Raw genomic sequence first — 56,423 nt, 5'->3', positions numbered from 1 at the left:
CCTCGCACGCCGGAAAAGTGTACTACTTTTCCAAGGAACGAAGAAATTCGACAGCTATTATTACCGGACTTTTTGAACAACCTCTAGTAAGACACTCTCCAAAGGTAAAGGCCCTGTGCATGAGCAGTCTTTCCAGCAATATCGCGGTTCTTTGCTTCAATTATTTCAGGAATGTCACTCACTGCGATTCGACCGCTTCCGACTGCTAAAATAGTACCAACGATAATTCGCACCATGTTGTACAAAAACCCGCTCCCCGTTACAATTACTACTAGCTCGTCCTCTATTTCAACTAGATCCAGCTTGTAAATCGTTCGAATATAATCTTTTACTTTCGCTTTTCTTGAGCAAAACGAAGTAAAGTCATACGTCCCAATAAAATAACCTGTTGCAGCTCTCATCGACTCGATGTCAAGCTCATACGGAATATGATACACATAATTCCGCCTAAACACATCAGCTCGTTTGTTTATTAAAATCCGGTAGCGATATTCTTTTTCCACAACATCGAAACGTGAGTGAAAGTCCGGGTTAACCTCTTCAATTGATTGTATGCGAACATCACCGGGTAGTTGAGCATTCAATGCTCGAGGCCATGCAGATGTCGCTATCGTCAACGACGTATCAAAATGAAAAACCTGCCCAACTGCATGCACCCCAGCATCTGTACGTCCAGATGCAGTCGTCGTTACTTCTTCCCCTTTATGAATCCGTTGAAGTACCCTCTCAAGTTCACCTTGGACAGTCCGTTGGTTAGGCTGTACCTGATAACCAGAAAAACCTGTTCCATCGTAGCTTATAATGCCACGCATCCGCTTCATACGTCACCTCTAAGATCTAAAGATTACTAATGCTACAATTAATACGCCCATGCTAAACAGACAAAAGCTGTCTCGCATTTTCCATTGTAAAAGTCTGAGCTTCGTTCTCCCTTCACCGCCTCGATAACCTCGTGCTTCCATCGCAAGAGCCAGATCTTCTGCCCGTTTAAAAGCACTAATAAACAGCGGAATGAGAAGTGGCACAAACGCTTTAATTCGTTGTTGTATTGGCCCACTGGAAAATTCAGCACCTCTAGCAGATTGAGCTTTCATGATCTTCTCTGTTTCCTGCATAAGCGTCGGAATAAAGCGTAGCGAGATCGACATCATCAATGCGAATTCATGAACAGGGAATTTCAAACGCTTTAAAGGTGCCAACAAATTCTCTAACCCATCCGTAATATCGATAGGGGTTGTCGTTAAAGTAAGCAGTGATGTCAATAAAATCAAAAAGAATAACCGAAAAGCAATAAAGACCCCTTTCACAAGACCACCTTCATGTATCTTAGCCCAACCTAAATCAAGTAAAACAGGGCCTTCCTTCGTCATAAACAAATGTAAAATGACAGTAAAAAGCACGATCCAAAAAATAGGCTTCAAACCTTTTAATAAATAGGAAAAAGGCACTTTAGATATTGCAGCAGTTCCAATTGTGAAAATCCCTAGAAGGCTATAACTTAGCCAATTGTTTGCAAGAAAAACAATAAGAACGAAAATAAAAACTGCAATCAGTTTAGAACGGGGGTCCATACGATGGATGAGGGAGTCCGCAGGTATATATTGACCGATAATCACATTTTGCATCATGGTGTTGTTCCCACCTTTAAAATGCTACGAACGACCTCGACAACCTCTTCAACAGTAAAAGCTTTGGGCAACTTTATATTGAATTGTTTTTCAAGCGCTTTTATAAACTGGATCGCTTCAGGTACATCAAGTCCGATCTCGTGTAATTTCTCTTTCTGCTGAAAAATTTCAGCGGGTTTCCCTTGCATGTAGATCGATCCTCTAGCCATGACAACAATTTGTTCTGCATACCGTGCAGCATCCTCCATACTGTGTGTAACAAGGATGATCGTAATCTTCTTCTGTTCACGAAGTGTTGCAAATAACTCCATCATTTCTTTTTGTCCACTCGGATCAAGACCTGCAGTCGGCTCATCTAAAATTAACACGTCAGGTTCCATTGCGAGAACACCTGCAATAGCCACACGCCGCATTTGCCCTCCACTTAATTCAAAAGGTGAACGTTGCAAGAACTCTTCGTTAAGTCCGACAAGTTGCAATGTCTCCTTCGCCTTTCTCTTTGCCTTCTGTTCACTCGCACCAAAATTACGGGGTCCGAAACATATATCCTTTTCAATCGTCTCCTCAAACAACTGGTGTTCAGGGTATTGAAATACCATGCCGACACGTTTACGAACATCTCGTAGCCGTTTCGCCTTTTCATCGGATCGTATAGTTGTTTCCCCTGCATAAACAGATCCACTAGTTGGTTTTAAAAGGCCGTTCAAATGTTGAATGAGTGTCGATTTCCCTGATCCTGTATGACCGATTATTGCATAGAAACTTCCTGAGGGAATCTTAATTGAAACATCGTAAAGAGCACGTCGTTCCATCGGGGTTCCTTTGTTATATAAATGGCTTACTTGCTCTGTCGATAATTCCATAACGCTTCCACCAATTCTGTTTGGGTTAGGGTCGGCACATTTAATTCATAGCCTGCCTCTTTTAATTTCTCCTGAATGCTTAGGGCGAATGGTAGCTCTAGTCCTGCATCCCTTAAAAGTTCAGGATGTTGGAATACTTCCCTCGGAGGGCCTGACTGAACAATCCTTCCTTGCTTCATGACTATCATTCGATCAGACTGGATCGCTTCTTCTAAATCATGTGTAATTGATAATACAGTGATTCCATCCTGTTTATTTAACTCCTGAATGGTTTTGAGGACCTCCTTCCTCCCTCTAGGATCCAGCATGCTTGTAGCTTCATCCAGAATAATGACAGAAGGCTTTTGTGCAAGAACTCCTGCAATTGCGATACGTTGCTTTTGACCTCCAGAAAGCTGATGAGGCTCCTGGTCTTCATAACCGAGCATCTGTACTCTTGATAAACTTTCTTCGATACGTCGAATCATTTCTTCCCTCGGAACTCCGTTGTTCTCAAGCCCAAAAGCAACGTCATCCTTAACCGTTGTCCCCACAAACTGATTATCTGGATTTTGAAAAACCATTCCAACGCGCCTGCGAATTTCCCATAAATCGTTCTCGCGACTCGTTTGAAAAGGACCAATTTCAATCGCACCTGCATCAGGGATTAGAAGTCCGTTTAATAGTTTAGCCAATGTTGATTTTCCAGATCCGTTATGCCCAGCAACTGCAAGCCATTCGCCTTGTTTTATTGTTAAGTTCATGTCTGATAGTCGGTTCGGGCCGTTATCCTCGTACCGAAATGATACATTAGTAACATTAATAATGTCAGTCATAGCAATCCTCCTCTCTACTCCTCTTTTCTCTGCTATAGTTCTTACCATTGCTCTACCTGTATCCTCGTTGTTTTGACCATAATTCCGCCCGTAGCCAATATTTAGCTTCTTAACGTGTAAAAATAGCGCATGTGCCCCTGTTTTAGGTGCGACAAGCGCTAGAAAGAGATTGTCTCCAAACAAGGCTCTTTATTTTTCTTTCTAAACGTGCGAAAAAAGGGCACAGAAGCAGTATCTCTAAAGATTCTGTCCCGCCCTTTTCGTCGATGTTATTTTGCACGTTATCTTTGTTCCGATTAAACTAACTCAATAATAACCATTGGTGCACCATCGCCGCGGCGAGGACCAATCTTCTGAATGCGAGTATATCCACCTTGGCGTTCTTCAAAACGTGGAGCAAGATCACTGAAAAGCTTTTGAATTGCATCCTGACCAGTCTCTTCGTCTGCTACTTCATTACGAACGAAAGCAGCCGCTTGACGACGAGCATGAAGGTCACCACGTTTGCCAAGTGTAATCATCTTCTCAACAACGGAACGAAGCTCTTTTGCTTTTGCCTCTGTTGTTTCAATACGTTCGTTAATGATCAAATCTGTTGCTAAATCACGGAGTAAAGCTTTTCGTGCAGATGATACACGACCTAACTTTTGGTAAGCCATGAGAGGTCCCTCCTTTTTTGTTTATTCTTTATCTATCTGTTTTTTTATTCTTCATCACGTAAGCCGAGTCCAAGCTCTTCTAACTTTTCTTGAACTTCCTCGAGTGACTTCTTACCGAGGTTACGAACTTTCATCATATCTTCTTCAGACTTTTGAGCAAGTTCCTGAACTGTGTTGATACCTGCCCGTTTCAAACAATTGTAAGAACGTACAGAGAGATCAAGTTCCTCGATTGTCATCTCTAACACTTTTTCTTTTTGATCTTCTTCCTTTTCAACCATGATCTCAGCTTTTTGAGCCTGATCCGTTAAACCAACGAAGATATTCAAGTGCTCTGTAACAATTTTCGCCCCAAGGGAAACGGCCTCTTCAGGTCGAATACTACCATCTGTCCAAACATCAAGGGTTAGCTTGTCATAGTTTGTCACTTGACCGATACGGGTGTTTTCAACTTGATAGTTTACACGGGTAACTGGTGTGAAGATTGAGTCGATTGGAATGACACCAATCGCTTGCTCTTCTGTTTTATTACCTTCAGCCGGAACATATCCTCTACCACGTTTAGCAGTAATTTTCACCTGAAAATGAGCATCCTTTGATAGAGTAGCGATATGAAGATCAGGGTTTAACACTTCGACGTCACTATCATGTGTGATGTCAGCAGCAGTTACTACTCCATCACCTTGGACATCGATTTCAAGCGTTTTTTCTTCCTCAGAATAAATTTTCAGTGCGAGCTTTTTCAAGCTTAAGATAATGGTAGTAACGTCCTCTACAACACCATCAATCGTTGAAAATTCATGCAAGACTCCGTTAATTTGAACAGAAGTCGCTGCAGCTCCTGGAAGAGAAGACAACAAAATACGACGCAAGGAGTTGCCCAGCGTGATGCCGTATCCACGCTCTAGAGGTTCAACAACAAACTTCCCGTACGCGGCATCGTCGCTGATCTCTACCGTTTCAATTCTTGGCTTTTCGATTTCAATCATTCAACAAAACCCTCCTTCAAAACGTCGAACCCCGGTTAGACCCCGTCGATCTAACCGAAATCCCTTAATAGGTAGTCCGATTAATAACCTATTAGTAAGCGTTGCTCGATAAACCTTCATTCATAACCATTATAGACAGGTTTCCAAATTTAATACTTCAGAATTACGAGAATCCCTCAGTTATTATACACGACGACGTTTTGGCGGACGGCATCCATTATGAGGCACTGGTGTCACATCATGGATTGCAGTTACTTCTAATCCTACTGCTTGAAGTGCCCGAATTGCTGCTTCTCGTCCTGCTCCAGGGCCCTTTACAGAAACCTCGAGAGTTTTCATTCCATGTTCCATTGCTGTTTTTCCAGCTGATTCAGCAGCCATCTGTGCAGCATATGGAGTTGACTTACGGGAGCCTTTAAATCCAAGGTTTCCGGAAGAAGCCCAAGATATTGCGTTTCCGTGTGTGTCAGTAATCGTAACGATCGTGTTATTGAACGTTGAACGGATATGTGCTACTCCACTATCAATATTCTTTTTTACACGACGCTTACGGGTATTGGTTTTACGTTGTTTAGCCATATGAGTATACCTCCCTTACTATTTCTTCTTATTCGCTACTGTACGACGTGGACCTTTACGTGTACGAGAATTGTTCTTCGTATTTTGACCGCGAACTGGAAGACCACGACGGTGACGGATACCTCTGTAGCTTCCGATTTCAATTAGACGCTTAATGTTAAGGGATACTTCACGACGAAGATCACCTTCAACTTTAAAGCGGTCAACGATTTCACGGATTTTTGTCAACTCTTCTTCAGTAAGATCTCTTACGCGAGTCTCTTCAGAAACACCAGCTTCAGCAAGAACTTGTTGAGCTGTAGTTTTACCGATTCCATAGACATATGTTAGTGAAATGACAACTCGTTTGTCACGAGGGATATCGATTCCTGCAATACGTGCCATTTATATGCACCTCCTGTCCTTAACCTTGTTTTTGTTTATGCTTCGGGTTTTCACAGATTACCATAACGGTTCCTTTACGGCGAATAACTTTACATTTTTCACAGATTGGTTTGACTGATGGTCTTACCTTCATTCTAAATACCTCCTTATGCCACGGACTTGCTCATAGGATGTGAGTCAGTTCAGCGGTTGTAAAGCGACGTACGCTTCCTGATGAACTTCATCAGCTATTCACAAGACGTGAAATAGGTAATCGAAAATCCTATTGAGCGAGGCACTTTCAATTGAAATTAACCGTTTCACTCACTACAGTGTTGACAGGTTCTTCTACCTGCAAACACATTTTGATAGCGAATGTCTTACTTATACCGATACGTGATTCTACCCCGTGTTAGATCATACGGAGACAATTCTACGGTAACTTTATCGCCTGGCAGAATACGAATATAGTGCATACGAATCTTACCAGAAACGTGAGCTAATATTTTATGACCGTTTTCAAGCTCAACTCGAAACATCGCATTCGGCAGCGGTTCGAGAACGGTTCCTTCTACCTCAATTACATCTTCCTTAGCCATCGATTTGTTCTCCCTTCTCAAGCAACTCAGCTTGATCATTCAAGAATTTCGACACGGCGAAACGCAATTTACCGTTTGTTACACGTCCTGTTTCATCGATGCTTCGCTTAACTTCCGGCGAAATATATTGAAACAGCTCTAGATGATTAATGTTCTTCTTTTTTGCCCGGTCATATTTTCGTCTATCACCGTCAGCGATGAGGATGAATTTATCATCCACAATACTTACAATAATACTAATCTGACCAGCGTCCCGTCCACGCAATATTTGAACCATTTGCCCAACTTGCGGTATTGGCTCGGATTCACTCACCATTTATCACCTTCACTTAGGCTTTTGTTAAAATTTCGAATCCACCTTCGACAATTGCAATGGTATGCTCGAAATGTGCACAGCTTTTACCATCCTGCGTAACGACAGTCCAGTTATCTGCTAATGTTCGAACATATCGCGATCCTGCGTTTACCATCGGCTCAACAGCAAGAACCATTCCTGGCTTTAGCCTTGGTCCTTTACCTGGCGGTCCAAAATGCGGGATTTGTGGGTCCTCGTGTAAATTTTGTCCGACACCGTGGCCGACGTATTCTCGTACGACCGAAAATCCTTCTGCTTCAACATACGATTGAATCGCATGAGAGATATTCGTAAGCCTTTCGGCAGGCTTCGCTTCTGCAAGACCTTTGTATAACGATTGTTCAGTGACCTCTAAAAGATGCTGGTTTTCATCGGAAATTTCACCGACACCGTAAGTCCAAGCTGAATCTCCATGATAACCGTTATACTTAGCTCCGATATCAATGGAAATGATGTCCCCTTCTTTCAGCACCTTTTTACCTGGAATTCCATGAACAAGTTCTTCATTTACTGAAGCGCAAATACTTCCTTTAAAACCATTATATCCTTTAAAAGAAGGAATTGCATCGTAGTTGCGAATGAACTTTTCTGCGATCGAATCAAGCTCTTTCGTCGTAATTCCTGGCGTAATATGCTTCTGAAGCTCCTGATGGGTTAGAGCAACGATCTTTCCAGCTTCACGCATGATGTCAATTTCCCGAGATGTTTTACTAATGATCATTACCTTAACCCTCCGAAGAGTTGGTCGATGTCATTGAAGACCTTCTTAATATCTTGGTTTCCATCAATATTACGTAGATAGCCTTTTTCTGCATAAAACGCAAGTAATGGCTTCGATTGTTCAATATTGACTTCAAGTCTTGTTTTGACCGTTTTTTCATTATCATCTTCACGCTGATAAAGCTCTCCGCCGCACTTATCACAGACACCTTCGTTTTCAGGTGGGTTAAACATCACGTGATAAGTTGCTCCACATTGTTTGCAGATTCGACGGCCTGTTAATCGTTCCATCAACTGTTCTTTATCAACATCAATATTTAAAACATAGTTGATCGAACGATTCATTTCAGAAAGAATTTTCTCCAGCGCTTCGGCCTGTGCTACCGTTCTAGGAAACCCATCAAGCAAGAACCCATTTTGACAATCGGATTTGCCCAATCGTTCATTGACGATCCCAATCGTAACATTGTCTGGAACTAAATTTCCTGCATCCATAAAGGATTTCGCCTTTAGTCCTAGATCCGTACCCTCTTTAATTGCGGCACGAAACATGTCACCTGTTGAGATATGGGGGATACCATATTTGTCAACGATCCTCTCAGCCTGAGTTCCTTTTCCGGCACCTGGCAGACCCATGAGTACTAGATTCATCTAATCCCTCCATACGTCCCAAACGTACGTTGTAAAGAGACAGGGGAATTCACATTGTTTCCCCGGTTTCTTTTTATTTAATAAAGCCCTTATAATGACGCTTAATTAGTTGGCTTTCAATTTGCTTCATCGTATCCAATGCAACACCTACTACAATCAGTAAGCTCGTTCCGCCAATCTGAAGTGCTTGAGGAAGGTTCGCAATTTGAATGAAAAAGATAGGCAAGATTGAGACAACTGCCAAGAATAATGCACCAACGAAGGTAAGACGGTAAAGAATACGGATAATGTACTTTTCTGTATTCTTCCCAGGACGAATTCCTGGAATGTACCCCCCTTGCTTCTGCAAGTTCTCAGCCATTTGCTCTGGATTTACTTGGATGAATGTATAGAAATACGTAAATCCAATTATTAATGCTGCATATATAGCCATACCAACAGGAGTAGTATAATCAAATGCTGTTGTAATAAAGCGGGTCACAGCATTTTCATCGAAGAAACCAGCCACAGTTCCTGGTGCGATCATCAATGAGATCGCAAAGATAACCGGGATGACTCCTGCTGCGTTAACTTTAATCGGTAAGTGTGTTTGTTGACCACCAACCGGCTTATTGTTTACCACACGCTTTGCATATTGGATTGGAATCTTACGTAAGCCTTGTTGCACAAAGATTACGAAGACCGTTAATGCTAGTACTGCAAGAAGAATCAAGAGTACTTTTACAATTCCAATAAAAAGGGTTTGTTCTGCTCCTTCAAACTGTTGGGCATAAAACTGATTCACTGCCCCAGGGATTGCCGCAACAATACCTGCAAAGATTAGGATTGATATACCATTCCCGATACCTTTAGCAGTAATCTGCTCACCCAACCACATTAGAAAAGCAGTTCCTGCGGTTAAAACTAGAGCGATTAATAAGTAAGTTTGAATGCTAGGGTTTGGAATCAACCCAGGAAATAAGTTATTAAACCCGATTGACATTCCAATTGCCTGAATAAACCCAAGTCCAATCGTACCGTAGCGAGTAAACTGTGTAAGCTTACGCCGTCCAACCTCACCCTGCTTTGACCACTCAGTGAACTTCGGTACAACATCCATCTGTAGCAATTGTACGATAATGGATGCTGTAATGTATGGCATAATCCCCATCGCAAAGATTGAATAGTTCTGCAGGGCGCCACCACCGAATGTATTTAGAAATCCAAATACACTCATTTGATTTTGAAAGTCTAGTACATTTTTGTCTACATTCGGAACAGGGATAAACGTACCGAGCCGAAAGATGACAAGTATAGCCAAGGTGAAAAGTACTTTGTTTCGTATATCACTTACGCGCATAATATTGGAGACTGTACGGAACATTACATCACCTCGGTTTTTCCGCCTGCTGCTTCGATTGCTTCTTTAGCAGACGCAGAAAACTTATGAGCTTTAACCGTTACTTTGGTTTCCAGCTTACCATTTCCTAGGATCTTAACTCCATTTCTTAACTTACTGATCACACCTGTTTCAAGGAGTAATTCAGGAGTTACTTCTGTTCCTTCTTCAAAACGGTTAAGCTTTTCTACGTTCACAACTGCGTATTCAACACGAGTTGGATTTGTAAAACCGCGTTTTGGTAAACGTCTTGCAAGTGGGTTTTGACCACCTTCAAACCCAGGTCTTACTCCACCGCCTGAGCGTGAGTTTTGCCCTTTATGGCCTCTTCCACTTGTCTTACCATTACCAGAACCAATTCCACGTCCAACACGATTACGGTTGCTACGAGAACCTTCAGATGGTTTTAATTCATGAAGTTTCATTATCGGCACCTCCTCATGGATTATATCGTATTATTACGCATCAATTTCTTTAACAGTCACAAGGTGTGATACTTTCCCGACCATACCACGAATTGCTGCGTTGTCTTGATGTACGACTGTTTGGTGCATCTTACGTAAACCTAGTGTCTTTACAGTAACACGTTGGTTTTCTGGACGACCAATGATACTACGAGTAAGGGTGACTTCTAATTTCTTAGCCATTTAAAATCCCCCCTTAACCTAATAGTTCTTTTACTGATTTGCCACGTAATTTCGCAACGTCTTCAGCTCTTTTTAGATTTTCAAGTCCACTAATTGTAGCACGAACCATATTGATTGGATTGTTTGATCCTAATGATTTGGATAGGATATCACCAATTCCAGCTAATTCTAGTACCGCACGTACAGGTCCTCCAGCAATAACTCCTGTACCCTCAGATGCAGGTTTCAAGAAAACTTTCCCCGCTCCGTAGCGTCCAGTAATCTGGTGTGGAAGAGTTGTACCTACGATTGGAACATTAACTAAGTTCTTCTTCGCATCTTCAATTGCCTTACGGATTGCTTCAGGTACTTCTTGAGCTTTTCCTGTACCGAAACCGACATGGCCGTTCTTGTCTCCAACTACCACAACCGCAGCAAAGCGAAAGCGACGTCCACCTTTAACAACCTTTGCAACGCGGTTTACAGTAACAACACGTTCTTCAAGTTCTAGTTTATTTGGGTCGATTCGACGCATGATTTGTCCCTCCTTCTATTAAAATTGTAGTCCTGCTTCACGGGCCGCATCTGCCAACGCTTGAATGCGTCCATGATATAGATAACCGCCTCGGTCGAACACTACTTCTTTATGTCCAGCTTCAACTGCTCGCTTCGCGAGTGTTTCGCCGACTTTTTTTGCTGCTTCAACGTTTCCACCGTTCTCCACATCTACGTTTGAGTCTAATGTAGAAGCAGATAATAACGTTACTCCGTTTGTATCATCGATTAACTGTGCATAAATGTGCTTCGATGAACGAAATACGTTCAAGCGAGGACGTTCTGCTGTTCCGAAAATATTACGGCGAACACGAGCGTGTCTCTTTTTACGCGAAACATTTTTATCAGGCTTTGTAATCATCCTACGCCACTCCTTTCCGCAATCTTACGTTCCTATTTACCAGTTTTACCTTCTTTACGACGAACATATTCTCCTTCGTAACGAATACCTTTACCCTTGTATGGTTCAGGAAGACGTACAGAACGAATATTCGCTGCTACGGCACCAACACGTTCTTTATCGATACCTTTTACGATTACTTTTGTATTTGCAGGTACTTCGATATCAATTCCTGACTCAGGAACGATCTCAACCGGATGAGAGTAACCTACGTTCAAAACAAGCTTGTTTCCAGTCTTGTTTGCACGGTACCCTACCCCAACTAGTTCAAGAGACTTTTGATATCCGTTCGATACACCTTCAATCATATTCCCGATCAAGCTAGCAGTTGTTCCGTGAAGAGCTTTGTGTTCCTTGTGTTCGCTTGGACGCTCAACAAGTACTTGTTTTTCTTCAATCTTAATTTTCATATCAGGGCTAAACGAACGAGTTAACTCACCCTTAGATCCTTTTACTGTTACAACGTTGCCGTCTTTGATGTCGACCGTTACGCCGTTTGGAATATCAAGTGGTTTGTTTCCAATACGAGACATTCAGCTGCACCTCCATTCTTCTTTCGATTACCAAACGTATGCTAAGACTTCTCCGCCGACTTGCTGTTGGCGAGCATCTTTATCTGTCATAATACCTTTTGAAGTTGATACAAGTGCGATTCCGAGTCCACCGAGGACACGCGGCACTTCGTATGCTTTTGCATAGACACGCAGGCCAGGCTTACTGATTCTCTTAAGTCCTGTAATAACACGATCTTGGTTTACACCATACTTCAAGAAAATACGAATAACACCTTGCTTACTATCTTCAATAAACTCTACGTCACGTACAAAACCTTCGCTTTTAAGGATTTCTGCAATTTCTCTTTTTAGCTTGGATGCAGGAACCTCGAGTTTATCGTGACCTACAGTGTTTGCATTACGAATACGAGTTAACATATCTGCAATTGGATCTGTCATAACCATTATTAATTACCTCCTTCCCGACAATGGGGTTTACCAGCTAGCTTTTTTGACGCCAGGGATTTGACCTTTATATGCAAGTTCGCGGAAACAAATTCTGCAAAGCTTAAATTTACGAATAACGGAATGCGGACGTCCACAGCGTTCACAACGAGTATACTCTTGTACCTGGAACTTCTGCTTACGTTTTTGTTTAGCGATCATTGATTTTTTCGCCACAGTATTCCCTCCTTTGGCTCTATTTTTGGAATGGCATACCTACTTGAAGTAGTAGTTCACGAGCCTCTTCATCGGTGTTCGATGTTGTAACGATTACAATATCCATACCTCGAACCTTGTTGACCTTATCATAATCGATCTCTGGGAAGATAAGTTGTTCTTTGACACCAAGTGTGTAATTTCCACGACCGTCAAAGGACTTCTTAGATACACCGCGGAAGTCACGTACACGTGGTAATGAAACGCTGATCAACTTGTCTAGGAATTCGTACATACGCTCACCGCGTAATGTTACCTTCGCCCCAATTGGCATTCCTTCACGAAGCTTAAATCCTGCGATAGATTTTTTCGCTTTCGTGATGACAGGTTTTTGACCAGAGATTTCCGTTAACTCCTCAACAGCAGTGTCAAGGACCTTTGCATTGGATACTGCATCACCAACACCCATGTTGACTACAATCTTTTCGATTTTTGGTACTTGCATCACAGATGTATAGTTAAACTTCTCAACGAGAGAAGGAACGATTTCTTTTCTGTATCTTTCTTGTAGACGATTCATTCTTGGTAACCTCCTTTCAACAATAATGCTTATTTATCAAGAGCTTCTCCGGATTTTTTAGCAATACGTACTTTCTTTCCGTCCTCTTCTTTATAACCTACTCGTGTAGGTTCACCGGATTTTGGATCGATTGCCATAACATTAGAAGCATGAATTGGTGCTTCTACGTTTAGGATTCCACCTTGTGGATTATCTTGGGAAGGCTTAGCGTGCTTTTTAACAACGTTAATTCCTTCAACGATAACACGGTTTTGTTTCGGTAATGCTTGAAGGATTTCTCCTTGCTTTCCTTTGTCCTTACCAGAAATTACTTGAACCTTATCGCCTTTTTTCACGTGCATTTTAGGCATAGCGACTTGCGCACCTCCTTACAAGACCAAGCTTGAATTCAATTTTTAAAGTACCTCTGGTGCTAAAGAAACGATTTTCATAAACTGGTTGTCACGTAATTCACGTGCAACAGGTCCGAAAATACGAGTCCCTCTTGGGCTCTTGTCGTCCTTTACGATGACTGCTGCGTTTTCGTCAAAGCGGATATATGAACCATCTGGGCGATGTACACCACGCTTGGAGCGCACAATAACTGCTCTAACAACGTCACCCTTCTTAACAACGCCACCTGGTGTTGCGGATTTGACAGAACAGACGATCATGTCACCAACATTGGCATACTTACGGCCAGATCCACCAAGTACCTTAATGGTCAATAGTTCACGAGCTCCAGAGTTGTCAGCTACCTTTAAACGTGATTCTTGTTGAATCATTTACGAGTACCTCCTTTCGGACTGAAGATATCGATCCGAACTTATATTAGATAATAATTGATTCTTCTACAACTTCTACTAATCGGAAGCGCTTATCTTTCGATAATGGACGTGTTTCCATAATTCTTACAACGTCTCCCATTTTAGCAGTGTTGTTTTCATCATGTGCCTTTAACTTTTTAGAGTACTTCACACGCTTACCGTACAATTTATCAGTTTTATAAGTTTCAACTAGTACAGTGATTGTTTTATCCATTTTGTCGGATACAACTTTACCAACATATACTTTACGCTGATTGCGTTCGCTCATTTTTTAAGTCCTCCCTTCAATTTAAGCGTTCGTAATTCCTAGCTCACGTTCATGCAAAACAGTTTTTGCACGTGCAATGGCTTTACGGACCTCACGAATGCGGGCAGGGTTCTCTAATTGACCAGTTGCTAATTGAAAGCGAAGGTTGAATAGCTCTTCTTTAAGAGTTTTAACGTTCTGTTCGATTTCTGCAGTGGTTAAGTTACGGAAATCATTAGCTTTCATTTGTGTCACCACCCACTTCTTCGCGTTTTACAAATTTTGTTCTAATTGGCAGCTTATGAGACGCAAGACGAAGTGCTTCTCTCGCAACTTCCTCAGGAACCCCAGCGATTTCAAACATAATTTTCCCAGGCTTAACTACAGCGACCCATCCTTCTGGTGCACCTTTACCGGAACCCATTCGCACCTCTAATGGCTTAGCTGTGTAGGGCTTAGAAGGGAAAATTTTAATCCAGACTTTACCGCCACGCTTCATGTAACGCGTCATCGCGATACGTGCAGCTTCAATCTGACGGTTTGTGATCCAAGACGCTTCAATAGCTTGTAAACCGTATTCACCAAAAGCAATTTCTTGACCACCTTTTGCGCGTCCACGCATCTTGCCACGGTGTTCTCTACGATATTTCACACGTTTTGGTAACAACATAATTTATTTTCCTCCTTCCCCTTGTCTCGTTCCTTTCGTTGGAAGGACTTCACCACGATAAATCCACACTTTAACACCGATTTTACCGAAAGTAGTGTCTGCTTCAGCAGTTCCATAGTCGATATCTGCACGAAGTGTGTGAAGCGGTACAGTTCCTTCACTGTAGGATTCTGAACGAGCAATATCTGCACCGTTTAGACGACCAGATACTTCTGTTTTAATCCCTTTTGCTCCTGCACGCATTGCACGTTGAATCGTTTGTTTCATTGCACGACGGAACGCGATACGATTTTCGAGTTGGCGAGCAATATTATCTGCAACAAGCTTAGCATTAAGATCTGCTTGTTTAACTTCAAAAATGTTCACATGAACTCTTTTACCTGTAAGGTCGTTTAGTGCTTTACGAAGCGATTCGACTTCAGAACCACCTTTACCGATGACCATACCAGGTTTAGCTGTCTTAATAGTGATATTTACTCGATTGGCTGCACGTTCAATCTCAACCTGAGAAACTGCAGCATCCTTCAAACGGCTTTCAATGTATTCACGAATTTTGATGTCTTCATGTAGTAGATCTGCGTAATCTTTGTCTGCGTACCATTTAGATTCCCAGTCACGAATAACACCAACACGAAGTCCTACTGGATTTACTTTTTGACCCACGAATTATCCCTCCTTCTTTTCTGAAACTACGATCGTAATGTGACTTGTGCGCTTGTTGATGCGGCTTGCACGGCCCATAGCCCGTGGACGGAAACGTTTCATTGTAACACCTTCATCAACGAATGCAGTTTTTACAATAAGATTGTTTGGTTCCATTTCATAATTGTGCTCTGCGTTTGCGATAGCAGAATTAAGCACTTTTTCAACGATTGGAGATGCTGCCTTCGGTGTATGACGCAAGATCGCAATCGCTTCTCCAACTGCCTTTCCTCGAATGAGATCGATGATTAGGCGAGCTTTACGAGGAGCAATTCGAATCTGTTTTGCAACAGCTTTAGCTTCCATTCGTAGTACCTCCTCTCTGGTTAACGTCTTGTTTTCTTATCATCAGCTGCGTGACCTTTGTATGTGCGCGATGGTGCAAATTCACCAAGCTTGTGTCCGACCATGTCTTCAGTCACATACACTGGTACGTGCTTTCGCCCGTCATAAACGGCAATAGTGTGTCCGATAAAATCAGGGAAAATTGTAGAACGACGAGACCAGGTTTTAATAACCTTCTTGTCATTGCCTTCGTTAAGACCTTCTACCTTTTTCATTAAGTGATCATCCACGAAAGGTCCCTTTTTCAAACTACGACCCATGTTTGTACCTCCCTTCGTACTGACTCATAAGTGCCTGACACCCTCTGATTGTAAGCACCTAGAGGCAGGTCTGACACTTTGATTTTGAGTCAATGCGTTATTTTTTACGACGACGAACAATATATTTGTCACTTGGCTTATTCTTCTTACGAGTCTTGTAACCAAGTGTAGGTTTGCCCCATGGGGACATTGGTGATTTACGTCCGATTGGTGCACGTCCTTCACCACCACCGTGTGGGTGATCGTTAGGGTTCATAACAGACCCACGAACAGTTGGGCGTTTGCCTAACCAGCGGGAACGTCCTGCTTTACCAATGTTAATAAGTTCATGTTCAAGATTCCCTACTTGACCGATAGTTGCGCGGCAAGTTAATAGAATCATACGAGTTTCACCAGAACGTAAACGTACGAGTGCATAACGTTCTTCTTTACCAAGAAGCTGTGCTTCAGCTCCAGCTGAACGTACGAGCTGTCCACCTCGACCAGGTTGTAACTCGATATTATGAATCGTAGTACCTACTGGGATGTTTGCGATAGGTAATGCGTTTCCAGGCTTAATGTCTGCATCAGTACCAGACATGATTTCTTGATCTACTTTCATTCCTTTAGTAGCAAGAATGTAACGCTTTTCACCATCAGCATAATGGATAAGTGCGATGTTTGCAGAACGGTTTGGATCATATTCGATCGTAGCAACGCGTCCTGGTATTCCATCTTTATCACGTTTAAAGTCAATGATACGATACTTACGTTTGTGTCCGCCACCTTGATGGCGAGTAGTGATTCGTCCCTGATTGTTACGTCCCGCTTTTTTACTCAGCGGTGCTAATAACGACTTTTCGGGCTGATCTGTTGTTAGTTCACTAAAATCTGATGCCGTCATATTACGACGACCGTTTGTAGTTGGCTTAAACTTTTTGATAGCCATTTACCTGTCCCTCCTTTACGAGTAAGTTATACTCCTTCGAAGAAATCGAGTTCTTTACTATCAGAAGTTAACTGCACGATAGCCTTCTTGCGCTTCGCAGTATATCCGAAGTAACGACCTACACGTTTCTTCTTTCCCTTATAGTTTTGCGTGTTTACATTTTCAACCTTTACAGCGAAAATTTCTTCAATCGCATTTTTGATTTGGGTTTTAGTAGCACTAGGTTCTACCTCAAACGTGTACTTTTTCTCACCCATGATTTCTGTAGAACGTTCAGTAATAACGGGGCGCTTGATGATTTCACGAACGTCTGCCATTACGCGAGCACCTCCTCTACCTTTTGTACAGCATCCTTCGTCATAAATACTTTATCGTGGTTTAATACATCCACCACGTTTACACCGTCTGCAGTTACTACGTTTACTCCAGGAATATTGCGAGCAGAAAGTGCTACAAATTCGTTGAAGTCAGCAGTAACGACAAGCGCTTTAGATACTGCAGAGAAGTTTGCTAATACTGAAGTCATTTCTTTTGTTTTCGGAGCATCGAACTTTAACTCTTCCAAAATGACCATGTTACTTTCCTGTACCTTAGTTGAAAGTGCAGATCTAATTGCTAATCGACGCACTTTTTTTGGTAGTTTATAGCTGTAGCTTCTTGGAGTTGGACCAAATGCAGCTCCACCGCCTACCCATTGTGGGGATCGAATGGATCCTTGTCGAGCACGTCCTGTACCCTTTTGACGCCATGGTTTACGTCCTCCGCCGCGAACCGCCGAACGGTTCTTTACAGCATGTGTACCTTGACGAGTTGATGCTTGTTGCATTACAACTGCATCAAAAAGCACGCTTTGATTTGGTTCAATTCCAAATACGTTGTCATGTAATTCAATGTCTCCGACTTGAGAACCAGTTTGATTGTAAAGTGTTACTTTTGGCACCGGTGTATCCTCCTTTCTTACTTAGCTTCTTTTGCTTTAATTCCAGTTTCCACTGTTACGTAACTCTTTTTCGCACCAGGAACGTTCCCCTTGATTAATAGCAAGTTACGTTCAGCGTCAATTTTGACGATTTCAAGGTTTTGAACAGTTACGCGTTTCCCGCCCATACGTCCAGGCAGTTTTTTACCTTTAAATACGCGCATTGGGTCAGTCGCACCCATAGAACCAGGACGACGGTGGTAACGTGAACCGTGACTCATTGGTCCGCGAGATTGACCGTGACGTTTAATTACACCCTGGAATCCTTTACCTTTTGATGTTCCAGTTACATCGACAATGTCACCTTCCTGGAATATATCAACTTTGACTTCCTGACCAACTTCATAATCCGCGCTTTCAGTTCCGCGAATTTCCTTTACGTAGCGCTTAGGCTTTGTGTTTGCTTTTTCAGCATGACCTTTTTCAGGCTTGTTTGTGCGAGATTCTTTTTTATCAGCAAATCCAACTTGAATGGATTCATATCCGTCGTTTTCAGATGTTTTCTTTTGAAGAACAACGTTCGGTTCAGCTTCAACTACTGTTACTGGGATTACTTCACCGTTCTCAGCGAAAATTTGAGTCATACCGAGTTTTCTACCTAAGATTCCTTTGGTCATTCGTCACACCTCCTATTAATATCTTAATTGTGTTTTCTATACTTAAAGCTTGATTTCGATGTCAACACCAGATGGTAGATCCAGTCTCATAAGTGAATCAACCGTTTGTGGCGTTGGCTCGATAATATCGATCAAACGCTTATGTGTACGCATTTCAAACTGTTCACGAGAATCTTTGTACTTGTGTACCGCACGCAAAACCGTGTAAATAGACTTTTCAGTCGGTAACGGAATTGGTCCAGAAACCTGAGCACCAGAACGTTTTGCTGTTTCAACAATCTTTTCAGCAGATTGGTCTAGGATACGGTGATCATAAGCCTTCAAACGAATTCGAATCTTTTGCTTTGCCATTATTTCCCCTCCTTCTCGTCCATTAATATAGACAATTCTCAGTAGAAATTTCTCGAACGTTCCCGCCATGGCAAAGGGGCCGGGTGTGTCCGCAACCTTCTACTTCATCGCATTTAGTGGCCAACATTACTGATTATACTAGGGCGCCATCGCTTTTGCAAGGCTTCCTGCTTAAATAAGTATTTAGCCACACTTGAACTATTATAATTGGTTGAACCCTATAATGCAAGGGGATTTTAAATTGAATTAAAAATTATGTGTGGGAATTTATTCATGCACTAAAAAGTACAAAAAATTAATCAAGGGTTAGCCTTGGTTATCCTTATTTATAATGAAGTTTAAAACAAGTTTTTGTTGCGTTGAGTTTGTAATGATAACATTATGTAGGTTTTCGCTCATTTATATGGATTTATCATAATACGCTATTGCCCGCTAAAAGGAAAAAGGGCAAAAAGAAAAAGGGATGACCTCAAAAGAACAATTTCATGTGCTTTCGGGCCACCCCTTTAGTTATCAATCAAATCAATTATTCAACGATTGTTGCAACTACACCAGAACCTACTGTACGTCCACCCTCACGGATAGAGAAACGAGTTCCGTCTTCAATCGCGATTGGAGCGATTAGCTCAACAGTCATCTCGATGTTATCTCCAGGCATAACCATTTCAGTTCCTTCAGGAAGAGAAATTGTTCCTGTTACGTCAGTTGTACGGAAGTAGAACTGAGGACGGTAGTTAGCAAAGAATGGAGTATGACGTCCGCCTTCTTCCTTAGAAAGAACGTATACTTCAGATTTAAATTTAGTGTGAGCTTTAACAGTTCCCGGCTTGATAAGAACTTGTCCACGCTCGATATCTTCACGAGAAACCCCACGAAGAAGTGCACCAATGTTATCTCCAGCTTCAGCATAGTCAAGAAGCTTACGGAACATTTCTACTCCAGTGACTGTTGTTTTCTTAGCCTCTTCAGTAAGACCAAGAATTTCAATTTCGTCACCGACTTTAACTTGTCCACGCTCAACACGTCCAGTAGCAACTGTTCCACGACCAGTAATTGAGAATACATCCTCAACTGGCATCATGAATGGCTTATCACTGTCACGTTCTGGAGTAGGGATATACTCATCAACTGCATCCATTAGTTCGAAGATTTTTTCTTCGTATTCTGCTACGCCTTCTAGAGCTTTAAGAGCAGAACCTTTAACTACTGGTACATCGTCTCCAGGGAAGTCGTACTCAGAAAGAAGGTCACGTACTTCCATTTCTACTAGTTCAAGAAGCTCTTCGTCGTCTACCATGTCACATTTGTTTAAGAAAACAACGATGAATGGTACACCTACGTTACGAGAAAGTAGGATGTGCTCACGAGTTTGTGGCATAGGACCGTCAGCTGCAGATACAACTAGAATCGCTCCGTCCATTTGTGCTGCACCAGTGATCATGTTCTTTACATAGTCAGCATGTCCTGGGCAGTCTACGTGTGCATAGTGACGAGCATCCGTTTCATACTCAACGTGAGCTGTCGCGATAGTAATACCACGCTCACGTTCTTCTGGAGCACCATCGATTGAATCATATGCACGTGCTTCACCTTTACCTGACTTCTTATGAAGTACTGTAGTGATAGCAGCAGTTAGTGTTGTTTTACCATGGTCAACGTGTCCAATTGTACCAATGTTTACGTGGGCTTTGGAACGGTCAAACTTTTCTTTTCCCATGAGTATGTTCCTCCTTTAAATAAAAGAAATTTTAATTGTTTTATTTGTAAGATAGGCGAAACTGTATTCACCTATCTTAGCTTACAATAAATGAATGATATTGCACAAGCAGTAATTAACTAATTAAGAACCGCTTACTTTTTTGACGATTTCTTCAGAAATAGACTTAGGTACTTCTTCGTAGTGATCGAAGTGCATTGTGTATGTTCCGCGACCTTGTGTTCTAGACCGCAATGATGTTGCGTAACCGAACATTTCAGAAAGTGGTACCATTGCACGGATTACTTGAGCGTTACCCCGTGCTTCCATACCTTCGACACGTCCACGGCGAGATGTTACATCTCCCATGATGTCTCCCATGTATTCTTCAGGAACAACAACTTCAACTTTCTCAATTGGTTCAAGAAGTACTGGGTTACAGTATTGTTTAGCATTTTTCAATGCCATTGAGCCGGCAATCTTAAACGCCATTTCATTGGAGTCAACATCGTGGTATGATCCATCAACGAGTCTTGCCTTTACATCGATAAGCTGATAACCTGCGATCATCCCGTTTTGAAGCGCGTCTTGGATTCCGTTTTGTACAGCCGGAATGTATTCCCGCGGTACAACTCCACCAACAATCTTGTTCTCGAATTCAAATCCAGCACCTTCTTCGTTAGGTTCGAATTCGATCCAGACGTGACCATATTGTCCACGTCCACCAGATTGACGTACGAACTTACCTTCAACCTTAGCAGCTTTGCGAATGGTCTCACGGTAAGCAACTTGTGGTGAACCAACATTTGCTTCAACCTTAAATTCACGCTTCATTCGATCAACGATAATATCAAGGTGAAGCTCACCCATTCCAGAAATAATCGTTTGACCTGTTTCCGTGTTTGTTTCAGTTTTGAAAGTAGGATCCTCTTCAGCCAGTTTAGCAAGTGCAATTCCCATCTTATCCTGATCAGCCTTTGATTTAGGCTCAACAGAAAGTGAGATAACTGGATCAGGGAATTCCATTGATTCAAGAATTACAAGACTCTTCTCGTCACAGAGTGTATCTCCTGTTGAAGTATCCTTAAGTCCAACTGCAGCAGCAATGTCTCCTGAATAAACTGTAGCAATCTCTTCACGGGAGTTCGCGTGCATTTGCAGGATACGTCCAACACGTTCACGTTTACCTTTAGTTGAGTTCTGAACATAAGATCCAGAATCTAATGTACCAGAGTACACGCGGAAGAACGTAAGCTTACCAACATAAGGGTCTGTCATTACTTTAAACGCTAAAGCTGAGAATGGACCTTTATCATCAGACTCACGGGTTACTTCCTCTTCTGTTTCCGGAACAAAACCTTTGATTGCCGGTACATCGAGAGGTGATGGTAAGTACTCAATAGCTGCGTCAAGAACAAGCTGAACACCTTTGTTCTTAAAGGCAGATCCACAAAGAACAGGGAAGAACTCAACATCGACAGTACCTTGACGGATTGCAGCCTTCAATTCATCGATTGTAAGCTCTTCTCCTTCTAGGTACTTCATCATCAATTCTTCATCAAGCTCAGCAGCAGCTTCTACAAGCTTATTGTGATACTCATCTGCAAGTTCCTTATACTCTTCAGGAATCTCTTTTGCACTTGAACGTGTTCCAAGATCATCCTCATAGAAATAAGCTTTCATTTCTAATAAGTCAATGATACCTTCGAAGTCGTCTTCTGCTCCGATCGGAAGTTGGATCGCATGGGCATTAGCACCAAGACGGTCACGAATTGTTCCGAGGGAATAAAGGAAGTCAGCTCCGATTTTATCCATTTTGTTTACAAATACAATACGAGGTACATGGTATGTTGTCGCTTGACGCCATACTGTTTCTGTTTGCGGTTCAACTCCAGATTGTGCATCTAATACCGCAACAGCCCCGTCCAATACACGTAATGAACGTTCAACTTCAACTGTGAAGTCCACGTGCCCAGGTGTATCGATGATGTTAATACGATGATCTTTCCACTGAGCAGTTGTAGCAGCGGAAGTAATTGTAATTCCGCGCTCTTGTTCCTGCTCCATCCAGTCCATTTGTGAAGCACCTTCGTGAGTTTCACCAATTTTATGAATACGACCGGTATAGAACAAAATCCGTTCAGTTGTCGTCGTTTTACCAGCATCGATATGAGCCATGATTCCAATATTACGTGTATCTTTCAAGGAGAACTCTCTTGCCATAGGTATTTCTCCTTCCTAACTGTTTAGTTGGTTGATTTGGTAGTGCGGTTAGATTACCAGCGATAGTGTGCAAATGCTTTGTTTGCTTCAGCCATCTTGTGCATATCTTCACGTTTCTTAACAGATGCACCAGTATTGTTAGCAGCATCCATAATTTCATATGCAAGTCTTTCTTCCATGGTTTTTTCACCACGTAGACGTGAATAGTTTACTAACCAGCGTAGTCCAAGAGTCGATCGACGCTCAGGACGCACTTCAACTGGTACCTGATAGTTCGCACCACCAACACGGCGTGCACGTACTTCAAGCACAGGCATAATGTTCTTAAGTGCTTGGTCAAGTACTTCCATCGGGTCCTGGTTCGTACGTTCTTTTACTAGGTTAAATGAGTTGTAAAGAAGCGTTTGAGCTACACCTCTCTTACCATCAACCATAATCTTATTGATTAGGCGTGTAACAAGCTTGGATTTGTAAATTGGATCAGGCAATACATCACGACGTTCTACAGGTCCTTTACGAGGCATGTTGTCCCCTCCTTTCAATGATTGTAATATCTAGATCTTGATAGAAGTTCAAAAGGTAACGAATCAGAAACAAGAAGTTCAAGGCACGACAGTTTTGAGGAAGGCTACTAACTTAAAAACATCATTGCTGCCTTGCACCTAGGAAGCCTTCTCTTCGGTAGGATTACCTTGCAGACGCAGGTGCACAATGTTTATTCTTCGGTAGTATTGTATACCTTCTGTGTCCTACATGAGGACCGGAAAAACCGAGTAACGCCGAAATTCGCAGTTTATTATTTGGACCCTTTTGAACATCCTCCATTATTTCTTTTCTGCTTTAGGTCTCTTCGTTCCATACTTAGAACGTCCTTGCTTACGATCGTTAACACTTGCAGTATCAAGCGCACCACGAACGATATGGTAACGTACCCCTGGAAGGTCTTTTACACGACCTCCTCGGATAAGGACAACACTGTGTTCTTGTAGGTTGTGCCCAATTCCAGGGATGTAAGCATTTACTTCGATCTGGTTCGTCAAACGAACACGAGCGTATTTACGAAGCGCCGAGTTCGGCTTCTTCGGTGTCATTGTACCAACACGAGTACATACACCACGTTTTTGTGGAGAAGAAAGATCAGTATTTACTTTCTTAAAGCTGTTATAGCCTTTATTTAGTGCTGGTGAGTCAGACTTTTTACCTTTTGAATGACGACCTTTGCGTACTAATTGATTAATTGTAGGCATGGTTTTTCCTCCCTTCTATTTCTCATATTTCATAGCCCACACATCCAGGTGGTTCATTTTTGGACAAAAGAAAGTTTCTGCGCAGGGCAAAAAGCCCTGGCAAAAACGTCTATCCTTTTATCGCAACTGTCGCTGCACCCACATCGATTCCACAAGCTTTTCCAAGCTTCTTCATGGATTCGACTGGAGTAACGGGTACACCATTCTCTTCCGCAATATGAACAACTTTATTCGTAATGCGAGGATCCGCATCACTTGCAACGATCAGCTCTTTAACTTCCCTGTTCTGTAAGGCTTTAATTGTTTGCTTCGAACCAACAATAATATCACGAGCCTGCATTACTTTTTCATAAGACATTTTATTCGCATATCCTCCAAAGTAACAGGTTTTTGATGGAAGCACTTCGTAATAATATCAGACATAAAATTTATTGTCAACAATCGATCGTAATTTAATCCTGAGTAACTAATTCTTCGGTTTCAACCTTTGCCTCAGTTACTTCCGCTTCAACGCCCTCACCAGTAGGAACAATGTTTCGATAACGAGCCATTCCTGTTCCAGCTGGGATCAGTTTACCGATAATGACATTTTCTTTTAAGCCGAGTAATTCATCGCGCTTACCTTTAATAGCAGCGTCTGTAAGAACACGAGTTGTTTCCTGGAACGACGCAGCAGACAAGAATGATTCTGTTTCAAGAGACGCCTTCGTAATACCAAGAAGCATCGGGCGCCCTGTAGCAGGTTGACCACCTTTAAGTAGTACGTTTGTATTTACATCAGTAAACTTGTTGATGTCTACGAGTGATCCTGGTAGTACATCCGTATCTCCTGCTTCGATTACACGCACTTTACGCATCATTTGGCGTACCATTACTTCTACGTGTTTATCGCCAATTTCTACCCCTTGCATACGATAAACTTTTTGAACCTCACGAAGCAAGTAGTCCTGAACAGCTTCAATTCCAGCCACTTTAATCAATTCTTTAGGGTCAATGGAGCCTTCTGTTAATTCTTGACCAGCAATGACTACATCGTCCACCCTCACCTTGATACGGGCTCCATACGGAATTGTGTAAGAGCGACTTTCGGCATCGCCCTGGACAGTAATCTCACGTTTATCACGTACTTCGTTTATGGCTGTAACTTTACCATCAAGTTCAGCAATAACGGCCTGACCTTTCGGGTTACGAGCTTCAAACAATTCTTGAATACGTGGCAAACCTTGTGTGATATCATCTCCAGCAACCCCACCGGTGTGGAATGTACGCATTGTAAGCTGTGTCCCTGGTTCACCGATTGATTGGGCGGCAATAATACCGACAGATTCCCCAACCTCAACTTCTGTCCCGGTAGCGAGATTTCGTCCATAACAAAGGTTACATACACCATGACGAGTATTACATGTAAACGCTGAACGGATTACAACTTCTTCGATACCTGCTTCAATAATTTCCTTCGTGATGTCTTCTGTAATCAATTCGTTTCGCTTGATTATTACTTCACCACTATCAGGATGTTTGAGCGTCTTAAAGGCTACACGCCCAATAAGTCTTTCATCTAGTGGTTCAATTACTTCATTGCCCTCTTTAATAGCTATTACAGGCAGTCCTCGGTCAGTTCCACAATCCTTCTCCCGAACGATTACGTCCTGCGCCACGTCAACGAGACGACGGGTTAGGTAACCTGAGTCAGCTGTTTTAAGAGCGGTATCCGCAAGTCCTTTACGAGCACCGTGTGTAGAGATAAAGTACTCGAGTACCGTTAGACCTTCACGGAAGCTAGATTTAATTGGCAATTCAATAATTTGTCCTGCTGGGTTAGCCATTAGGCCACGCATACCAGCAAGCTGTGTAAAGTTTGAGGCATTACCACGGGCTCCGGAATCACTCATCATGAAAATCGGATTCATGTTGTCAAGTGAACCCATCAGCTTTTCTTGGATAATGTCTTTTGAATTACTCCAAATCGCAATAACACGGTCATATCGTTCTTCTTCAGTAATAAGACCTCGACGGAATTGCTTAAGGACATTCGTTACTTTCTCCTCAGCCTCTACAATAATCTCTCGTTTTTCAGGAAGGACAACGATGTCGGACACACCTACTGTAATACCCGCTTTTGTTGCGTATTTAAAGCCAAGGTCCTTCATGCGGTCAAGCATTTTAGACGTCTCAGTAATTTTGAAACGCTTGAATACTTCAGCAATGATTTTCCCAAGGATCCCCTTCTTAAACGGTGAAATAAGATCTCGTTTTTCAAATTCTTCATTAATATTAACAGTTGGGTCAACAAAGTACTTTTCTGGGGTCGCGACCTCAAGATTATACTCCGTTGGTTCATTAATATACGGGAACGATGGAGGTAAGATTTCATTAAAGATCAACTTACCGACAGTCGTTAATAACAGTTTGCTGTTTTGCTCTTCAGTAAATGAAGCTTTACCGAGTACTCGTGCCGGAATAGCTACCCGAGTGTGTAGGTGAACATAGCCATTATGATAAGCAGTAAGGGCCTCGTTCGTATCATTGATGATCATTCCTTCACCAACAGCCTCTTTACGCTCGAGGGTAAGGTAATAGTTACCTAGAACCATATCCTGTGAAGGTGTAACGACTGGCTTGCCATCCTTAGGATTAAGAATGTTTTGTGCCGCAAGCATGAGTATTCGTGCTTCAGCTTGAGCTTCTGCTGATAACGGAACGTGAACTGCCATTTGGTCCCCGTCAAAGTCTGCATTATAAGCTGTACAAACGAGAGGATGCAAACGTATTGCACGTCCTTCTACAAGTGTCGGTTCAAATGCTTGAATTCCGAGACGGTGAAGTGTTGGTGCACGGTTTAATAGCACTGGGTGTTCTTTAATAACTTCCTCAAGAACGTCCCACACTTCAGGCTGAACCCGTTCAACTTTACGTTTTGCACTCTTAATATTATGTGCAATACCTTTGTTTACTAGTTCTTTCATAACAAATGGCTTAAATAGTTCAAGAGCCATTTCTTTAGGAAGTCCACATTGGTACATTTTTAAGCTAGGACCAACAACAATTACTGAACGTCCAGAATAGTCAACACGTTTACCGAGCAAGTTTTGTCTGAAACGCCCTTGTTTCCCTTTCAACATATGGGAAAGGGATTTAAGCGGTCGGTTACCCGGTCCAGTAACAGGTCTGCCTCGTCGCCCGTTGTCAATCAATGCATCAACTGCTTCCTGGAGCATACGCTTTTCATTTTGCACGATAATATTAGGTGCACCAAGATCTAAAAGACGCTTTAACCGGTTATTACGGTTAATAACACGACGGTAAAGGTCGTTTAAGTCAGAAGTCGCAAAGCGTCCACCATCTAGTTGAACCATCGGCCGTAATTCTGGTGGTATAACAGGAAGTACCTCAAGAATCATCCATGAAGTAATATTTCCAGAATGACGGAAAGCTTCCAAAACTTCAAGCCGTTTTATTGCACGGGTACGACGCTGTCCCTGTGCTGTTTTTAATTCTTCTTTTAAGCTTTCCACTTCTTTATTGAGGTTGATATCCTCAAGAAGCTTTTTAATTGCTTCAGCACCCATTTGTGCAGTAAATCCTTTTCCGTATTTTTCACGGTAAGAACGATATTCCTTTTCTGATAAAAGTTGCTTCTTTTCAAGAGGTGTATCGCCCGTTTCTGTAACAACCCATGAAGCAAAATAGATTACTTCCTCAAGGGCACGAGGAGACATGTCAAGAACAAGGCCCATACGACTTGGTATGCCTTTAAAATACCAGATGTGAGAAACTGGTGCAGCCAATTCAATATGACCCATACGCTCACGTCGAACCTTAGCCCTTGTAACCTCAACACCACAGCGGTCACAAACGACGCCCTTATAACGGACGCGCTTGTATTTACCACAGTGACATTCCCAGTCTTTTGTAGGCCCGAAAATACGTTCACAGAAAAGGCCATCTTTTTCAGGCTTCAACGTACGGTAGTTAATCGTTTCCGGCTTCTTGACCTCACCGCGAGACCATGATCGGATTTTATCCGGTGAAGCAAGACCAATTTTCATATACTCAAAGTTATTTACATCGATCAAGGGGTCTACCTCCCTTATGATATGCTGCTATACCCTTATTCACCAACAGATTGGGTTTCTACGTTCAAGTTCAATTTATCGTTTGAATTTTCTTCGTCTTCATCTATTTCACGCATTTCAATTTCCTTTTCGTCACTCGAGAGCATCTTAACATCCATACCGAGACTTTGAAGTTCTTTAATCAAGACCTTGAAGGATTCAGGAACACCTGGTTCAGGGACATTTTCGCCTTTAACAATCGCTTCATATGTCTTAACACGACCGACAACATCATCGGACTTCACAGTAAGGATTTCCTGAAGTGTATAAGCAGCTCCATATGCTTCAAGTGCCCATACTTCCATCTCACCGAAACGTTGCCCTCCGAACTGCGCCTTACCTCCAAGTGGTTGCTGGGTAACGAGCGAGTAAGGTCCAGTAGAACGTGCGTGTAGTTTGTCATCAACCATGTGTGCAAGTTTGATCATATACATGACCCCAACTGAAATACGGTTGTCAAATGGTTCACCCGAACGTCCATCATAGAGTACTGTTTTCCCATCTCGTGAGAGACCGGCTTCTTCTAACGTTTCCCAAACATCTTCTTCTGAAGCTCCGTCAAATACTGGTGTAGCCATGTGCAAGCCAAGTTCTCTTGCAGCCATACCGAGGTGAAGCTCCAGCACCTGACCGATATTCATACGTGATGGTACCCCTAGTGGGTTAAGCATGATATCAATCGGTGTTCCGTCTGGTAAGAATGGCATGTCTTCTTCAGGTAAAATTTTCGAAATAACACCCTTATTTCCGTGACGTCCAGCCATCTTATCGCCCTCGTGAATTTTACGTTTTTGGACGATGTAAGCACGAACGAGTTGGTTTACACCAGGAGGAAGTTCATCCCCATCTTCACGGTTGAACACTTTAACATCGTGAACAATTCCATCTCCACCGTGAGGAACGCGTAAAGAGGTATCACGAACTTCACGTGCTTTTTCTCCAAAGATCGCATGCAAGAGACGTTCTTCTGCTGTTAGTTCAGTAACACCCTTCGGTGTAACCTTCCCAACTAGGATATCTCCGTCTTTGACTTCTGCACCGACTCGGATAATTCCACGTTCATCAAGGTTCTTAAGTGCATCTTCTCCGACATTTGGAATGTCACGAGTGATTTCTTCAGGTCCGAGCTTCGTGTCACGGGCTTCTGACTCGTATTCCTCAATGTGAATCGAGGTATAGACGTCATCCTTTACGAGACGCTCGCTCATGATGACAGCATCCTCATAGTTATAACCATCCCAAGTCATAAAGCCAACAAGGACGTTACGCCCGAGTGCAAGTTCCCCGATTTCCATCGAAGGTCCATCTGCAAGGATCTCACCCTTCGTAACTCGGTCATCTTGACTTACGATTGGACGCTGGTTATAGCATGTACCTTGGTTGGAACGAATAAATTTCATCAGGTTATATCGGTCAAGGTCGCCCTTAACTTCTTTACCGTCAACATCTTCAATTCGACGAATGTAAATCGTACTCGCTGAAACCTTCTCTACAATACCCTCTGATTTAGCAATGACAGCAGCACCAGAGTCTTTCGCAGAGACGTGCTCCATACCTGTACCTACAATTGGAGATTCAGGTACCATCAATGGCACAGCTTGACGTTGCATGTTCGCTCCCATTAATGCCCGGTTGGAGTCGTCGTTTTCAAGGAACGGAATACAAGCAGTTGCAGCTGAAACGACTTGTTTTGGAGATACATCCATGTAGTCGATTCGATCGCGTTTGGCAATAATATTCTGATCACGGAAACGTGAGATAACCTCTTCATCTAGGAAAGAGCCATCGTCACCTAGTTTTGCGTTTGCCTGAGCAACAACATAATTGTCTTGTTCATCAGCAGTAAGGTAATCAATTTGAGCTGTTACCTTACCTGTTTCAGGATCAACACGTCGGTATGGTGTTTCAATGAAACCATACTCGTTTACCTTCGCATAACTTGATAACGAGTTGATCAAGCCAATGTTCGGTCCTTCAGGTGTTTCAATCGGACACATACGACCATAGTGGGAGTAGTGTACATCACGAACTTCAAACCCCGCACGTTCACGAGTTAAACCACCCGGTCCTAATGCAGAAAGACGACGTTTGTGCGTTAATTCTGCAAGCGGGTTCGTCTGATCCATGAATTGCGAGAGCTGAGAGCTTCCGAAGAACTCTTTTATCGACGCAATTACTGGACGAATGTTAATGAGCGCTTGTGGCGTGATTGAATTGGTATCTTGGATAGACATTCTCTCACGTACAACACGTTCCATTCTTGACAGTCCAATACGGAATTGGTTTTGCAGCAATTCTCCAACCGAACGTAGCCGACGATTACCAAGATGATCAATATCATCCGTGAGGCCAACTCCGTGAAGTAAGTTAAAGAAGTAATTAATAGATGCGATGATATCTGACGGTGTAATGTTCTTAATTGAACGATCAATTATGCCGTTACCAATCACATTAATTACTTGATCTGATTCTCCTTCTAGTGGCGAATAAATTTTAATAGACTGTAGACGAATAGCTTCATCTTCAACTACTCCTCCAGCAGGAGTAACTTCGGTATAGCCAACATTCTTCTCGAGCGCTGGTAAAATGCGGTCGAGTACTCGGCGATCTAATACCGTACCCTCTTCTGCGATAACCTCGCCTGTTTCAGGATCTACAAGTGTCTCCGCAAGACGTTGGTTGAATAAGCGATTTTTAATATGAAGCTTTTTGTTAATCTTATAGCGTCCGACGTTTGCTAGATCATAGCGTTTCGGATCAAAAAAACGAGACTCTAATAGACTTTTAGCATTGTCTACAGTAGGTGGCTCCCCAGGGCGTAAACGCTCGTAAATTTCTAGAAGCGCTTTTTCGGTACCTTCTGTGTTGTCTTTTTCTAGCGAGTTACGAAGATACTCATCTTCCCCTAGTAAATCAATGATTTCTTGATCAGAACCAAACCCTAACGCACGTAATAAGACAGTTACCGGAATCTTTCTTGTGCGGTCGATTCGAACATGAACGACATCTTTAGCGTCCGTTTCAAGCTCTAACCATGCTCCCCGGTTTGGAATTACGGTCGCAGTAAAGCCTTTCTTACCGTTTTTGTCCAATTTTTCGTTATAGTACACACTTGGTGAACGAACGAGCTGAGAAACAATAACACGCTCTGCTCCATTGATAATGAAAGTTCCAGTATCAGTCATGAGAGGGAAATCTCCCATAAACACTTCCTGTTCCTTGACTTCGCCTGTTTCTTTATTGATCAGACGAACTTTCACACGTAGTGGAGCAGCATACGTTACATCTCGCTCTTTGGACTCCTCAACAGAATACTTAGGCTCTCCTAAACTATAATCGATAAATTCAAGCACTAAGTTCCCTGTAAAATCCTCAATTGGAGAAATATCATGAAACATTTCTCGCAAACCCTCATCAAGAAACCATTGATAGGAGGAAGTTTGGATTTCAATGAGGTTTGGAAGTTCCAAAACTTCATTAATTCTTGCATAGCTTCTCCGTTGGCGGTGGCGTCCAAACTGAATAAGTTGACCTGTCAACTGATTCACCCCTCAAATCCAGCATAGTATCGTAAAACTCCTAGTTAATAAAACTAGGTAAAAAACAAACTTGGCAAAGCCGTTTTTTTGCGATGGCCGAGCCATAGTCCTAAAGGACCTTGCACAATAACTTTCTAAACGTGCAAAAAGAAAAAAAGGGTTATATAACCGCATTTTTTCCAAATTAACAAATGATTATACTATTTTTCCCAAACAAGCTAATCTCTATACAGTTTTTATGTATAAAAATCAGATTGGTCTAAATACACGTATCTTTGGCATTTTACAATATTACCATAGACCCACACCTGAGTCAATGCTTTTTCGCACGAATAATATGGTAACCTTTTTTCTTTTCTACAACATCGACCTCGTTATAAATAGAATCTAGCCTTTCAATTGCTGAGGGGGCTCCCTGTTTCTTTTGAATAACGATCCAGAGCTCTCCACCTTCAGTCAAAAATTCAGAAGCTTGCTCAAAAATTGTGTGAACAATACTTTTCCCAGCTCGTATAGGCGGGTTGGAAACAATCAAACTGTACGGTTCTCTTGGTACCTCTGCAAATAGGTCACTTTGGAGAATTTCAACATTCCTAATTTGGTTTCGTTCGGAATTCAAACGCGCAAGTTCAACTGCTCGTTCGTTTACATCAACCATCGTTACGCAATTATTTGTATACACTGAAGCAAGCGAAATTCCAATCGGGCCATAACCACAGCCCATGTCTAGTATGCGTCCCTCAACGTCTGGCTTCACAATACTTTCTATTAATAATCGGCTCCCAAAATCAACCTCATCTTTCGAAAAAACCCCAGCATCGGTATAAAAGCGAAAGGAACGCCCTCGCAAAGTATAAGAGAATTCTTTTCTATTATGTTTTGAAGAAGGTTGATTCGTATAGTAATGATCGCTCATTTCATTTGCCAACTCCTCAGGCAATTTTGATCAGGTTTTCCCTTATCGTTTCTTATTGTACAACGAGAATGTTGTAAATACTCACTCAACATGTAAAGAAGCTCGCGATGTTTCGCGAGCTTCTCTTGTTAAATGGACTACTTTACTTCTACAGCTGCGCCCACTTCTTCAAGCTTAGATTTCATTTCTTCAGCTTCTTCTTTAGTTACGCCTTCTTTAATTGCTTTTGGCGCTCCATCTACTAATTCCTTAGCATCTTTAAGTCCAAGACCTGTGATTTCACGAACAGCCTTGATAACTTTGATCTTAGATGCTCCAGCGCTTTCGAGAACTACATCAAATTCAGTCTGCTCTTCAGCAGCGCCTTCACCAGCTCCGCCACCTACAGCTACAGGAGCTGCAGCAGTTACTCCGAATTCTTCTTCAATTGCTTTTACTAGATCGTTAAGCTCTAGTACAGACATTTCTTTAATTGAATCAATGATTTGATCTTTACTCATTATATTAATCCTCCCTGTGTTTGTGTTATTGAATTTAATAAATCGGTTAGACAAAAGACGTTTTTATGCACCTTGTTCTTCTTTTTGATCTGCAACAGCCTTCGTAGCCAAAGCGAAGTTTCGCATTGGTGCTTGAAGGACGCTAAGCAGCATAGAAAGTAGTCCATCGCGAGACGGAAGTTCTGCAAGTGCTTTAACATCTTCAACCGAAGTAATTTGGCCTTCAATGACGCCAGCTTTGATTTCTAATGCATCGTGATCTTTAGCAAAGTTGTTCAAAATCTTCGCAGGAGCTACGACCTCATCATTACAGAATGCAATCGCAGTTGGCCCAACAAAAGTTTCTTTCAGTCCAGCAAGTTCCGCTTCCTCAGCAGCACGACGAGTCATCGTGTTCTTATACACTTTGAATGTAATGCCTGCGTCACGAAGTTGTTTACGAAGCTCTGTGACTTCCCCTACATCTAATCCGCGATAATCAACGATAATTGTTGATTTACTGTTGCGAAACTGGTCTGCAATCTCAGAAACCAATTGTTTCTTTTGTTCAAGTACGCTCATTCTTACACCTCCTGTTTTTCATACCGTAGTTGTTCATACAACTCATGAAAAAAGCCTTTACGTCAGTAGACATAAAGGCTTTGTGTAGAAAATCATATCCATGTATGAAATATCAACACACCTCGGCAGGAAATTAAGCGAGTACCTCGCACCTACTGTCTACGGTATGACCTATTCAATTCCGAGAGTTAGTATAACCTGTATTAAACCGAAAGTCAACTACTTATTTTGCTGTAAAATTGTTTGAGTTGACCTTGATTCCAGGCCCCATAGTTGAAGCAACTGCAATGTTCTTAATATAAATTCCTTTTGCAGCTGAAGGCTTCACTTTAAGAAGTGTTCCAATAATGGTATTCAAGTTTTCAACAAGCTTGCTGTCTTCGAATGATACTTTACCGATTGGGCAATGAACGTTACCTTGCTTATCAACACGGTATTCAACTTTACCAGCCTTGATCTCTTGAACTGCCTTTTCTACTTCAAACGTTACTGTTCCTGTCTTAGGGTTAGGCATTAATCCTTTTGGTCCAAGTACACGACCAAGTTTACCGACTTCACCCATCATGTCTGGAGTTGCTACGATTACATCAAAATCAAACCATCCTTGGTTGATTTTGTTGATGTAGTCTGCATCTCCTACAAAATCAGCTCCAGCAGCTTCCGCTTCCTTCGCCTTTTCACCCTTTGCAAAAACAAGAACACGTTGTGTTTTACCAGTTCCATTTGGAAGCACTACAGCTCCACGAACTTGTTGGTCTGCCTTCTTAGGGTCAACCCCAAGACGTACAGCCACTTCTACAGTTTCATCAAACTTAGCAGGAGCTGTTTTCTTAACAAGCTCAATTGCCTCGTTTGCTTCATATTGCGCGGAACGATCAACAAGTTTTATAGCTTCTTGATACTTCTTTCCTTTTTTAGCCAATTTAATTTCCTCCTTGTGTGGTTTTTACGGATTAACCTCCCACTGATGCGCAATTCGTGCGCCATAAGAAGGGGGTGACTCAGAAAGTCAGCCCCTATCAATTATACGTGATTATTAGTCTTCGATTACGATACCCATGCTACGCGCTGTACCTTCTACCATTAGCATAGCAGATTCAACATTTGCAGCATTAAGATCAGGCATTTTCGTCTCAGCGATTTCTCGTACCTTATCACGCTTAACAGTTGCAACTTTATTGCGGTTCGGTTCACCAGAACCTGACTCAATTCCTGCTGCTTTCTTAAGTAGAACAGCAGCTGGTGGAGTTTTCGTAATGAATGTAAAAGAACGGTCTTCGAATACCGTGATTTCAACCGGAATAATCATACCAGCTTGATCAGAAGTACGTGCGTTGAATTCTTTACAGAATCCCATGATGTTAACACCTGCTTGACCAAGAGCCGGTCCTACTGGTGGTGCTGGGTTCGCTTTTCCAGCAGGGATTTGCAATTTAACAATCTTAATTACCTTTTTAGCCACGTGACACACCTCCTTAGTCCGTGATGTGGTATATTGGGCGTTGAATGCCCTCCCACTCAAAACGAGCTCCCATTCGGAAGCTCCCCATTGTGTTACGGGTTATATCAAACATTAAAATTCTATCATTTCTACGTTCACTTTTCAACTTTTTTCTCTAAAGCTTTTCTACCTGAGTAAAACCAACCTCTACAGGCGTCTCCCTACCGAACATATTAACATGAACTTTCAGCTTCTGTTTATCCACATCGATCGTCTCAACAGCTCCTACAAAGTTCGCGAAAGGTCCTTCTTTGATTTTGACACTTTCCTTGATCTCAAAATCTACTTCCGCTTTCGGCTTTTCAAGGCCCATGCTAGAGAGAATTCGATCTACTTCTTCTGGTAAAAGAGCTGTTGGTTTAGAACCAGATCCAGTTGATCCGACGAAACCTGTCACCCCAGGTGTATTGCGTACAACATACCAAGAATCATCCGTCATAACCATCTCAGTTAATACATATCCCGGAAATACCTTTTTCATCGCTGTCTTTTTTTTACCGTTTTTAATTTCAGTTTCTTCTTCCTGTGGCACGAGAACACGAAATATCTTGTCCTCCATCCCCATGGATTCAACGCGCTTCTCCAGATTTGCCTTTACTTTGTTTTCATAACCGGAGTACGTGTGTAATACATACCATCTTTTTTCCATAACTTATGAGGACACGCTCGTCCTTTCCCTCCCAAACGGATATACTTTACTATTTTAACCACCTGTATCCATGCTTAAACACTTGACATACACTCTTTATTCAAATAATGTATCAATCATCCAACTCAGCCCTTGGTCAACCAATCCAAAAAATAGCGTAACGAACACAACGGTAAAAACTACGGTGATCGTATAACGCGTTAATTCTTTCCTTTTTGGCCAAGAAACACGCTTCAGTTCCTTAACTACGTTTGAAAAAAAATTACCAGACTTCTGTACATTGTCAGCCATCGTTTTACCCCCAGTTTAATTCAAGATAAAGAAAACTTAGCTGAGCCGAGCATTAGCGAGGCTGAGCCTTAGTTGCCTTATGTGATATCTATATAACAGTAAGGCAACACGGTAAATAATCTATTAATGTCCGTCCTTTATTTTGTTTCCCGGTGGACTGTATGGATTTGACAGTGTTTGCAAAACTTTTTTTGTTCAACACGTTCTTGGTTGCTTGTTATGTTTTTCATAGACGTGTAGTTTCGTTGTTTACATTGCTCACAAGCTAAGACAACTTTAATACGCATCGCCATCATCTCCAAAATACCGTCGAATCGTGGAGTCAGGTTTTACCCATACTTTGTCCATTTTATGTTTTACACTTTATCACAGGGGTATAGTCCTGTCAATGAGGGCTGATCACCCCTAAAAACGTGTAACGAGGTTGACTCTACGAGCCAACCTCTTTGTTTTACGTTTCTCTATAAACCAATTTCTCTTAACTCAAGGTACCGTTCGAGCTTACGCTTCACCCTTTGAAGGGCGTTATCAATTGATTTAACGTGACGGTTTAAATCCACCGATATTTCCTGATAGGATTGACCGTCCAGGTACAACATTAGTACTTTTCGTTCGAGGTCACTGAGTAGCTCACCCATCTTCAACTCAATATCATCGAATTCTTCTTGATTAATGATGAGCTCTTCTGGATTTGTCACACGCGAGCCACATATAACGTCCAATAACGTCCGGTCTGATTCTTCATCATAAATTGGCTTGTCCAAAGACACGTAGGAATTAAGCGGAATGTGTTTCTGTCTTGTTGCCGTTTTGATCGCAGTTATCATTTGCCTGGTGATGCATAGTTCAGCAAAGGCTTTAAAGGAGGAAAGCTTGTCCTCTTTAAAATCTCGAATTGCCTTATACAGACCAATCATACCTTCTTGAATAATATCTTCCCGATCTGCACCAATCAAAAAATAAGACCGGGCTTTTGCACGGACAAAATTCTTGTACTTGTTGATTAAGTACTCAAGTGCGGCGCTGTTTCCTTCGTGAACCTGCTCCACAATGGACTCATCTTCAAGCTCGTTAAATTCAGTGTGTACAATCTCTTTGAGTTCAATGATCACGAGAATCCCTCCGACCATGGCGACCTATATATAGAAATATTATACAGTACTTATTCGACAAACGTCAACCACTCACCGGTCGCCTCTGCGCCATTTTTCAAAAATTTCAGCAACTTCATCTGTTAACAGTAAGGACGACGTACGATTTTGTTTTTGAATATCTTCGACTTTTCTGCTAATTCGCTTCTCGATATTATCTACTTCAATTGAAAGCTCCCGTGCTGATTTTCGTAATGCACCAAGTCCGAACGTGACCCATTGTTCTAAAAAGTCTGAAGTTGCTACATGGATTTCCGTTCGAATATCCTTCAGTTCTTTAGCAAGCTTTTCAATTCTTTCATCAGCTGATTCATTTTCTTTTGTAAAAATAACTTCAATTCGGTGGTTTTTAAATTTTGTTTCCGTTCCAGGAACATAATGAGCATCAAACACGACGATGACTCTCATTCCCGTATAGGCTTGATATTCTGCCATCTTGTCCATAAGCAGGTCACGAGCAGCGGCAAGGTCATGATCACGCAGTTTCCGCAGCCCCGGCCAATCCCCTATCATGTTATAGCCGTCTACCAGGAGGATTTCCATGACTATCCCCCTTGAGGCTTTCGATTGCGGTATACTTCATACATAAGAAGGGCCGCAGCGACAGACGCGTTTAAAGAGGTTACCTTTCCCTCCATAGGCAAAGAGACGAGGAAATCACATTTTTCTTTTACAAGACGGCCAATTCCCTTTCCTTCACTCCCGATCACAAGGCCAATTGGCATGTCAAACTGTGCCTCGCGGTAATCCTGATCCCCTTTTGCATCCGTAGCAACAAACCAGACACCACGTTGTTTAAGCTCTTCTATCGTTCGGGCTATATTTGTTACCCGTACGACAGGAACATATTCAATTGCACCTGTTGATGCTTTTGCAACGGATGAAGTCAATCCAACCGCTCTTCGCTTTGGAATGATGACACCATGAGCTCCAACAGCATCAGCAGTCCGTAAGATTGAACCAAGATTATGAGGGTCTTCAATTTCATCAAGCACGAGAATAAAGGGTTCCTCATTTTGTTTTGTTGCTCGGTCAAACAAATCGTCAATATCGGCGTAGTCGTAGGCCGCAACATATGCAAGCACCCCTTGATGATTCTCACCTTCTACAATCGTATCAAGCTTTTTCTTTGGAACGTATTGAACTTGAATTCGTTCTTTTTTTGCTTGTTGAATAACTTGTCCAATTGAACCTTTTTGGGCACCTTCAGCTATCATAATTTTATTGATATCCCTTCCTGATCGTAGTGCTTCCAATACAGGATTTCTGCCGATAATTACATCGCTGTTCATACTCAATCCCTCCCTTCTATAATTGTTATTGAACGATGCATAACTTCACCTAGCCGATCCACATTATCCGACAAATAATGATAGCCAATTAGTGCTTCAAATGCCGTCCCATAGCGGTATGTCTGGATATCAGTATTTTTAGGAATAGTACCCATTTTGCCGTTACGCCCTCGGCGGACAACGCTTTGTTCTTCATCTGTTAATTCCCCTTGCTCAAGCATCGTTAAGATAATCACAGCCTGTGCTTTTGCAGAGACATAACCGGTAGCTAACTTATGAAGTTGTTGGGGCTTAACCTTTCCCTTTTCTAGGAGATGTGAGCGGATGTAAACTTCATAAATAGCGTCACCGATATAGGCTAAGGCAGATGACTTTAGTTGTTTAGGGTCTATTTGTGAAGGACTCTTAAATGAATTCATGATTTTCGCTTCCACCTTATGCCTTGAGGAGTGTCTTCAAGGAGGATTCCTTCATTCTGTAATTTATCGCGAATCTCGTCTGCTAGCTGGTAATTTTTCTGCCTGCGAGCTTCGTTTCGTTGACTAATTAGCTGGTCAACTTCCTCATCAAGAAGCTCTTGTTCTGTTTTCAGTTGTAAGCCGAGTACATTACCAACTTCATCGAAAACAGCGATAAATGAATTTAGCACATTTACGTTTGTATTTTTCTCTTGTAGGTAAAGATTAGCTTCCTTCGCGAGATCAAAAAGAACAGCAATTGCATTTGAAGTATTAAAATCATCGTCCATTTCGATGATAAACTGATTTCTAAAATGCTTTATTTTTTTCTTCCAGTCTTCCTCGTTTGTTCCAAGATCTACGCTGTGCTCGATACGATGTTCTAAATTACCGACTGTTGTACGGATCCGTTCCAAACTCACTTTCGCACTATCAAGCAACTCATCTGTAAAATTAATCGGATGACGATAATGAACATTCAGCATGAAGAACCGAAATGCTTGCGGGTCATATTTCTTTAACAAATCATGTAACATAATAAAGTTGCCAAGTGATTTCGACATCTTTTCGTTATTAATATTAATATATCCATTGTGCATCCAATAATTTGCCATTGGTGCTTCATTCAATGCTTCCGACTGTGCTATTTCATTCTCGTGATGCGGAAAGGATAAATCCTGACCTCCCGCATGGATATCAATCGTATTTCCTAAATACTTCTTCACCATAGCTGAGCACTCTATATGCCAGCCTGGACGACCTTTCCCCCATGGACTATCCCAGTAGATCTCACCCTCCTTTGCCGCCTTCCAAAGTACAAAATCGAGCGGGTCCTCTTTGTGTTCTCCGACTTGTATACGAGCTCCAACACGAAGTTCATCAATCGACTGCTGTGAAAGCTTTCCATAATCTTTAAACTTTTTTGTGCGGAAATAAACATCCCCGCCTGAAGCGTATGCGTATTCCTTTTCGACCAACATTTCAACAAATTGGATAATGTCATTCATCGTTTCAGTAACACGTGGATGTTGGTCGGCACGATTGATGTTAAGTGCCGTCACATCCTCATGATATGCCGTAATAAAACGTTCAGCAAGCGTTGGGACGTCTTCACCTAATTCATTCGCCGCCTTTATAATCTTATCGTCTACATCTGTAAAATTCGAAACGAAATGAACATCATACCCTCGATATTCAAGATATCTACGGACCGTATCAAATACAATTGGTGGTCGCGCATTTCCAATATGGATATAGTTATAAACAGTAGGACCACACACGTACATTTTAACTTTACCTTCATCAATCGATTTAAAAGGTTCTTTTTTACGTGTAAGGGTGTTATAAATTTGAATGTTCATTCTGATTCACTCCATTTTTCATTTGCTCAACTTCATTCCTTAATCGTTCGATTTCTTCTTCCATTACTTTAAATTTATCCGATACAGGGTCCGGAAGGTTTTGGTGTTCCAGGTCCTTTCGAACACGAACCCCATCTTGAATGACGATACGTCCCGGAATTCCAACTACTGTTGAATTGTGCGGAACATTTTGTAAAACGACTGATCCTGCCCCGACCTTCGAATTCTTTCCTATTGTGATTGATCCTAATACTTTTGCACCTGTTGCAACAAGAGCATTATCTTCAAGTGTTGGGTGGCGTTTCCCCTTTTCCTTACCGGTTCCTCCAAGTGTAACCCCTTGGAATAAGGTGACATTATCACCGATTTCACATGTTTCCCCAATCACGACACCCATTCCATGATCGATAAAGCAACGACGTCCAATTCTTGCTCCGGGGTGGATTTCGATACCTGTAAAAAAGCGACTGATCTGGGAAATGCAGCGCGCGAGAAAAAAGAGCTTTTGTTTCCAAAAAAGATGCGCAAATCGATGAGCCCAAACCGCGTGTAACCCAGAGTACGTTAGGATGACTTCCAAATAACTACGTGCTGCCGGGTCCTGGTCGAACACCACATCAATATCTTCTTTCAATGTCTTAATCATAAACCCACTCCTCTCATAAAAGTGTAAGCGACTGGTTAGGTGCAACAAGCGCTGGAAGCTTTTCAGAAGGAAACGTGACCTTCGTTTCCAATGAAAAAGTGAAGCGACCTCGAGCACCTAGGAGCTGAAACTGGATAAAATAAAAGTGTAAGCGACTGGTTAGGTGCGATAAAGAAAACTTGACATCCACCGAACTAATGTGAGGTGGTTGCCTTAGTTGCACTTATGCCCATGGTGCAAGCGCTGGAGCCTTTTCAGAAGGAAACATGCCCTTCGTTTTCAATGAAAAAGTGAAGCGACCTCGAGCACCTAGGAGCTGAAACTGGATAAAATAAAAGTGTAAGCGACTAGAGTTGATACAACGCAAAAAAGCGTCTCTGTGATTACTCACAGAGACGCTTATGGCGCGGTCCCACTCTGTTTAGAAGAAGAAAGGCTCATCTTCTCACTCAAACCCCGTTAACGGTAGGGAACCGCCTTTATTTACTCTATGTTCAATAAAGGTCTCCGAGGTGCATTTCAGGTTGCCTTTCTTAAACCACTTTCAGCCAATCATGGTTCTCTCTTTAAAGAAAGCGCGATCCTTACTTCTCCTCATCAAAGATTTTTCGCTTCAATGTTTTTATAGTATTACCTTATCAACTCATTAACTACTTCTTTTACTATATTATATTTTATAGAAAAAGTGTATTCTTTCGTTTTTTTAAAGCCAATGTTTCAAATATGACTCGATTATTTACCAAACTGCTCAATTGTTTTTTGTAGTCTTATAATAACAGTATCCTTACCAAGCAGCGATAATGAATTTGGAAGTTCAGGTCCGTGCATTTGCCCTGTAGCTGCAACACGAATTGGCATGAACAGTTTTTTCCCTTTATGTCCTGTCGCTTTCTGAGTCGCTTTAATTGCAGCCTTAATCTCTCCAGGTTCAAACGTCTCCATATTGCGAATTTGATCAATAAGGCCTCGCATGACTTCAGGAACTTGTTCTTCACTTAAAATTTCCGCAGCCGCCTCGTCATATGCAATCGATTCATTGAAAAACAACTCGGTCAACGGGACGATCTCTGCTCCAAATGTTAATTGTTCTTGATAGAGTGCCACTAGGTCCCGAACCCATTTCTCATCAAGTTCTGAACGCTCTGTAGAAATCCGCCCCGCTTTTTCAAGGTGCGGTACAGTCAGTTCAAGAACATGCTCAAAATCAGTGTCTTTAATATATTGGTTGTTCATCCACTCCAGTTTTTTTACATCAAAAACAGCAGGAGCCTTTGACAGACGGTCTGCATCAAATATTTCAATAAATTGCTCTTTCGTGAACAATTCATCTTCACCCTTTGGAGACCAGCCTAATAATCCGATAAAGTTAAATAGCGCTTCCGGAAGATACCCTAGCTCCTCGTATTGTTCGATGAACTGAATAGTCGTCTCATCCCGTTTGCTTAGTTTTTTTCGGTTTTCATTAACAATAAGAGTCATATGGCCGAAAACCGGTGCATCCCAACCTAACGCTTCATAAACCATTAACTGTTTTGGTGTGTTGGAAATGTGATCATCTCCACGTAAAACATGAGAGATCTTCATATGATAATCATCAATTGCAACCGCAAAGTTATACGTCGGAATTCCATCTTTTTTGACAATCACCCAATCGCCGATTCCATTAGATTCAAAGCTAACATGCTCTTTTACTAGGTCATTGAACGTATATTCTTTATCATGTGGAACTGCAAAGCGGATACTTGGAGTACGGCCTTCCGCTTCAAGTTTTTGTTGTTCTTCTTCAGTCAAGTGGCGGCATTTACCAGAATAGCGAGGCATTTCTCCGCGTGCCTGCATGGCTTCACGTTCTTGTTCAAGCTCTTCCTCTGTACAATAGCATTTATAAGCAAGACCCTTATCTAAAAGCTCCTTATAATGTTTCTGATAAAGATCAATTCGTTCCATCTGCCGGTATGGACCATAGTCACCACCTACATCAACGCTTTCATCCCAATCCATTCCTAACCATTTCAAGTAATTAAGCTGACTATATTCTCCGCCTTCAACGTTTCTCTTTTGATCAGTATCCTCAATTCGGATGATGAACTTTCCATTTTGACTTCTTGCAAACAAATAATTAAATAACGCAGCTCGTGCATTACCAATATGTAAATGTCCTGTTGGGCTTGGTGCATAACGAACTCTAATTTCTTTCGACATACTAATTATCCTTTCTCTGTTGGGCATGTATTTTAATGCAAGAATAGACGCAATAAATTGTTTTCAGTTTACCTTCATTTTTCCAGCAATACAACTGCTTGCGCTGCAATACCTTCGCCTCTGCCGGTAAAACCAAGCTTTTCAGTAGTTGTTGCTTTTACGTTTACTTGATCCAGGTTCGCATCTAAAATTTTAGCAATTACACTTCTCATGTCGTTTATATAAGGAGCCATTTTGGGGTACTGCGCGATAATGGTTGCATCGACGTTCCCTAGAAGGAAGCCCTGTTTCTTTGCTAATTCGAACGCTCGTTCAAGTAAAACCTTAGAATCGATATCCTTAAAATCCGCACTAGTATCAGGGAAATGTTTACCGAGGTCACCTTCTCCGATAGCTCCAAGAATAGCGTCCGTCACAACATGTAATAACACATCTGCATCTGAGTGACCTAATAAACCTTTTTCGTAAGGAACCTGAATACCTCCGATAATTAGTGGCCTTCCTTCAACCAATTGATGTACATCATATCCTTGTCCAACTCTAAACATCCAACTCTCGCTCCTCTATCTGCCTGATAATTGAATTTGCGAAAAGCATATCCTCTGGTGTCGTCAATTTAATATTCAAATAACTACCTTCCACAACAGCTACCTGCTTGCCAATAGATTCCACCAAACTCGCATCGTCTGTACCAATGTAACCGAGCTTTTCTGCCGTTTCATGGGCTTGTACTAGAATAGACAGATGAAAAGCTTGTGGGGTTTGGACAGCCCACAAGCTACTACGATCAACGGTCTTGACAACCTTATTCGCTTCTATTTGTTTAATTGTATCTTTAAGGGGGACCGCTAATACAGCAGCTCCACACTCATCAGCCTGTAATACAAGCTGGTGGATAGAATCAAGTGAAACAAAGGGCCTTGCACCATCATGGATTAGGACCAAAATTTCTTCCTTAATTGCCTTTACCCCTTCATAAACGCTGTTTTGTCGTTCTTTTCCACCTACTACGATGTCTAGAACCTTCATCAATTTATATTCAGATACAAGACGTTTAAGTTCAATCAATTCAATTTGATTACCAACAATGATTATGCCATTGCACCAATCATCTTTTTCAAATACCTGTAATGTTCGAACGATTAGCGGTACACCATCTAGAAGCAGCAATTGCTTGTTTCGATCGGCTTTCATTCGCTTTCCCTGTCCCGCTGCAGGTATGACTACCTTGTAATTCACACTACTCATCTACTTTCGCATCATATTACAGAGCCTTCTCCAAGAGCTTTGGCTTTGCAAAAATCATTCGGCCTGCAGATGTTTGTAGAACACTTGTCACAAGAACATCAATCGTTTTCCCGATATAATCCCGTCCATCTTCAACAACAATCATCGTACCATCATCCAAGTACCCTACGCCTTGGTTATGTTCTTTTCCATCCTTGATCACTTGTACATTCAATTCTTCACCCGGAAGAACGACAGGTTTGACCGCATTCGCGAGATCATTAATATTCAATACTGGAACACCTTGAAACTCACAAACTTTATTCAAGTTGTAATCATTCGTTACGACCATTCCAGAAACTAATTTTCCGAGCTTTACAAGTTTGCTGTCTACTTCATGTACATCTTCAAAATCACCTTCATAAATTTCAACCTTTATAGAAAGCTCTTTTTGAATTCGATTCAGAATATCCAAACCACGCCGTCCTCGATTTCGTTTCAATACGTCAGAAGAATCGGCAATATGCTGTAGCTCTTCGAGTACAAATTGAGGGATAACAATTGGACCTTCTAAAAACCCTGTTTGACAAACATCTGCAATTCTACCGTCAATTATGACACTCGTATCAAGGATTTTCAAGATGCCTTCTCGCTTCACTTCCCCGTCTGCATCCTTCTTTTTATCCTTATTTGCTCGAGCTGAAGTAAATAAACTAACAAGCTCTTCACGCTTTTTGAAACCAAAACGAAATCCAATGTACCCTAGTAAAGCCGTAAAGAAAAACCCGATTACATTGACAACGATATTAAGTTCCATGCTATTAAACGCAAACATCGCTAAATACGCGACAATTAATCCGAAAACGAGACCGATTGAACCGAATAAGACATCCGCTACAGGCACCTTCATGAGCGATTCTTCAATCCACTGGATGAACCCAACAATATAATCCGCTAACCAAAATGTACTCACATAGAAAAGCCCTGCACCAATCACTATCCCCATATATGGTGAAGTAATGAACCCTGGTAAATTCCCAATGTGAATTAAATTATTTAATAAACGAATAAGTTCGGGTACATAAAGAAAACCAAGCGTTCCACCAACGACAATAAAAAATAATTGAACAATTCTCTTTAACATAATTGTTCACCTCCTCCTTTTCATTATAGACAGTTCAACAATTTTGAAACCTCTTTGTCGCTAATTTTACATAAAATAACAAGGTAAATACAGTGTTTTGCACTTTTGTCACCGTATCGTTAACTAATTGTCAACTTATTTTTGTCACTTTTTGAACATCTTTTTAAATAAGGGTTCAAAAATCAATGAATTAGAAACAAGAAGTTCAAGGCATGACAGTTTTGAGGACCAGAATGTATGATATTAATACATGAGGACCGGAAAAACCGAGTAACGAAGAAATTCGCCGTTTAAAATTCTGTTGTATTTTTGAACCTCCTATATATGACGATCCAAAAAGAGCTGCTCCTGGATCCTCTTCAAACCCTCCTTAATCTTACGGGCACGGATCTCTCCAATTCCTTCTACTTCATCCAACTCTTCAATTGAAGCTTTCAATGTATGTTGAAGGTGATTGAAGTGCTTTACGAGGTTTCCGATGATTAGGGAAGGTAGCCTTGGAATCTTGTTTAATATCCGGTATCCTCGTGGCTTGATTGTTTCTTCATAAATGTTTGCAGATGGAAGATAGCCAAGTAAGCGAACAATTGCATTTTCCTCTAAAAGCTCTTCACTCGTTAGCTTTTTAAGCTCAAGCATCATACGAGTTGGATCTACCTTTGGATCTTTCGCATAGTCTTTTACAATTAGGGCTGCTTCCTCTTCAATATTGGAGACGAGCTCTTCCATTTGCATACTAATTAATCGTCCTTCAGAGCCTAGTTCATTTACGTATTTAATAATCTCATTTCGAATCCTGAGTACCATTTCAATTCGATGGATAACCTGGGATACCTCCTGAAACGTCACCAATTCCTCAAATTCAAGTGCACCGAGATCTGTAATGCTCTGATCTAGCACAGATTTATATTTCTCCAATGTTTGTAATGCTTGGTTCGCTTTCGTCAATATCACACCAATATCTTGCAGTGAGTAACGGATATTGCCTTGATATAATGTGATAACATTCCTTCTTTGCGAAATTGATATCACTAGATTACCCGTTTGTTTCGCTACCCGCTCTGCAGTCCGGTGCCTGATTCCGGTCTCCTTCGATGGAATTGCTGTATCGGGAATTAACTGGGTATTCGCATATAAGATACGTGCACCCTCATCATTTAAAATAATTGCACCATCCATTTTCGCAAGTTCGTATAAATAGGCTGGTGAAAACCTGCAGTTAATCGTAAATCCACCATCAACAATTTTCTGTACCTTTTCATTGAAGCCAACAACAATTAAACCACCAGTCTTAGCTCGCAGTACATTGTCGACCCCGTCGCGAAGAGGTGTACCAGGAGCAATGAATTGTAACATTTTACTTACGATTAGTTCTCTCATTGCAACGTCCATACTTTATCCTCCCATACTTTGACGCAGCGCATCTTCAAGTGTTGACACGCCCACTACTTCAATTCCATCCGGTACAGTCCATCCACCTAAATTCTTTTCAGGAAGAATAGCACGCTTGAAACCAAGCTTTGCTACTTCATGGACCCGTTGTTCAACGCGCGAAACCCTTCGTACTTCCCCAGTTAATCCTATTTCACCAATGTAGACATCGGTGGGCTCAGTTGGGCGATCACGAAAGCTGGATGCGATACTAATTGCGATTGCTAAATCAATTGCCGGTTCATCAAGCCTTACTCCTCCGGCAACATTTACGTAGGCGTCTTGGTTTTGTAACAATAAACCGACCCGTTTTTCAAGGACAGCCATCAACAATGAAACCCGGTTATAGTCGATTCCATTCCCCATCCTTCTTGGATTTCCAAAACTCGTTGGTGAAACGAGTGCCTGGATTTCAACAAGTACCGGCCTCGTACCTTCAAGAGACGCGACAATCGCAGAACCGGCAGCCCCGTTCGAACGTTCTTCTAGGAAAACCTCTGATGGATTTTGGACTTCATCAAGTCCTCCTTCTTTCATTTCAAAAACACCAATTTCATTTGTTGATCCAAAGCGATTTTTTACTGCTCGTAGGATTCGATACGTATGATGACGTTCCCCTTCGAAATAAAGTACAGCGTCCACCATATGTTCCAACAATCTTGGGCCAGCAATCGATCCTTCTTTAGTAACGTGTCCAACAATAAATGTTGCAATTCCTCTCGTTTTTGAGACACGCATAAAATGAGAGGTGCATTCACGAACTTGTGAAACACTTCCCGGCGCAGAGGTAACCTCAGACCGAAAAACCGTTTGGATCGAATCAATAATTAGTATACTAGGCTTCACATCATCGATTGCTTTTTCTATTAAGTCCATATCGGTTTCGGCATGGACATAAAGGTTATCGTTATTAATTCCTAGTCGATCTGCTCGTAGCTTTGTCTGCTTGATCGATTCCTCACCTGAAATGTACAAAACGGTATGTCCGTTCCCCGCTAATTCTGCAGATGCCTGGAGCAGTATAGTTGACTTCCCAATACCTGGGTCCCCACCCACAAGAATAAGGGATCCAGGAACAACTCCACCACCCAGTACCCGATTTAACTCACTGATTTTGGTATCGATCCTCGGTTCTTTTTCACTCTTAACTTTGGTAATCGGCTCAGGCCTTTGACTTGAACTGCCTGTGTTAAACGACCGTCGATGCCCTTTTTCCTGTTGTATGACCTCTTCAACCATCGTGTTCCACTTACCACAGCCTGGGCATTTCCCCATCCATTTTGGTGAATCGTAACCGCATTCCTGACATAAAAAACTCGTTTTCCGTTTCGCCATTATCTCTTCCCTCATTCCTGAACGGTCATCCGTACTTATCGTCTGCTAAGTTACTGTAATCATATCATATATCCATTCAGGAACTCCCACTTTAAGGGGGTTAACATCCTCATAGTCTATTGTATTCAATAGATAAGTCCATATGGGTAAAAGATCCGAAAAAGAATAGAAAAGGAGGAAGACCCATTCTTAGTCCCCCTCCTTGATGTTCTAGAGGAAACCCGGTAATCACCGAGCTTCTAGGTAACAAAATTATATATTTTCTTGCCTTGTGAAAAATATCGTTAGCTTCCCACACCGACTGATTGAACCGTAAAATCATTGTCTTCCACATCAATCTTAACTGTCTGGCCCTTGGTGATCGAGCCTTTAAGCAGCTCTTCTGATAGACGATCCTCAATTCTACGTTGAAGTGCACGTCGTAATGGACGAGCACCGTAGTCAGGATCGTACCCTTCTTCTGCAATCTTTTCCAAAGCGGAATCCGTAAGCTCAATATCGATTCCCTGTTCAGAGAGACGCTTTTGCAGTTGATTCGCCATTAAGCTAATGATCTGTTTAAGGTGCTCCCTTTCTAGTGAATGGAAAACAATCGTTTCATCAATTCGGTTTAAAAATTCTGGACGGAATGCTTTCTTCATTTCATCCATTACTTTACTTTTCATATTTTCATATTCCTGATTTTCACTTTGAACGGTAAAGCCCATGTGCTTATTACGCTTTAATGTACTCGCACCCACGTTGGACGTCATAATCACAACCGTGTTCCGGAAGTCAACAGTACGCCCTTTTGAATCAGTTAAACGTCCATCTTCAAGAACCTGAAGCAAAATGTTAAACACTTCTGGGTGAGCTTTTTCAATTTCATCAAGTAAAATGACGGAATATGGGTTGCGTCGTACTTTTTCAGTTAATTGCCCGCCTTCTTCATGACCTACATAACCTGGAGGTGAACCAACAAGACGACTTGTCGTATGCTTCTCCATGTATTCAGACATATCGATGCGGATTGTTGAATCTTCATCCCCAAACATTGCTTCAGCAACTGCACGAGCAAGCTCAGTTTTACCGACACCTGTTGGTCCGAGGAATATAAATGAACCAATTGGACGTTTTGGATCTTTAAGTCCAGCCCGTGCACGACGGATCGCTTTCGAAACTGCTTTTACTGCTTCCTCTTGACCAATCAACCGATTATGGAGAATAGACTCCATATTCAATAATCGCTCGGTTTCTGCTTGCTTTAGCTTCGATACAGGAATTCCAGTCCAACTGGCAACAACAAGCGCAATATCTTCAGGGGTCACTTCTGTATTTTCCTGACCCTGCTTTTCTTTCCAAGTATTTTTCGTAGATTCCAATTCCTCACGAAGCTTTTGTTCAGAGTCTCGTAAGGATGCCGCTTTTTCAAATTCCTGACTTTGTACAGCAGCGTCCTTTTCTTTACGAACTCCATCAAGCTTTTGTTCTAGCTCTTTTAAATTCGGAGGAGCCGTGTAAGAACGCAAGCGGACCTTGGATGCAGCCTCATCGATCAAGTCAATCGCTTTATCCGGAAGGAAGCGATCAGAAATATATCGATCGGATAGTTTCACAGCTTCATCAATCGCTTCATCTGTGATCGTTACTCGATGGTGAGCTTCATAACGATCACGTAATCCTTGTAGAATCTGTCTCGATTCATCCTTCGTTGGTTCGTTTACACGGATCGGTTGGAAACGTCGTTCAAGCGCTGCGTCTTTCTCAATGTACTTACGGTATTCATCAAGGGTCGTCGCACCAATACACTGTAACTCCCCACGAGCCAGTGCCGGTTTAAGAATGTTTGAAGCATCAATAGCACCCTCTGCTCCACCTGCTCCGATTAATGTATGAAGCTCATCAATAAAGAGAATGATGTTTCCTGCCTGACGGATTTCATCCATAACCTTTTTGAGTCGGTCTTCAAACTCCCCACGATATTTTGTTCCAGCAACAACTGTACCCATATCAAGCGTCATCACACGCTTATCACGCAGTGTTTCAGGTACTTCATTATTTATAATTTGTTGAGCAAGCCCTTCGGCGATTGCCGTTTTACCAACACCGGGTTCCCCAATTAGGACCGGATTGTTTTTCGTTCGTCGACTTAAGACCTCAATCACTCGTTGAATTTCTTTACCTCTTCCGATAACCGGATCAAGGCTATCTTCTCTTGCTACTGCTGTTAAATCTCTTGCAAGGCTATCTAGTGTAGGTGTATTCGCATTAGCTGATGATCCTCCATGAGCTGAAGATGAGGATTCATTGCTCCCTAATAGTTGCAGAACCTGCTGTCTTGCTTTATTCAGGCTAACACCAAGATTATTTAATACCCTTGCTGCTACACCTTCACCTTCACGAATTAATCCTAGTAATATATGCTCTGTTCCTACATAAGAATGACCCAGCTTTCTTGCCTCATCCATCGATAACTCAATGACCTTTTTTGCTCTAGGCGTATAGTGAATCGTTTCAACGGATTCCTGACCCTTCCCAATCAGAGATTCGACTTCCTTTTGTATCTTTTCTGGGCTTAGTCCAAGTACTGAAAGAGCCTTAGCTGCAATTCCCTCACCTTCACGTACGAGACCAAGTAATATATGTTCTGTCCCCACATTGTTATGTCCTAGACGGATTGCTTCTTCTTGAGCAAGGGCGAGTACCTTTTGAGCTCGTTCTGTAAATCGTCCAAACATCATCCTGATCACCTTCCTATTCGTTGTTCTTTTCTAACTTTAATCGCTCACGTATTAACGTAGCACGGCGAATATCACGTTCGTCGGGAGATAATGATTGTTTCGCATACTGCTGTAGGAATCCTGGTTGAGTCAAAATCATAAGTTCATTTAAAATTGTGTTCGAAATTCCCTCGATCAGCTTTAAATCGATGCCAAGCCGAACATCTGATAAACATTTTGTTGCCTCTTTAGATTGTATGATACGACTATTAGCAAGGGTACCAAGAGAACGGAACACTCGATCCTCTAATTGGAGTTTTGAGGTTTCAACTAGACTCATTCTCGCCGTCTTTTCTTGTTCGACAAGCTGTAGTACAACCCCTCTTAAATCTTCCACAATATCTTCTTCAGATTTTCCTAATGTTATTTGATTTGAAATTTGGAATACATTGCCCTGTGCTTCGCTACCTTCTCCATAAATTCCTCTTACCACAAGGCCCAGTTGATTAATTGCTGGGATAATTCGTTGCATTTTTTGAGTCAGTACGAGTGCAGGTAAGTGCATCATAACGGAGGCCCTCATACCTGTACCGACATTAGTCGGGCAGCTTGTTAAGTATCCACGCTCTTCATCAAATGCGTACTCTACCTTTTGTTCTATCCAATCGTCAAGTCCACTTGCTAATGCTAATGTTTCATTTAATTGGAAGCCCGGGAACAAGCATTGAATCCTAATATGATCCTCTTCATTGACCATAATGCTAACAGATTCCTCTTCACTCATTAAGACACCAGACTGTTTGGGGCTTTCCGCAAGATTAGGGCTGATTAAATGCTTTTCAACAAGTACACGCTTTTCAACAGACTTTAAATCATCGATATCAATATATGCTAATTTGCCGATATTACCATATGAATCATCTTCAAAATGTTTGCGAACTTGTTGATTAACTGCCCTTAATTGTTCATCGGTCGCTACAAGAGGGAACACATCCCCCTCCAAATTACGCGCCAAACGAATCCGACTACTCAAAACAATATCTGAATCAGGGCCCTCTTGTTTCATCCAAGGGCTGATGGCTTTGTTTATAAATCGCTCCAAAGACATCTGTTAACTCCCCCCATCCAAACGTTTTTCATAAGCTCGGATTTCGTCCCGAACCTTTGCAGCTTCTTCAAACTCTTCCTGATCAATTAATTTTTTCAAATGATGCTTTAGCTGTTCGATCTTCTTTCGTTCTAGTAGATCACTGCCAATCCGTTTAGGTACCTTCCCTGAGTGAGAGGTATTCCCCCCATGGATCCGTTTAAAAATAGGGCTTAACTTCGATTCAAATGTTTCATAGCATTGTGCACATCCGAACCGGCCTACTTTTGTAAATTGATGATAGGTCAATCCGCATTTTGGGCATTTTCCTGGGTGCTTTTCTCGAGTTTGTGTTGAAGATCCTCCTAATGATTGTTCAAAATCAAGCAATCCGGATAATAGATTGTGAATGGAAAATGAATTAGAACCCGGAATAAAATCTCCTTTTTCCTTTGCGCATTGTTCACATAAATGAACCTCGTTCTTTTCCCCGTTTATTATTTTCGTGAAGTGCAATGTTGCAGGCCTCTGTTGGCATTCCTGACAATACATGCGGCACACCCCCTCAACCTTTATACTTTAAACTCTGAATCATTGCCTTTAGTAGGTTTGCTCGTAATTCATCACGGTAAGGTAAAATAACATTAATTGTTGATCGATCAATGACGCTTCGCATCAGTCGTGCTTCCCTTATACTAAGAATGTCCTCTTCTAGTAGCCGAAAAATAATATTTTCACTTGCTGACTGACTAATTCTTGATTTAATCAGTATAAGAACCTGATCTAGAAGTGCTGTTGTGTTATCCATCTCAATTTTAATAATCCGAATGTATCCCCCTCCTCCTCTTTTACTTTCCACGATAAAGCCTTTTTCAATCGTAAACCTCGTGTTAATAACATAGTTGATTTGCGAGGGGACGCACTGGAACTGTTCAGCAATTTCACTTCTTTTAATCTCAATTGCTTTCTTTCGACTGTTTTGAATGATTTCCTTTAAATGAGCCTCAATAATATCAGAAATGTTCCTCATCCCATTGGATCCCCTCCTCCGTCCTGACTTTGACTATCTTTGACTATAATTATAAACATCTGCAACAGATTTGCAAATGTTTTGATGTTTCCATTATTGCCAGTGTCGTAAATGGATAAACCTATATATTATTCCGATGCAAACACTTTATATACATGTTCATTCGCTTGAATCCGATCATAAAGCTCTGGAAGCTTCTTAGCATTAGGAATGTGTACTTTAAACAAATATTTCACCATTGGAACCGCAGCATCGTTCGGGTAATCATCTACAGATATATGAGAGATTGGCATTTTAAATTCTTCCAGCTCATTCACGATCTCAGCTAACGTTACTTCCTTATTTTCTACAATTACAATAAGGTGTTGAAACCTTTGTTTTCTAAAATAAAGATCCTCGAATTTATTTAAAAATAAAAGGCTTAAGATCATTACAAACGTTGTAAAAATCGCTTCAAAATACATCCCAATACCAACAACTAATCCAATCCCAGCAACTACCCAGATCGAAGCAGCAGTCGTTAAACCTTTCACAGTCACGCCATGTACAAGAATCGTCCCTGCTCCCAAGAAACCGATCCCACTGACAACATATGCGGGTAACCGGGAAGGGTCAAAGCCTTGGATATTTTCGTGAGTCGATAAAAAATCATTAAAGCCGAAGATAGATAAGATCATCATTAAGCATGAACCTACCCCAACTAATAAGTGAGTTCGAAATCCCGCAGGATGTCTCTTAAATTCACGTTCAATTCCAACCATGCCGCATAATAAGGCAGCTAGTAATAACCTGATTGTTATGGTTGTTAAATCCTCGTCCCACCATTCAAACAACTCCTCGATCCACTCAAACCATTCCATATTCATCTCCCCTGTCCTATCTATAATTTCACAAAAGCACTCTTTATATCTTATGGTATTTAGTAATCAATTATAGTCGAACCTTTAGACTTTGTCTTACTACGAACCCTTTTCTCTTTAAAAATGTGATTGGTGGAAATGAGTGAAGCTCGTTTCTTCGTTATTCGTTAAGGTGGCGGATAATCGGGGAGTAGTTTTGGTTGGTTCATGTTTAAAAGTAAGGTTTCGCGTATAAACGCACTTTGCACGCCAAAATGTAGAATAGCGCGGCATCCACCCCCGTTTCCGCCTGAAAAGTTCTGATGCTCGAATAGGTTTCAAAAGATTAAATAGTGACCTTTTTTGTACCACTTTAACTCCCAACGCGTACTTTTCGCTCTAAAAATGAGTTCAGTGGAAACGAGTGAGGCTCGTTTCTTCATTTTAAAAGAGATTATATCATGTTGTTATCCGACTTCCGCTGTTTGTTATCCAAAGGTGTATTTTTACACAAAAAAAGATGAAACGATTGATATTCGTTTCACCTCTTTGAGGCCCGGCGACGTCCTACTCTCACAGGACTTGCACACGATGTGCTGGCTTCGACGTTCACCACAGGACGTGGTGGTTTTTAGTCGAAGTTCCTTTTTAGTACCATTGGCGCTCGAGCTTAACTTCCGTGTTCGCCTTCGGACTGCGATGAACGTCAGATCTCGGCGTCATCTGCACTCGCACCGGTCCTCGCGTATATCATACGCTGCGGGCGTCACTCCTTTGTTTCCTTGACCTCTTCGTTCCTCTCAGCCCTCGTATNGGGAAGACAGGATTTGAACCTGCGACCCCCTGGTCCCAAACCAGGTGCTCTACCAAGCTGAGCCACTTCCCGTAAAAATGGCGCGCCCTGAGAGATTCGAACTCCCGACCTTTTGATTCGTAGTCAAACACTCTATCCAGCTGAGCTAAGGGCGCACACAATATTTGATTAAGGTTACTAAAATGGTGCCGAGGGCCGGACTTGAACCGGCACGATAGTCACCTACCGCAGGATTTTAAGTCCTGTGTGTCTGCCAATTCCACCACCCCGGCATCATTGGAGCGGAAGACGGGATTCGAACCCGCGACCCCCACCTTGGCAAGGTGGTGTTCTACCACTGAACTACTTCCGCATATGGTGCGGGTGAAGGGACTTGAACCCCCACGTCACAAGGACACTAGATCCTAAGTCTAGCGCGTCTGCCAATTCCGCCACACCCGCAATTAAATTGTTCAAAAATCGAAAGTGGTGAGCCATGAAGGACTCGAACCTTCGACCCTCTGATTAAAAGTCAGATGCTCTACCAACTGAGCTAATGGCTCTTGTTATTATGATGATTATTCATCTTTATGTCCCTTTCTCTACAAGATTAAGCTATCGTAGAATGCTGCGTCGGGACAACTCACAGTCTTTTCATGATGTAACGTTCGTTGCTCTACCAACTGAGCTAATGGCGCTTGTTATTATGATGATTATTCATCTTTATGTCCCTTTCTCTACAAGATTAAGCTATCGTAGAATGCTGCGTCGGGACAACTCACAGTCTTTTCATGATGTAACGTTCGTTGCTCTACCAACTGAGCTAATGGCTCTTGCAAAATCCAAAAACTGGTGCCGGCCAGAGGACTTGAACCCCCAACCTACTGATTACAAGTCAGTTGCTCTACCAATTGAGCTAGGCCGGCAGAGAATTAAAAAAATATCATTTTAAGTAAATATGGTGGAGGATGACGGGATCGAACCGCCGACCCCCTGCTTGTAAGGCAGGTGCTCTCCCAGCTGAGCTAATCCTCCATATGTAAAGCCCGGCGACGTCCTACTCTCACAGGGGGAAGCCCCCAATTACCATTGGCGCTGAAGAGCTTAACTTCCNCTAGGTAGTCGGATCTTTTCTTCGCAATAAAAAAGAGATGAAACGATTACTATTCGTTTCACCTCTTTGAGGCCCGGCGACGTCCTACTCTCACAGGGGGAAGCCCCCAATTACCATTGGCGCTGAAGAGCTTAACTTCCGTGTTCGGCATGGGAACGGGTGTGACCTCTTCGCCGTCGTCACCAGACTACGATTTGTGATAACCTTCGACCTTCTTCGTCAGCTGCGTTCACTCTCATCCTCATGTACGTTCGAAATACACTCCGGTGATCATTCACTTGCTTCCTCGAATCTCTCGGTTCTGACAAATCCATATTCAGTTGAAGGAATCCCATTCCTTCAAAACTAGATAACGTCATTCTTGAATTGAAACATCGAAGATGTTACTTATGGTTAAGTCCTCGATCGATTAGTATCTGTCAGCTCCACGTGTTGCCACGCTTCCACACCAGACCTATCAACCTCATCATCTCTGAGGGATCTTACTCGCTTACGCGATGGGAAATCTCATCTTGAGGGGGGCTTCATGCTTAGATGCTTTCAGCACTTATCCCGTC

67 protein-coding genes, 8 tRNA genes, 2 rRNA genes and 2 other annotated features are annotated in these 56,423 nt (G+C 41.9%); all 77 genes read right to left on the bottom strand.

Annotated features, from left to right (window positions below; translation table 11 throughout):
• Positions 1-83: 83 nt before the first annotated feature.
• A complete protein-coding gene (truA, locus tag NON16_RS20090) occupies positions 84-821 on the bottom strand; it encodes a tRNA pseudouridine(38-40) synthase TruA (RefSeq protein ID WP_257351203.1) in 738 nt (245 codons plus the stop codon).
• Between the two features lie 9 nt (positions 822-830).
• Positions 831-1,628: an energy-coupling factor transporter transmembrane component T family protein gene (locus NON16_RS20085; protein WP_257351202.1), complete on the bottom strand. Its 798-nt coding sequence runs from the start codon at positions 1,626-1,628 to the stop codon at positions 831-833.
• A complete protein-coding gene (locus tag NON16_RS20080) occupies positions 1,625-2,491 on the bottom strand; it encodes an energy-coupling factor ABC transporter ATP-binding protein (protein ID WP_257351201.1) in 867 nt (288 codons plus the stop codon). The genes NON16_RS20085 and NON16_RS20080 overlap by 4 nt, the downstream gene beginning before the upstream one ends.
• Complete coding sequence (locus NON16_RS20075; RefSeq protein ID WP_257351200.1) at positions 2,467-3,306, bottom strand: energy-coupling factor ABC transporter ATP-binding protein; 840 nt, start codon at positions 3,304-3,306, stop codon at positions 2,467-2,469. Before NON16_RS20075 ends, NON16_RS20080 begins: the two co-directional genes overlap by 25 nt.
• Positions 3,307-3,602: 296 nt before the next feature.
• Positions 3,603-3,965, bottom strand: a complete 363-nt coding sequence (gene rplQ, locus NON16_RS20070; RefSeq protein WP_257351199.1) for a 50S ribosomal protein L17 — start codon at positions 3,963-3,965, stop codon at positions 3,603-3,605.
• A 44-nt stretch (positions 3,966-4,009) separates the two neighbouring features.
• Positions 4,010-4,954, bottom strand: coding sequence for a DNA-directed RNA polymerase subunit alpha (locus NON16_RS20065; RefSeq protein ID WP_257351198.1), 945 nt, complete (start codon positions 4,952-4,954; stop codon positions 4,010-4,012).
• 183 nt (positions 4,955-5,137) lie between these two features.
• The gene (gene rpsK / locus NON16_RS20060; RefSeq protein WP_257351197.1) at positions 5,138-5,533 is read right to left on the bottom strand and encodes a 30S ribosomal protein S11; all 396 of its coding nucleotides are present in this window, start codon (positions 5,531-5,533) and stop codon (positions 5,138-5,140) included.
• Positions 5,534-5,551: 18 nt separating this feature from the next.
• Positions 5,552-5,917, bottom strand: a complete 366-nt coding sequence (rpsM, locus tag NON16_RS20055; protein ID WP_257351196.1) for a 30S ribosomal protein S13 — start codon at positions 5,915-5,917, stop codon at positions 5,552-5,554.
• 19 nt (positions 5,918-5,936) lie between these two features.
• A complete protein-coding gene (gene rpmJ / locus NON16_RS20050; RefSeq protein ID WP_003322638.1) occupies positions 5,937-6,050 on the bottom strand; it encodes a 50S ribosomal protein L36 in 114 nt (37 codons plus the stop codon).
• 226 nt (positions 6,051-6,276) lie between these two features.
• The gene (gene infA, locus NON16_RS20045) at positions 6,277-6,495 is read right to left on the bottom strand and encodes a translation initiation factor IF-1 (RefSeq protein ID WP_257351195.1); all 219 of its coding nucleotides are present in this window, start codon (positions 6,493-6,495) and stop codon (positions 6,277-6,279) included.
• The gene (locus NON16_RS20040; protein WP_257351194.1) at positions 6,488-6,808 is read right to left on the bottom strand and encodes a KOW domain-containing RNA-binding protein; all 321 of its coding nucleotides are present in this window, start codon (positions 6,806-6,808) and stop codon (positions 6,488-6,490) included. Before NON16_RS20040 ends, infA begins: the two co-directional genes overlap by 8 nt.
• Positions 6,809-6,824: 16 nt before the next feature.
• Complete coding sequence (gene map / locus NON16_RS20035) at positions 6,825-7,571, bottom strand: type I methionyl aminopeptidase (protein WP_257351193.1); 747 nt, start codon at positions 7,569-7,571, stop codon at positions 6,825-6,827.
• Positions 7,571-8,221, bottom strand: coding sequence for an adenylate kinase (locus NON16_RS20030; protein ID WP_257351192.1), 651 nt, complete (start codon positions 8,219-8,221; stop codon positions 7,571-7,573). Before NON16_RS20030 ends, map begins: the two co-directional genes overlap by 1 nt.
• Before the next feature lie 73 nt (positions 8,222-8,294).
• Positions 8,295-9,584, bottom strand: coding sequence for a preprotein translocase subunit SecY (gene secY, locus NON16_RS20025; protein WP_257351191.1), 1,290 nt, complete (start codon positions 9,582-9,584; stop codon positions 8,295-8,297).
• Complete coding sequence (gene rplO / locus NON16_RS20020) at positions 9,584-10,024, bottom strand: 50S ribosomal protein L15 (RefSeq protein ID WP_257351190.1); 441 nt, start codon at positions 10,022-10,024, stop codon at positions 9,584-9,586. The genes secY and rplO overlap by 1 nt, the downstream gene beginning before the upstream one ends.
• Before the next feature lie 33 nt (positions 10,025-10,057).
• Positions 10,058-10,246, bottom strand: a complete 189-nt coding sequence (rpmD, locus tag NON16_RS20015) for a 50S ribosomal protein L30 (protein ID WP_257351189.1) — start codon at positions 10,244-10,246, stop codon at positions 10,058-10,060.
• Between the two features lie 13 nt (positions 10,247-10,259).
• The gene (gene rpsE / locus NON16_RS20010) at positions 10,260-10,760 is read right to left on the bottom strand and encodes a 30S ribosomal protein S5 (protein ID WP_257351188.1); all 501 of its coding nucleotides are present in this window, start codon (positions 10,758-10,760) and stop codon (positions 10,260-10,262) included.
• An 18-nt stretch (positions 10,761-10,778) separates the two neighbouring features.
• Positions 10,779-11,141: a 50S ribosomal protein L18 gene (gene rplR / locus NON16_RS20005; RefSeq protein ID WP_257351187.1), complete on the bottom strand. Its 363-nt coding sequence runs from the start codon at positions 11,139-11,141 to the stop codon at positions 10,779-10,781.
• Between the two features lie 32 nt (positions 11,142-11,173).
• Positions 11,174-11,713, bottom strand: coding sequence for a 50S ribosomal protein L6 (gene rplF, locus NON16_RS20000; protein WP_257351186.1), 540 nt, complete (start codon positions 11,711-11,713; stop codon positions 11,174-11,176).
• A gap of 27 nt (positions 11,714-11,740) precedes the next feature.
• Positions 11,741-12,139 carry a 30S ribosomal protein S8 gene (gene rpsH, locus NON16_RS19995; protein ID WP_257351185.1) on the bottom strand — a complete coding sequence of 133 codons (399 nt, stop codon included), beginning with the start codon at positions 12,137-12,139 and terminating at the stop codon, positions 11,741-11,743.
• Positions 12,140-12,169: 30 nt separating this feature from the next.
• The gene (locus NON16_RS19990; protein WP_257351184.1) at positions 12,170-12,355 is read right to left on the bottom strand and encodes a type Z 30S ribosomal protein S14; all 186 of its coding nucleotides are present in this window, start codon (positions 12,353-12,355) and stop codon (positions 12,170-12,172) included.
• A 19-nt stretch (positions 12,356-12,374) separates the two neighbouring features.
• Positions 12,375-12,914, bottom strand: a complete 540-nt coding sequence (gene rplE / locus NON16_RS19985) for a 50S ribosomal protein L5 (protein ID WP_257351183.1) — start codon at positions 12,912-12,914, stop codon at positions 12,375-12,377.
• Between the two features lie 29 nt (positions 12,915-12,943).
• The gene (gene rplX, locus NON16_RS19980) at positions 12,944-13,255 is read right to left on the bottom strand and encodes a 50S ribosomal protein L24 (protein WP_257351213.1); all 312 of its coding nucleotides are present in this window, start codon (positions 13,253-13,255) and stop codon (positions 12,944-12,946) included.
• 54 nt (positions 13,256-13,309) lie between these two features.
• The gene (rplN, locus tag NON16_RS19975) at positions 13,310-13,678 is read right to left on the bottom strand and encodes a 50S ribosomal protein L14 (protein WP_257351182.1); all 369 of its coding nucleotides are present in this window, start codon (positions 13,676-13,678) and stop codon (positions 13,310-13,312) included.
• A gap of 46 nt (positions 13,679-13,724) precedes the next feature.
• Positions 13,725-13,988 (bottom strand): 30S ribosomal protein S17, encoded by a 264-nt coding sequence (gene rpsQ, locus NON16_RS19970; RefSeq protein WP_257351181.1) that lies wholly within the window; start codon positions 13,986-13,988, stop codon positions 13,725-13,727.
• A gap of 21 nt (positions 13,989-14,009) precedes the next feature.
• Complete coding sequence (rpmC, locus tag NON16_RS19965) at positions 14,010-14,213, bottom strand: 50S ribosomal protein L29 (RefSeq protein ID WP_257351180.1); 204 nt, start codon at positions 14,211-14,213, stop codon at positions 14,010-14,012.
• A complete protein-coding gene (gene rplP, locus NON16_RS19960; RefSeq protein ID WP_257351179.1) occupies positions 14,203-14,637 on the bottom strand; it encodes a 50S ribosomal protein L16 in 435 nt (144 codons plus the stop codon). The genes rpmC and rplP overlap by 11 nt, the downstream gene beginning before the upstream one ends.
• 3 nt (positions 14,638-14,640) lie before the next feature.
• Positions 14,641-15,300, bottom strand: a complete 660-nt coding sequence (gene rpsC / locus NON16_RS19955; protein ID WP_257351178.1) for a 30S ribosomal protein S3 — start codon at positions 15,298-15,300, stop codon at positions 14,641-14,643.
• 3 nt (positions 15,301-15,303) lie between these two features.
• Entirely contained in the window at positions 15,304-15,645 is a 342-nt protein-coding gene (rplV, locus tag NON16_RS19950; protein ID WP_257351177.1) for a 50S ribosomal protein L22, read from the bottom strand.
• A 20-nt stretch (positions 15,646-15,665) separates the two neighbouring features.
• Positions 15,666-15,944, bottom strand: a complete 279-nt coding sequence (gene rpsS, locus NON16_RS19945) for a 30S ribosomal protein S19 (protein ID WP_257351176.1) — start codon at positions 15,942-15,944, stop codon at positions 15,666-15,668.
• Positions 15,945-16,041: 97 nt separating this feature from the next.
• Positions 16,042-16,872 (bottom strand): 50S ribosomal protein L2, encoded by an 831-nt coding sequence (gene rplB / locus NON16_RS19940; protein WP_257351175.1) that lies wholly within the window; start codon positions 16,870-16,872, stop codon positions 16,042-16,044.
• A gap of 26 nt (positions 16,873-16,898) precedes the next feature.
• A complete protein-coding gene (gene rplW, locus NON16_RS19935; RefSeq protein ID WP_257351174.1) occupies positions 16,899-17,189 on the bottom strand; it encodes a 50S ribosomal protein L23 in 291 nt (96 codons plus the stop codon).
• Positions 17,189-17,812, bottom strand: coding sequence for a 50S ribosomal protein L4 (gene rplD / locus NON16_RS19930; protein WP_257351173.1), 624 nt, complete (start codon positions 17,810-17,812; stop codon positions 17,189-17,191). Before rplD ends, rplW begins: the two co-directional genes overlap by 1 nt.
• A 17-nt stretch (positions 17,813-17,829) precedes the next feature.
• On the bottom strand, positions 17,830-18,468 hold the full coding sequence (rplC, locus tag NON16_RS19925; RefSeq protein ID WP_257351172.1) for a 50S ribosomal protein L3: 639 nt from the start codon (positions 18,466-18,468) through the stop codon (positions 17,830-17,832).
• 42 nt (positions 18,469-18,510) lie between these two features.
• Entirely contained in the window at positions 18,511-18,819 is a 309-nt protein-coding gene (gene rpsJ / locus NON16_RS19920; protein ID WP_257351171.1) for a 30S ribosomal protein S10, read from the bottom strand.
• A gap of 526 nt (positions 18,820-19,345) precedes the next feature.
• The gene (gene tuf / locus NON16_RS19915; protein WP_257351170.1) at positions 19,346-20,536 is read right to left on the bottom strand and encodes an elongation factor Tu; all 1,191 of its coding nucleotides are present in this window, start codon (positions 20,534-20,536) and stop codon (positions 19,346-19,348) included.
• Positions 20,537-20,659: 123 nt separating this feature from the next.
• The gene (gene fusA, locus NON16_RS19910) at positions 20,660-22,738 is read right to left on the bottom strand and encodes an elongation factor G (RefSeq protein WP_257351169.1); all 2,079 of its coding nucleotides are present in this window, start codon (positions 22,736-22,738) and stop codon (positions 20,660-20,662) included.
• Positions 22,739-22,791: 53 nt separating this feature from the next.
• The gene (gene rpsG / locus NON16_RS19905; protein ID WP_257351168.1) at positions 22,792-23,262 is read right to left on the bottom strand and encodes a 30S ribosomal protein S7; all 471 of its coding nucleotides are present in this window, start codon (positions 23,260-23,262) and stop codon (positions 22,792-22,794) included.
• 300 nt (positions 23,263-23,562) lie between these two features.
• Positions 23,563-23,985 carry a 30S ribosomal protein S12 gene (gene rpsL, locus NON16_RS19900; RefSeq protein WP_257351167.1) on the bottom strand — a complete coding sequence of 141 codons (423 nt, stop codon included), beginning with the start codon at positions 23,983-23,985 and terminating at the stop codon, positions 23,563-23,565.
• Positions 23,986-24,094: 109 nt separating this feature from the next.
• Positions 24,095-24,343, bottom strand: a complete 249-nt coding sequence (locus tag NON16_RS19895; RefSeq protein WP_257351166.1) for a 50S ribosomal protein L7ae-like protein — start codon at positions 24,341-24,343, stop codon at positions 24,095-24,097.
• 94 nt (positions 24,344-24,437) lie between these two features.
• A complete protein-coding gene (rpoC, locus tag NON16_RS19890) occupies positions 24,438-28,061 on the bottom strand; it encodes a DNA-directed RNA polymerase subunit beta' (protein WP_257351165.1) in 3,624 nt (1,207 codons plus the stop codon).
• Between the two features lie 35 nt (positions 28,062-28,096).
• Positions 28,097-31,639, bottom strand: a complete 3,543-nt coding sequence (gene rpoB, locus NON16_RS19885) for a DNA-directed RNA polymerase subunit beta (RefSeq protein ID WP_257351164.1) — start codon at positions 31,637-31,639, stop codon at positions 28,097-28,099.
• A gap of 313 nt (positions 31,640-31,952) precedes the next feature.
• Positions 31,953-32,555 (bottom strand): class I SAM-dependent methyltransferase, encoded by a 603-nt coding sequence (locus NON16_RS19880; protein WP_257351163.1) that lies wholly within the window; start codon positions 32,553-32,555, stop codon positions 31,953-31,955.
• A 137-nt stretch (positions 32,556-32,692) separates the two neighbouring features.
• Positions 32,693-33,055 carry a 50S ribosomal protein L7/L12 gene (rplL, locus tag NON16_RS19875; protein ID WP_257351162.1) on the bottom strand — a complete coding sequence of 121 codons (363 nt, stop codon included), beginning with the start codon at positions 33,053-33,055 and terminating at the stop codon, positions 32,693-32,695.
• Between the two features lie 63 nt (positions 33,056-33,118).
• Positions 33,119-33,616 carry a 50S ribosomal protein L10 gene (rplJ, locus tag NON16_RS19870; protein ID WP_257351161.1) on the bottom strand — a complete coding sequence of 166 codons (498 nt, stop codon included), beginning with the start codon at positions 33,614-33,616 and terminating at the stop codon, positions 33,119-33,121.
• Positions 33,617-33,654: 38 nt separating this feature from the next.
• Positions 33,655-33,799, bottom strand: a sequence feature (ribosomal protein L10 leader region).
• A gap of 40 nt (positions 33,800-33,839) precedes the next feature.
• Positions 33,840-34,538, bottom strand: a complete 699-nt coding sequence (rplA, locus tag NON16_RS19865) for a 50S ribosomal protein L1 (RefSeq protein ID WP_257351160.1) — start codon at positions 34,536-34,538, stop codon at positions 33,840-33,842.
• Positions 34,539-34,652: 114 nt separating this feature from the next.
• Complete coding sequence (gene rplK, locus NON16_RS19860; RefSeq protein WP_257351159.1) at positions 34,653-35,078, bottom strand: 50S ribosomal protein L11; 426 nt, start codon at positions 35,076-35,078, stop codon at positions 34,653-34,655.
• Between the two features lie 154 nt (positions 35,079-35,232).
• Positions 35,233-35,766 (bottom strand): transcription termination/antitermination protein NusG, encoded by a 534-nt coding sequence (gene nusG, locus NON16_RS19855; RefSeq protein ID WP_257351158.1) that lies wholly within the window; start codon positions 35,764-35,766, stop codon positions 35,233-35,235.
• Between the two features lie 96 nt (positions 35,767-35,862).
• Entirely contained in the window at positions 35,863-36,057 is a 195-nt protein-coding gene (secE, locus tag NON16_RS19850) for a preprotein translocase subunit SecE (RefSeq protein ID WP_257351157.1), read from the bottom strand.
• 137 nt (positions 36,058-36,194) lie between these two features.
• Complete coding sequence (rpmG, locus tag NON16_RS19845; RefSeq protein ID WP_257351156.1) at positions 36,195-36,344, bottom strand: 50S ribosomal protein L33; 150 nt, start codon at positions 36,342-36,344, stop codon at positions 36,195-36,197.
• A 174-nt stretch (positions 36,345-36,518) separates the two neighbouring features.
• Positions 36,519-37,187 (bottom strand): RNA polymerase sporulation sigma factor SigH, encoded by a 669-nt coding sequence (gene sigH, locus NON16_RS19840; protein ID WP_257351155.1) that lies wholly within the window; start codon positions 37,185-37,187, stop codon positions 36,519-36,521.
• 54 nt (positions 37,188-37,241) lie between these two features.
• Positions 37,242-37,751: an NYN domain-containing protein gene (locus tag NON16_RS19835; RefSeq protein ID WP_257351154.1), complete on the bottom strand. Its 510-nt coding sequence runs from the start codon at positions 37,749-37,751 to the stop codon at positions 37,242-37,244.
• Positions 37,752-37,753: 2 nt separating this feature from the next.
• A complete protein-coding gene (rlmB, locus tag NON16_RS19830; protein ID WP_257351153.1) occupies positions 37,754-38,500 on the bottom strand; it encodes a 23S rRNA (guanosine(2251)-2'-O)-methyltransferase RlmB in 747 nt (248 codons plus the stop codon).
• A gap of 2 nt (positions 38,501-38,502) precedes the next feature.
• Positions 38,503-38,919, bottom strand: a complete 417-nt coding sequence (locus NON16_RS19825) for a Mini-ribonuclease 3 (RefSeq protein ID WP_257351152.1) — start codon at positions 38,917-38,919, stop codon at positions 38,503-38,505.
• Positions 38,916-40,319 carry a cysteine--tRNA ligase gene (gene cysS / locus NON16_RS19820; protein ID WP_257351151.1) on the bottom strand — a complete coding sequence of 468 codons (1,404 nt, stop codon included), beginning with the start codon at positions 40,317-40,319 and terminating at the stop codon, positions 38,916-38,918. The genes NON16_RS19825 and cysS overlap by 4 nt, the downstream gene beginning before the upstream one ends.
• Complete coding sequence (gene cysE / locus NON16_RS19815; RefSeq protein ID WP_257351212.1) at positions 40,300-41,010, bottom strand: serine O-acetyltransferase; 711 nt, start codon at positions 41,008-41,010, stop codon at positions 40,300-40,302. Before cysE ends, cysS begins: the two co-directional genes overlap by 20 nt.
• Before the next feature lie 343 nt (positions 41,011-41,353).
• Positions 41,354-41,575, bottom strand: a binding site (T-box leader).
• Positions 41,576-41,697: 122 nt separating this feature from the next.
• Positions 41,698-43,167, bottom strand: coding sequence for a glutamate--tRNA ligase (gene gltX, locus NON16_RS19810; protein ID WP_257351150.1), 1,470 nt, complete (start codon positions 43,165-43,167; stop codon positions 41,698-41,700).
• Between the two features lie 74 nt (positions 43,168-43,241).
• On the bottom strand, positions 43,242-43,715 hold the full coding sequence (gene ispF, locus NON16_RS19805; protein ID WP_257351149.1) for a 2-C-methyl-D-erythritol 2,4-cyclodiphosphate synthase: 474 nt from the start codon (positions 43,713-43,715) through the stop codon (positions 43,242-43,244).
• On the bottom strand, positions 43,708-44,406 hold the full coding sequence (ispD, locus tag NON16_RS19800) for a 2-C-methyl-D-erythritol 4-phosphate cytidylyltransferase (RefSeq protein WP_308216639.1): 699 nt from the start codon (positions 44,404-44,406) through the stop codon (positions 43,708-43,710). The genes ispF and ispD overlap by 8 nt, the downstream gene beginning before the upstream one ends.
• A gap of 25 nt (positions 44,407-44,431) precedes the next feature.
• A complete protein-coding gene (locus NON16_RS19795; RefSeq protein WP_257351147.1) occupies positions 44,432-45,538 on the bottom strand; it encodes a PIN/TRAM domain-containing protein in 1,107 nt (368 codons plus the stop codon).
• Between the two features lie 318 nt (positions 45,539-45,856).
• A complete protein-coding gene (disA, locus tag NON16_RS19790) occupies positions 45,857-46,930 on the bottom strand; it encodes a DNA integrity scanning diadenylate cyclase DisA (RefSeq protein WP_257351146.1) in 1,074 nt (357 codons plus the stop codon).
• A gap of 3 nt (positions 46,931-46,933) precedes the next feature.
• Complete coding sequence (gene radA, locus NON16_RS19785; RefSeq protein ID WP_257351145.1) at positions 46,934-48,304, bottom strand: DNA repair protein RadA; 1,371 nt, start codon at positions 48,302-48,304, stop codon at positions 46,934-46,936.
• Positions 48,305-48,588: 284 nt separating this feature from the next.
• Positions 48,589-51,024, bottom strand: a complete 2,436-nt coding sequence (gene clpC, locus NON16_RS19780; RefSeq protein WP_257351144.1) for an ATP-dependent protease ATP-binding subunit ClpC — start codon at positions 51,022-51,024, stop codon at positions 48,589-48,591.
• Positions 51,025-51,037: 13 nt separating this feature from the next.
• Positions 51,038-52,111 (bottom strand): protein-arginine kinase McsB, encoded by a 1,074-nt coding sequence (mcsB, locus tag NON16_RS19775; RefSeq protein ID WP_257351143.1) that lies wholly within the window; start codon positions 52,109-52,111, stop codon positions 51,038-51,040.
• A gap of 3 nt (positions 52,112-52,114) precedes the next feature.
• Positions 52,115-52,642: a protein-arginine kinase activator protein McsA gene (mcsA, locus tag NON16_RS19770; protein ID WP_257351142.1), complete on the bottom strand. Its 528-nt coding sequence runs from the start codon at positions 52,640-52,642 to the stop codon at positions 52,115-52,117.
• A 13-nt stretch (positions 52,643-52,655) separates the two neighbouring features.
• Positions 52,656-53,120, bottom strand: coding sequence for a CtsR family transcriptional regulator (locus NON16_RS19765; RefSeq protein WP_257351141.1), 465 nt, complete (start codon positions 53,118-53,120; stop codon positions 52,656-52,658).
• A 128-nt stretch (positions 53,121-53,248) separates the two neighbouring features.
• Complete coding sequence (locus tag NON16_RS19760) at positions 53,249-53,980, bottom strand: MgtC/SapB family protein (RefSeq protein WP_257351140.1); 732 nt, start codon at positions 53,978-53,980, stop codon at positions 53,249-53,251.
• 791 nt (positions 53,981-54,771) lie between these two features.
• A tRNA-Pro gene (locus NON16_RS19755) sits at positions 54,772-54,845 on the bottom strand.
• A 6-nt stretch (positions 54,846-54,851) separates the two neighbouring features.
• A tRNA-Arg gene (locus tag NON16_RS19750) sits at positions 54,852-54,928 on the bottom strand.
• A gap of 28 nt (positions 54,929-54,956) precedes the next feature.
• Positions 54,957-55,045 (bottom strand) — tRNA-Leu (locus tag NON16_RS19745).
• A gap of 5 nt (positions 55,046-55,050) precedes the next feature.
• A tRNA-Gly gene (locus NON16_RS19740) sits at positions 55,051-55,125 on the bottom strand.
• A gap of 3 nt (positions 55,126-55,128) precedes the next feature.
• Positions 55,129-55,214 (bottom strand) — tRNA-Leu (locus tag NON16_RS19735).
• 25 nt (positions 55,215-55,239) lie between these two features.
• Positions 55,240-55,315 (bottom strand) — tRNA-Lys (locus NON16_RS19730).
• Positions 55,316-55,602: 287 nt separating this feature from the next.
• Positions 55,603-55,678: transfer RNA gene (locus NON16_RS19725), tRNA-Thr, on the bottom strand.
• 33 nt (positions 55,679-55,711) lie between these two features.
• Positions 55,712-55,787: transfer RNA gene (locus NON16_RS19720), tRNA-Val, on the bottom strand.
• A gap of 150 nt (positions 55,788-55,937) precedes the next feature.
• Positions 55,938-56,053 (bottom strand): 5S ribosomal RNA (gene rrf, locus NON16_RS19715).
• Positions 56,054-56,255: 202 nt separating this feature from the next.
• Positions 56,256-56,423, bottom strand: a 23S ribosomal RNA gene (locus tag NON16_RS19710); the annotation flags it as partial.

It is taken from the genome of Pseudalkalibacillus decolorationis, from assembly GCF_024609785.1.
Taxonomy (GTDB): domain Bacteria; phylum Bacillota; class Bacilli; order Bacillales; family Fictibacillaceae; genus Pseudalkalibacillus; species Pseudalkalibacillus decolorationis.
This window is presented reverse-complemented; position numbering and strand designations above follow the sequence as displayed.

Coding starts and splice junctions, on each gene's coding strand:
- cysS (WP_257351151.1), bottom strand. CDS start 40,319: ATGAACATTCAAATTTATAACACCCTTACACGTAAAAAAGAACCTTTT.
- rpmD (WP_257351189.1), bottom strand. CDS start 10,246: ATGGCTAAGAAATTAGAAGTCACCCTTACTCGTAGTATCATTGGTCGT.
- rplO (WP_257351190.1), bottom strand. CDS start 10,024: ATGAAACTTCATGAATTAAAACCATCTGAAGGTTCTCGTAGCAACCGT.
- mcsA (WP_257351142.1), bottom strand. CDS start 52,642: ATGTATTGTCAGGAATGCCAACAGAGGCCTGCAACATTGCACTTCACG.
- rpmC (WP_257351180.1), bottom strand. CDS start 14,213: ATGAAAGCTAATGATTTCCGTAACTTAACCACTGCAGAAATCGAACAG.
- rpsG (WP_257351168.1), bottom strand. CDS start 23,262: ATGCCTCGTAAAGGACCTGTAGAACGTCGTGATGTATTGCCTGATCCA.
- NON16_RS19795 (WP_257351147.1), bottom strand. CDS start 45,538: ATGTTAAAGAGAATTGTTCAATTATTTTTTATTGTCGTTGGTGGAACG.
- rlmB (WP_257351153.1), bottom strand. CDS start 38,500: ATGAACAGCGATGTAATTATCGGCAGAAATCCTGTATTGGAAGCACTA.
- rpmG (WP_257351156.1), bottom strand. CDS start 36,344: ATGCGTATTAAAGTTGTCTTAGCTTGTGAGCAATGTAAACAACGAAAC.
- NON16_RS19825 (WP_257351152.1), bottom strand. CDS start 38,919: ATGAATTCATTTAAGAGTCCTTCACAAATAGACCCTAAACAACTAAAG.
- NON16_RS19760 (WP_257351140.1), bottom strand. CDS start 53,980: ATGGAATGGTTTGAGTGGATCGAGGAGTTGTTTGAATGGTGGGACGAG.
- NON16_RS19880 (WP_257351163.1), bottom strand. CDS start 32,555: ATGAGCGATCATTACTATACGAATCAACCTTCTTCAAAACATAATAGA.
- rplP (WP_257351179.1), bottom strand. CDS start 14,637: ATGTTGTTACCAAAACGTGTGAAATATCGTAGAGAACACCGTGGCAAG.
- rplQ (WP_257351199.1), bottom strand. CDS start 3,965: ATGGCTTACCAAAAGTTAGGTCGTGTATCATCTGCACGAAAAGCTTTA.
- map (WP_257351193.1), bottom strand. CDS start 7,571: ATGATCATTAGTAAAACATCTCGGGAAATTGACATCATGCGTGAAGCT.
- sigH (WP_257351155.1), bottom strand. CDS start 37,187: ATGGTCGGAGGGATTCTCGTGATCATTGAACTCAAAGAGATTGTACAC.
- rplV (WP_257351177.1), bottom strand. CDS start 15,645: ATGGAAGCTAAAGCTGTTGCAAAACAGATTCGAATTGCTCCTCGTAAA.
- NON16_RS20075 (WP_257351200.1), bottom strand. CDS start 3,306: ATGACTGACATTATTAATGTTACTAATGTATCATTTCGGTACGAGGAT.
- truA (WP_257351203.1), bottom strand. CDS start 821: ATGAAGCGGATGCGTGGCATTATAAGCTACGATGGAACAGGTTTTTCT.
- rplX (WP_257351213.1), bottom strand. CDS start 13,255: ATGCACGTGAAAAAAGGCGATAAGGTTCAAGTAATTTCTGGTAAGGAC.
- NON16_RS19765 (WP_257351141.1), bottom strand. CDS start 53,120: ATGAGGAACATTTCTGATATTATTGAGGCTCATTTAAAGGAAATCATT.
- rplF (WP_257351186.1), bottom strand. CDS start 11,713: ATGTCTCGTATTGGAAACAAACCACTTGATATTCCAAACGGCGTAACG.
- rpsJ (WP_257351171.1), bottom strand. CDS start 18,819: ATGGCAAAGCAAAAGATTCGAATTCGTTTGAAGGCTTATGATCACCGT.
- gltX (WP_257351150.1), bottom strand. CDS start 43,167: ATGTCGAAAGAAATTAGAGTTCGTTATGCACCAAGCCCAACAGGACAT.
- rplJ (WP_257351161.1), bottom strand. CDS start 33,616: ATGAGCGTACTTGAACAAAAGAAACAATTGGTTTCTGAGATTGCAGAC.
- clpC (WP_257351144.1), bottom strand. CDS start 51,024: ATGATGTTTGGACGATTTACAGAACGAGCTCAAAAGGTACTCGCCCTT.
- mcsB (WP_257351143.1), bottom strand. CDS start 52,111: ATGTCTTTGGAGCGATTTATAAACAAAGCCATCAGCCCTTGGATGAAA.
- rpsE (WP_257351188.1), bottom strand. CDS start 10,760: ATGCGTCGAATCGACCCAAATAAACTAGAACTTGAAGAACGTGTTGTT.
- rplE (WP_257351183.1), bottom strand. CDS start 12,914: ATGAATCGTCTACAAGAAAGATACAGAAAAGAAATCGTTCCTTCTCTC.
- rplW (WP_257351174.1), bottom strand. CDS start 17,189: ATGGCAGACGTTCGTGAAATCATCAAGCGCCCCGTTATTACTGAACGT.
- fusA (WP_257351169.1), bottom strand. CDS start 22,738: ATGGCAAGAGAGTTCTCCTTGAAAGATACACGTAATATTGGAATCATG.
- rpsK (WP_257351197.1), bottom strand. CDS start 5,533: ATGGCTAAACAACGTAAAACCAATACCCGTAAGCGTCGTGTAAAAAAG.
- infA (WP_257351195.1), bottom strand. CDS start 6,495: ATGGCTAAGGAAGATGTAATTGAGGTAGAAGGAACCGTTCTCGAACCG.
- NON16_RS19835 (WP_257351154.1), bottom strand. CDS start 37,751: ATGGAAATCCTCCTGGTAGACGGCTATAACATGATAGGGGATTGGCCG.
- NON16_RS20030 (WP_257351192.1), bottom strand. CDS start 8,221: ATGAATCTAGTACTCATGGGTCTGCCAGGTGCCGGAAAAGGAACTCAG.
- rplB (WP_257351175.1), bottom strand. CDS start 16,872: ATGGCTATCAAAAAGTTTAAGCCAACTACAAACGGTCGTCGTAATATG.
- rpsL (WP_257351167.1), bottom strand. CDS start 23,985: ATGCCTACAATTAATCAATTAGTACGCAAAGGTCGTCATTCAAAAGGT.
- NON16_RS19895 (WP_257351166.1), bottom strand. CDS start 24,343: ATGTCTTATGAAAAAGTAATGCAGGCTCGTGATATTATTGTTGGTTCG.
- radA (WP_257351145.1), bottom strand. CDS start 48,304: ATGGCGAAACGGAAAACGAGTTTTTTATGTCAGGAATGCGGTTACGAT.
- disA (WP_257351146.1), bottom strand. CDS start 46,930: ATGGACGTTGCAATGAGAGAACTAATCGTAAGTAAAATGTTACAATTC.
- rplN (WP_257351182.1), bottom strand. CDS start 13,678: ATGATTCAACAAGAATCACGTTTAAAGGTAGCTGACAACTCTGGAGCT.
- rplL (WP_257351162.1), bottom strand. CDS start 33,055: ATGAGTAAAGATCAAATCATTGATTCAATTAAAGAAATGTCTGTACTA.
- secE (WP_257351157.1), bottom strand. CDS start 36,057: ATGGCTGACAATGTACAGAAGTCTGGTAATTTTTTTTCAAACGTAGTT.
- rpsQ (WP_257351181.1), bottom strand. CDS start 13,988: ATGAGCGAACGCAATCAGCGTAAAGTATATGTTGGTAAAGTTGTATCC.
- NON16_RS20065 (WP_257351198.1), bottom strand. CDS start 4,954: ATGATTGAAATCGAAAAGCCAAGAATTGAAACGGTAGAGATCAGCGAC.
- rpmJ (WP_003322638.1), bottom strand. CDS start 6,050: ATGAAGGTAAGACCATCAGTCAAACCAATCTGTGAAAAATGTAAAGTT.
- NON16_RS20085 (WP_257351202.1), bottom strand. CDS start 1,628: ATGATGCAAAATGTGATTATCGGTCAATATATACCTGCGGACTCCCTC.
- rpsH (WP_257351185.1), bottom strand. CDS start 12,139: ATGGTTATGACAGATCCAATTGCAGATATGTTAACTCGTATTCGTAAT.
- rpsM (WP_257351196.1), bottom strand. CDS start 5,917: ATGGCACGTATTGCAGGAATCGATATCCCTCGTGACAAACGAGTTGTC.
- secY (WP_257351191.1), bottom strand. CDS start 9,584: ATGTTCCGTACAGTCTCCAATATTATGCGCGTAAGTGATATACGAAAC.
- rplR (WP_257351187.1), bottom strand. CDS start 11,141: ATGATTACAAAGCCTGATAAAAATGTTTCGCGTAAAAAGAGACACGCT.
- rplC (WP_257351172.1), bottom strand. CDS start 18,468: ATGACCAAAGGAATCTTAGGTAGAAAACTCGGTATGACTCAAATTTTC.
- nusG (WP_257351158.1), bottom strand. CDS start 35,766: ATGGAAAAAAGATGGTATGTATTACACACGTACTCCGGTTATGAAAAC.
- NON16_RS20080 (WP_257351201.1), bottom strand. CDS start 2,491: ATGGAATTATCGACAGAGCAAGTAAGCCATTTATATAACAAAGGAACC.
- rpsS (WP_257351176.1), bottom strand. CDS start 15,944: ATGGGTCGTAGTTTGAAAAAGGGACCTTTCGTGGATGATCACTTAATG.
- ispF (WP_257351149.1), bottom strand. CDS start 43,715: ATGTTTAGAGTTGGACAAGGATATGATGTACATCAATTGGTTGAAGGA.
- tuf (WP_257351170.1), bottom strand. CDS start 20,536: ATGGGAAAAGAAAAGTTTGACCGTTCCAAAGCCCACGTAAACATTGGT.